Raw genomic sequence first — 56,647 nt, forward strand, 5'->3', positions numbered from 1 at the left:
GATGCGAGATGTGCCGTACCAGCCTGAGATCATGGGCGACGAAGACGACCGTCAGATGCAGCCGTTCCTGAAGCTGGAGCAGCAGGTTGACGACCTGCGCCTGCACCGAGACGTCGAGCGCCGAAACCAGTTCATCCGCCACGATCACATCGGGCTCGACCGCAAGCGCCCGGGCAATGCCGATGCGCTGCCGCTGGCCGCCGGAGAACTCGTGCGGATAGCGCGCCGCGGCGTCCTGCGGCAGCCGCACCAGTTCCAGGAGCTCGGCGATCCGGTTCGGGATTTCGGCTTTCGGCCGCATCCTGTGGACGGAGAGCGCTTCGCCAAGGATCTGCTGCACCGTCATGCGCGGATTGAGCGAGCCGTAGGGATCCTGAAAGATCATCTGGACGCGCCGGTTGAAGGCACGGCGCTCGCCGCCGCGCAGGCGCGCGATGTCTTCGCCCTCGAAGCGGATCGCCCCGCCATCCGGTTCGTGAAGCCGTACGAGACAGCGCGCCAGCGTGGACTTGCCGCAGCCGGACTCGCCGACGATGCCGAGCGTCTCTCCGCGATGAATTTCCAGCGTCACATCACGCAGCGCCTGGACGGCGAGCGGCGGCTTGCCCTGCAGGCGCCGCGTCAGGGAGTAGGGGCCGGCAAAACGCTTCGAGATGCCGTCGATGGAGAGGATGGGGAGGGTCGCGTTCAAAGGATCGCCTCCGCTGCGGCCACCTGGCTGTGATGGAAACATGCGGCCGCCCGCCCTGGAGCGCCCACCGTTTCCAGCGGCGGCCGTTCCTTCAGACAGCGCTCGGTCGCAAAGCTGCAACGCGGATGAAAGGCGCATCCTTCGGGCAGGTTGGTCAGGCTTGGCGGTGTTCCCTCGATGGATTGGAGGACAGTGCGGGCCGCACCCGAGCGCGGCACGGAACCGAGCAGCCCGCGCGTGTAGGGATGGTGCGGCTGGCGGAAGACATCGGCGACCGTCCCGGTCTCGACGATCCTTCCGGCATACATCACGGCCATCCGGTCGCAGGTGGCGGCAACGACGCCGAGATCGTGGGTGACGAGCACGACGCTCATCGACAGCCGGTCGCGCAGGTCGAGCAGCAGTTTCAGGATTTGGTCCTGGATGGTGACGTCGAGCGCCGTCGTCGGTTCGTCGGCGAGCAGCAGCTTGGGCGAACAGGCGAGCGCGATGGCGATCATGGCGCGCTGGCGCATGCCGCCGGAAAACTGGTGCGGATATTCCTGCAGACGCCGCTCGGCGGCGGGAATGCCGACGATGTTCATGAGTTCGAGGGCGCGCGCCTTGCGGTCGCGGGCGCTCAATGTGGTGTGGGCAACGAGGTTTTCCTCGATCTGCACGCCAACAGGAAGAACCGGATTGAGCGCCGTCATCGGCTCCTGGAAGATCATTGCGATCTCGCCGCCGCGCACCTTGCGCAGTTCCTCCGCCGGCATGGCGACCAGATCGCGCCCGCGCCATTCGACACGGCCGCTGACATGGCCGGGTTCGCGGATCAGGCGCATGATGGAGCGCAATGTCACGCTCTTGCCGGAACCGGATTCGCCGACGAGGCCGACGACTTCGCCGGGCGCCACATCGAAATCGACATCGGCGGCAGCGATTGCCTGGCCGCGCGGCGTATCGAAGGTGGTGGTCAGGCCGCGGACGATCAAGCCGCTGTTTTCGCTTGCTGCGCCCATCATCGTCTGACCCTCAACAGTTCGGCGACACCATCTCCGGCCAGGCTGAATCCTAGGCCGGTGAGAACGATCGCGACGCCCGGAAAGACCGAAATCCACCAGGCGGTGTTCATGAAGTTCTTGCCGTCGGCGATCTGCACGCCCCATTCGGCCGCAGGCGGCTGCGCGCCGAGGCCGAGATAGCCGAGGCTGGAACCGAGCAGGATGGCGAGCGCCATGTCAGTCATCCAGTAGACGATCGCCGGGGTGATGGCATTCGGCAGCAGGTGGCGGAAGACGATGCGCAGCGGCGCATAGCCCATCACCTTGCCGGCATCTGCATAATCGAGCCGCTTCTGCACTTTGATCTCGGCGGCGACCAGCCGGGCATAGAAAACCCAACCGACAACGCCGACGGCGACATACATGTTGCCGAGGCCGGGGCCGAGCACGGAGACGATGGCGATGACCAGCACGAGGAAGGGGAAGGTGATCGTCGCGTCGACGATACGCCCGAAGATCGCCTCCCAGATGCCACCGGCATAACCGATGAAGGCGCCGACGATGGTGCCGAAGATAAAGGGCCCGATCGTCGCGAAGACGGCGATTTGCATGTCGAGCGTATAGGCATGGATGACGCGCGACAGTACATCGCGGCCGAAACTGTCGGTGCCGAAGGGATGCGCCCAGCTTGGCGGCTTCAGCAGCGCGTTGTAGTCGAAGGTGGTTGGATCGTAGGGGGCAAACAGCGACGGCCAGATCGCCACGATCAGGCTGAGGCCGAGAATGATGCCGCCCCAGATCAGCGAGCGGGGTGGCTTGCGCCACTGGACGAGGCTGTGAGCGGCTTTGGCCGCCGGCGCGCTCATCGTGCAATCCTCGGGTCGAGCCAGGCCTGGACGATATCGGTGACCAGGAAGGTGAGCGAAACCAGGATGGCCAGCGCGATGGTCAGGCCCTGAAGGACTGGGTAGTCGCGGCCATAGATGCTGTCGATCAGCAGGCGTCCGGCGCCGGGAACGGCAAAGACCGTCTCGGTAATCACGGCGCCGCCGAACAGCGAGCCGATCTGCAGGCCGAACAGCGTCACCGTGGAGATCAGCGCGTTGCGCAGGATGTGTCGGATCAGAATGACGCGCGACCGGAGGCCTTTGGCGGTGGCGAAATCGACATATTCGGCATTCATGACACCGATGATCGAGGCGCGCAGATTGCGCATCAGCACGGCAGCGAAGCTCAGCGCCAACGTGAGGGCCGGCAGGAAGAGGTGATAGAGCCGGTCGCCGAAACTGTCGCCATAGCCGCCGACCGGGAAGAGCTTCAGCTGTGCGGCAAAGACCGTCAAAAGCACGATGCCGACATAGAAGACCGGCATGGAAAGCCCGACCTGGAAGGTGCCGCGGATGATGCTGTCGGGCAGCTGCTCGCGCTTGAGCGCTGCAACGAAGGCAAGCGGCACGGAAAGGGCGAGCGCGATCACCGCCGACATCAAGGTCAGCATCAGGGTGACCGGCAGGCGCTGCAGGATCAGCGACATGACGGAGACCTTGAGGCCGATCGAGTTGCCGAGGTCGCCGGTCACGATGCGTTCTACATAATAGAGAAACTGGACGGGAAGCGGCTGGTCGAGACCGAGCTGGCGATTGATGCGCTCGACATCGGCATCGAGGGCGCGATCACCGAGCATGGCGCTGGCGGGATCGCCGGGCAGCAGGCGCACGAGAACGAAAGTGACGATGAGAATGAAGATCACCGTCGGGATCATCTGCAGTATGCGGCGGATAATAAAACTGAAAAGGGGCAATAGCCGCTCCTGGTCTTCCTCTGGTCGAAAAAGGCCGCGGGCCTCGCTATGAGGCCCGCGCAGCAGGCTGGGGTCAGGCGTTACTTGTCCTTCCAGGTCTTGGCGAAGATGTTGTTGCCAAGCGGGATCTGCAGGAAGCCATGAACCTTCTTGCTAAGAGCGACCGGATAGGGCGTCTCGTAGAGCGAAACGATCGGGCCCTGATCGTTGTAGATCTCCTGCATCTTCGCATATTGGTCGGCGCGCTTCTTCGGATCCATCTCCTTCTGCGACGCCTCGAAGAGCTGGTCGGCTTCGTCGTTCTTCCAGCCGCTATGCAGCGCGTCGATCGTCTTGGAATAGACGAAGTAGGAGGTGATCTCGTTCGGGTCGGCGATATCGTCGGTCCAGGCCGCGTTGCGCATCACGAACGTGCCGTCGCGATATTGCTGGGTGCGGGTCGGGTTGTCGACCTGCTGCAGCTCGAGCTTGATGCCGATCTGCGCCCACATCTGCTGCAGCGCCGTGGAGATGCCGACTTCGTCCTGGTTGCCGGCAAGCACGAGAATGCTGGTCGAGAAGCCGTTTTCGAAGCCCGCTTCCTTCATCAGGCTCTTCGCCTTCTCGATGTCATAGGGATAGAGCGGCTTGTCGCCGACATGCAGCGGCGTTGCCGTCGACATGTAGGAGGTCTGCGGCGTGCCGACGCCGTGGGTGACAATCTGGATGATCGCGTCCTTGTTGACGGCATAGTTCATCGCCTGGCGCACCTTGACGTTGGACAGCGGATTGTCCTTGCCACCAAGCTGCGGGCGCACGTTCAGGGTTATGTATTCGACGCGGGTCGATGGGAAGAGCTCCATGTCGAGATTGCCGGCCGACTTCAGCTCTTCGACGCGCGAATAGGGAATGAATTCGGCGCCGTCGATTTCGCCAGAGGTCAGCTTGAGAATGCGGGTGGCATCATCCGGGATGAGCTCGAAGTCGATCCCGTCGAGATAAGGCAGCGGTTTGCCGTCCTCACCCTTGCCCCAGTAATATTCGTTGCGCACCAGCTTCATGCTGGAGCCGCGATCCCAGGATTTCAGCATGAACGGGCCGGAGCCGACGGGATGCTCGGCGAAGGCCTTGGCCTTTTCCTCCTCCGTGGCACCCGGCGATGCCTCGAATGTCTTCTCGGGCAGGATGCCGGTGTTGAAGACGGTGAGCGCTGCCAGAATGGCTGGATCGGGATGCTTGAGCTTGATGATGACGGTCTTGTCGCCTTCGGTCGTCACGTCCTCAATGGACTCGATCATGAAGCCCCAGATGCCGTTGTCCTTCTTGGAGGCGCGCTTCAGCGACCAGGCGACGTCGCCGGGGGTGATCGGGGAGCCATCGGAGAACTTGATGCCGTCGCGCAGTGTCAGCGTCACGCTCATGCCGTCGTCGGCAAGCTTGTAGGCGCTGGCGAGACCCGGCTGTACGCCCTTGCCGTCATCAGTCGGCAGAAGCAGTGTGTCGTAGAGGTTGGACAGGATCCAGATATCGACATTGGCGTCGTTCAGCACCGGATCGAGAAACAGGCTGTCGGCATAACGGCCGTAGACCAGCGTGCCGCCCCGCTCCAGGGCAAATGCAGACACACCGGTGCTCAATAGAACTGCAGCGGCAATGGCCGCCCGAGCGATCATTCTCATGGCATTCCCCTTTTATATTTGGTCTGACTGTTATTATTGGCTATAACGATTTCACGCCAAAAAATGACTGTCAACCAGTTTTTATCCAGCAACCCTAAGACGCTTCGCTTGCCTGCAAGCGGATTTCGAGCTAACCGTTATATATAAATAGAACAGCTAGCCGAACGGGTTTCATGGACTTCTTCATCGACCGGGATTTGCCAGTTCCGCTGCGCACGCAGCTTCAGGGCCTTATCGAATACGGTATCGCCTGCGGTGAACTGGCGCCCGGCGAAGCGCTGCCATCAGTCCGGGATCTGGCGGAAAAGGTTGGAGTGGCGCCGATGACGGTGAGCCAGGTCTATGCCGATCTCAAGGCTGCGGGACTGATCGATACGCGTCCCGGCTCCGGCACCTTCGTCAGCGACAGCCACCAGGCGCGGCTTGCGGCGCGCGCCGATACCACCGATCTGCATCTCCATATCGACCAGTTGATCGACGAGAGCCAGCGGCTCGGCATCCGTACCGCCGACCTCGTCTCGCTCGTCAATGCGCGGGCCTTCTACCGAGACAGCATCGGTCCGCGGCTGCGGATCGTCATGATCGGCATTTTCCAGGATGCGACGGCAAGTTACGCGCGTTTCATCGCTGCCCGTCTCGGCCGCGAGGTGACGGTCGAGCCGCTGACGGTCGCCTCGATCGAGCGCGATCCGGCCGCCAAGGCGCGTGCCAATTCCGCCGACCTTGCCGTGACCTTCGCCAACCGGCATCGCGAAGTGGCGACGCTGGTTGCTAATACCAAGGTGGTGACGATCAGCTTCACGCCATCGGAGGAGACGCGCCGGGCGCTGGCCTCGCTGGATTCGCTTGCCTCGATCGCCGTCGTCTCCCGCTTCCCGGATTTCCTGCCGATCATGAAGAGCGGCGTACAGCGCTTCGCCCCGCATGTCAGCGAGATCAGCGCCACGACGCTGGAGGCCAAGGACCTCGAAGAGCTGCTCTCGAAGGTCTCGGTCGTTATCTACGCATCCGGCGCCGAGAGCGTCACCGGCCTGCTGCCCGAGGGCGTGCAGGCGATCGAATACCGCCATGCTCCTGATACCGCCGATATCGAACGGGTGATCGTGCCGATCATCCGTGCTGCGGGCGTGCAGGCGCAGGGCGAGGAAAGCCCGAAACGGAACGAAGCCGACGCGAAGGTCTAGGAAAGGCAGATGCGATGAGAGTATCGGAGACCAACTGGCAGCAGATCGAAGCCTATCTGAAGACCGATGACCGGGCGATCCTGCCGCTCGGCAGTACCGAGCAGCACGCCGGCCTGTCGCTTTCGGTCGATTCCATCCTGTCCGAGAAGGTGGCGGCCGATGCGGCGGCGCCGCTCGGCATTCCTGTCTTCCCGGTCGTCGCATACGGCATCACGCCGTATTTTCTCGCCTATCCCGGCACGATCAGCATCCGGCAGGAGACCTATATCCGGCTGGTGCGTGACATTCTCGATGGGCTGAGGCTGCAGGGTTTTCGCCGCATCCTCATCGTCAACGGTCACGGCGGCAATCAGCCGGCGGGCAGCATGGCGATCGAGTGGATGGCAGACAATCCCGACACGGCCGTCAAGTTCCACAACTGGTGGAACTCGCCGAAGACCTTCGCCAAGGTACAGGAAATCGATACGGTCGCCTCGCATGCCTCCTGGATGGAGAACTTCCCCTGGACGCGTCTTGAAGGTGTCAAGCAGCCGACGCAGCAGAAGCCGATGATCGATCTTGCCCGCATGCGGGTGATGTCACCCGATGCCGTGAAGGCCTATCTCGGCGACGGCAATTTCGGCGGCTACTACGAGCGGCCTGATGAGGAAATGCAGGCAATCTGGGATGTGGCGGTCGAAGAGACGCGCGCGCTTCTCGAAGGAGGCTGGGCGTGAGCGATCCGATCCTGATCTGGGGCGCGGGCGCCATCGGAGGCACGCTCGGCGCCGCCTTCATCCGGGCCGGCCATGAGGTGATCTTCGTCGACAACGTCAAGGACCACGTCGATGCCATCAATACGAAGGGGCTGAAGATCGTCGGCCCGATCTTCGAGGATGTGGTCCAGGCGAAGGCCTGCCTGCCCGAAGATCTCAAGGGCACCTACAGCCGGACATTCCTCTGCGTGAAGGCGCATCACACCGAGGCGGCGGCACAGATGCTGGTCGAGCATCTCGCCTCCGACGGCTATGTCGTCTCGGCGCAGAACGGTCTCAACGAGCGGGTGATCGCGCGGATCACCGGCGAAAACCGGGTCATCGGCTGCTTCGTCAATTTCGGCGCCGATTATCTGGAGCCGGGTGTCGTCCAATACAGCGGCCACGGCGCCGTGGTGATCGGCGAGCTCGACGGGCGGTTTACGGACCGCGCCGAAGATATCTACGACCTGATGAAGCAGTTCGAGCCCAAGGCGCTGATCACCAACAACATCTGGGGTTTCCTCTGGGGCAAGCTGATCTACGGCGCGCTGCTCTTCGGCACGGCGCTCACCAATGACAGCATCGCCGATGTGCTCGACGATCCGGTCGCGAGACCGGTGCTACGCAAGCTGGCGCTCGAAGTGGCGACCGTCGCCGCCATCAACAATATCCGGCCGGAAGCCTTCGACGGTTTCGATCCGGCAGCCTTCGGGCCGTTGGCGACGCCGGAGCAGACCAGCAAATCCTTCGACGACATGTCGGTGCACAACCGCAAATCGGTGAAATCGCATTCCGGCATCTGGCGCGATCTCGCGGTGCGCAAGCGCAAGACCGAGGTCGATGCGCAGGTGCTGCCGGTGGTCGAGATCGGCAAGGAATCGCGCGTGCCGACACCGCTTGCTGCCCGGGTCATCGAGATGATCCACGAGATCGAGGACGGCAAGCGGCCGCTTTCGATGGAGAATATCGAAGAGCTTGCGAGGCTGGCATGAACATTTCCTTCGAGGGAAAGACGGTGGTCGTGACCGGGGCAGCGCATGGCTTCGGCCGCTCGATTGCCGAGGGGTTTGCGAGCCGCGGCGCACGGGTCCATGTCTGCGACGTCAATGCGGCGGGGCTGGCGGAGACGGTGAAGCTCTGCGGCGACAGGACGAGCGCCCATGTGCTCGACGTCGGCAATCGGACCGATGTGCAGGCGCTGGTGCCTGAGTTTGGCGATGTTGACATCCTCGTCAACAATGCCGGTGGCGTGCGCGGCCAGGTCGGCCGGCCGATCGAGGACATATCCGAGAGCGACTGGCAGGGGATATTCGACGTCAATCTGTCGGGCGCCTTCTTCATGTCGCAGGCGGTCGCGCCTGTCATGAAGAAGCGCAAGTCCGGCCGCATCATCAATATTTCGAGCGGCGCCGGCCTTGGTATTTCGCTGACCGGCATCCAGGCCTATGCCAGCGCCAAGGCCGGGCAGATCGGCCTGACGCGGCAGCTGGCCCACGAGCTTGGCCCCTGGGGCATCACGGTCAACAATGTCGCCCCCGGTTTCGTCCGCTCCAATCCAACCACCGAGCGGCAGTGGGACGCGATGGGCGAGGAAGGGCAGGCGCGGCTGTTGCAGAACATTGCGCTGAAGCGCCTCGGCGTGCCGGAAGATATTGCCGCCATGGTGATGTTCTTTGCCTCCGATTATGCCGGCTGGGTTTCCGGCCAGGTCATCAGCGTGGATGGCGGCAAATGAGCGTCGAGACCTATCTGGAAGAGAATTATCCGGCAGCCCTCGAAGACCTGAAGGCCTTCTGCCGGATCCCGAGCGTCAGCACCGATCCGGCCTTCATCGATGGGATCCATCAGGCGGCCGCCTTCGTTGTGTCGCGGCTGCAGAAGGCAGGCTTCGCTTCCGTCGAGATGTTGCAAACCGGCGGCCATCCGGCCGTCTACGGCGAGATCATCGCTGATCCCAAACTGCCGACCTTCCTTGTCTACGGCCACTACGATGTCCAGCCGCCGGACCCGCTGGAGAAATGGCAGACCCCGCCCTTCGAGCCGGACGAGCGCAATGGCAGGCTCTATGCCCGCGGCGTCTCGGACGACAAGGGGCCGTTGCTGATCCCGATCCTCGTCGCCGAAGCCTTCATGCGCGTCGAAGGCAGGTTGCCGGTCAATCTGAAGGTGCTGATCGAGGGCGAGGAGGAATCCGGCAGCCCGCATTTTGCGCCGACGCTGGAAAAGTATCGCGAGAAGCTCCGCTGCGATCTGGTGCTTTCGGCCGATGGCGCCATGTGGCGGCCGGACAAGCCGTCCATCACCGTCGCAAGCCGCGGTCTGGCTGCCCTCGATATCACCGTGACGGGCGCGGCCAAGGATTTGCATTCCGGCCGCCACGGCGGCAGCGCACCGAACCCGATTGCTGCGCTTTCGGCGCTGCTCGCTTCGATGCATGGCCCGGATGGCCGGGTCAGCGTCGAGGGCTTTCTCGATGGTGCGACGCCTCCCGATCCGCGCATCCTGACGGCGGTCGACGCCTCGAATTTCGACAGTGCCGCTTATTACCGCGAGATCGGCGTTGCTGGCGGCGATCCGATCGATACTGGCCGCGAACTGCTGATCCGCCAGTGGCTGGAGCCGACGCTGGAGTTCAACGGCATCTCGGGCGGCTATCAGGGTAAGGGTACCAAGACGGTCATCCCGAATGCCGCTGGCGCCAAGATCACTTGCCGTCTCGTCGCGGGGCAGAAGCCGGATACGGTTATCGCTGCGATCACCCGCCACCTGCAGCAGCGCCTGCCGAAGGGTTTCCAGCTCGAAATCCATCGCCATGGGCCGGGCAGCGAGGCCGATTTCGTCGATCCTGATCTGCCGGCGCTGAAAATCTCGGAAGAGGTGCTGGGCGAGTTGCTGGGCCAGAAGCCGCTGCGCGTTGCCATGGGCGCCACGATCCCGATCGGCAGCGCCTTCCGCCAGCATCTCGGCTGTGCGGCGATCTTCTTCTCATTCTCGACGGCGGATGAGGATTACCACGCACCGAACGAATTCTTCCGGCTTTCGAATTTCAAGCTGGGCATGCGCGCCTGGACCATGCTGCTGCGACGGCTCGCCGCCGCCTGAGACGATCTAGTGATGGAGGATAAGCGATGACCGCCCTGCCAGCCTTGAGGACCGGAAAGCCCCGATCCGAGTTGGGCCATATCAAGCCGACGGCGGAACTCGAAATCCCCTATGCAATCATCGAAGGAGCCGAGGCGGGGCCGTGCCTGCTGGTGACCGCCGGTGTCCACGGTTCGGAATATTGCTCGATCGAAGCGGCGGTCCGGCTGATGAAGACCAAGCCGGAGGAGATCAGGGGCACGCTGCTCATCCTGCCGATCCTCAATGTCGAGGCCTTTCACCGGCGCAACATCTACATCATGCCGCAGGACGGCAAGAACCTGAACCGGATGTTCCCCGGCAAGCCTGACGGCACGACCAGCGAGCAGCTTGCCCACTGGCTGGTCACCGAAGTCTTTCCGAAGGCCGATGCCTATATCGATTGCCATGGCGGCGATCTCGACGAGGGCCTCGAACCCTTCACGATCTTCCCGGCCGGTTGCGAGAAATCGCAGGCGCTTGCTGCCGCATTCGGCATCAAGATCGCGGTCGCAGCCGGCGGTTCGGGCTATACGGTCGATGCCTCTCACAAGCTCGGCATTCCCAGCATCCTGCCGGAGGTCAGCGGCAACGGTCTCTGGGGCGAGGCGACGGTGACGCAGATGACCGACGGTATCCGCCGGGTGATGCAGCATATCGGCATGCTCCCGGGCACGGCGCAGGTAACCAAGCTTGACGTCGTGACCATGTGGGTACCAACCGCATCCGCCAAAGGTCTCTGGTATCCGGCAAAGGATCTCGGCGACCGCGTGATCGCAGGTGAGGTGCTTGGCGAGATCAGGGACGTCTTCGGCGGAACGCTGGCCACCATCCGCTCGGAAAAAGCAGGCTTCATTCTCTACCGGCTGACCAGTCTGTCGGTGAACGAGAAGGAAGCGCTGCTTGGCGTCGGGACACCGGTCTGACACCCGCATATCACGGAACCGTCACGCGAGATTAAATTTTCGTCATATATCGCGATATATCTTGATTGCCGATATATCGGGACGATAGGTTCCGCCGCATGACCGGCCGAGACCTGCATTTTTCCGATGATGCCCGCCCTGAAGACGAGCGGGACGATCACCCCGGGCGCCATCCGCGTGGCGGGCGCGGGCGGCGGCTGTTCGATTATGGGGATCTGCGTCTTCTCATCCTGGCGATGATCGTCGAGCGTCCGGCGCACGGCTATGAACTGATCAAGGCGATCGAGGAGCGTCTCGGCGGCAGCTATTCGCCGAGCCCCGGCGTCATCTATCCAACGCTCTCCTGGCTCGACGATATGGGCTACGCCTCCATCACGCTCGAAGACGGCGGCCGCAAGCTCTACCGGCCGACGGCGGAAGGGCGGCTCTTCGTCGATGCGAATAGAAAGCAGATCGACGATATCCTGGCGCGCGCTGTCATCGCCGGTGAGCGTGGTCCGCCGCGCGATGCGCCCGATGAGGTGGTGCGCGGCATGCAAAACATCAAAATGGCCTTGCGGATGAAATTGCGGCAAGGCGCCGTCACTAAAGAGACGATCAGCGCTGTCGCCGAGGCTCTCGATGAGGCAGCCCGCAAGATCGAGCAGAGCTGAGAGCTTGCCGTGCCGCCTGCGCTTTGACGAGCTGCGGCGGGGTGCGGACGAAACCGATTTCGCGGTCCGCCGTTATAGCGGCGGCCGCCATTGCAAATCACGAACTGCCTGCATTGCCTCCCAAGCGATCGCCAGGCGACACAGGAGCCTTGAATGCCTATCGCCAAGACCAGATGGCTTGCGAACCTTGGTTATGCCACCGCGCTCACGCTTGCGCTCGCATCCTGCAACGAGCAGGCGCCGCAGCAGCAGAAAGCCGCGGCCGATGCCAAGCCGCAGGTGAGCGCCGTGACGCTGCGTCCGCAATCGGTGACGATCACCGCCGAAGTGCCGGGCCGCACCGCTGCATCGCTGATCGCCGAGGTCCGCCCCCAGGTCGGCGGCATCATCCGCGCCCGTAATTTCAAGGAGGGCAGCGAGGTCAATGCCGGTGACGTTCTCTACGAAATCGAGCCGAGCCCCTACCAGGCTGCCTTTGACAGCTCGGTTGCCACGCTTCAGAAGGCTGAAGGTGCGGTTCCGAGCGCCCAAGCGAAGGTCGATCGCTACCAGGGCCTGACCTCTCAGGCCGCGGTCAGCAAGCAGGATCTCGACGACGCCCGCTCGACGCTGGCGCAGGCTCTCGCCGATGTCGCCTCGGCGCGCGCTGCCCTCGAGACCGCGCGCATCAACCTCGGCTATACGAAGATCCGCGCGCCGATCGGTGGCCGCATCGACGCATCGGCTGTCACGGTCGGCGCGCTCGTCACCGCCGAGCAGACGACGGCGCTCGCGACCATCAACCAGCTCGACCCGATCAATGTCGACGTCACGCAATCGAGCACCAATCTTCTCGCCCTGCGCAAGTCGATCGCGGATGGACGGATCAAGACGACGGGCGACAATGTCTCTGTCAACGTCAAGCTCGAGGACGGCTCGAAATACGACAAGCCCGGCAAGTTCGAATTCCTCGAATCCTCCGTCTCGCAGACGCTGGGAACCGTGACGGCGCGCGCGACCTTCCCCAATCCCGACCGGCTGCTGCTGCCCGGCATGTATGTGCGCGCGACGATCGAAGAGGGCGTGGCGCCCAACAGCTTCCTCGTGCCGCAGCGTGCAGTCACCCGCGACACCAAGGGCGATCCGACGGCAATGTTCGTTTCCACGGACGGCAAGGTGCAGCGGCGGACGCTCAGCGTTCAGCGCAGCATCGGCAACAGCTGGCTGGTGGCCGGCGGCATCAATGATGGCGACCGCGTCATCGTCGAGGGCATCCAGCGCGTCAGGGACGGCCAGGATGTCAAGGTCGACGACGTGACGCTCGACGACGCGACCGGCGAGATCAAGCAGGCCGATGCGGCCGAGGCTGCCCCGGTCAAGGAAGCGGCGAACACGCCCGTAACGAAGTGAGGTAAGCCCGTGTCCCGGTTCTTTATTGCCAGGCCGGTCTTTGCCTGGGTCATCGCCATCGTCATCATGCTTGCCGGCATCCTGTCGATCACGACACTGTCGATCTCGCAATATCCGCAGATCGCGCCGACCACCGTGCGCATCTCCGGCACCTATCCGGGTGCCGACGCCGAGACGGTCGAAAACTCCGTCACCAAGGTCATCGAGCAGGGCATGACCGGGATCGACAATCTCGACTACATGACCTCGACTTCGCAATCGACCGGTCAGGCCTCGATCTCTCTGACCTTCACCAGCGCCGCCAACCCCGACGTTGCGCAGATGCAGGTGCAGAACAAGCTGCAGCTCGTCGAGGCGCAGCTGCCGCAGAGCGTTCAGAACACCGGCCTGACGGTAACGAAGTCGACCTCGAACTTCCTGATGGTCATCGGCTTCGTCTCGATGGACGGCAAGCTGACATCGACCGACCTGGCCGACTACGTCAACAGCTCGCTGAACGACACGCTGAAGCGCGTTCCCGGCGTCGGCGACACGCAGCTCTTCGGCTCCGGTTACGCGATGCGCATCTGGGTCGATCCGGACAAGCTCGCGAAATACTCGCTGATGGTCAGCGATGTGACGAACGCGATCGAGGCGCAGAATACCCAGGTCGCCGCCGGCCAGCTCGGCGCGCTGCCGCAGCGCAAGGGCCAGCAGCTCAATGCGACGGTGACGGCAAAGAGCCGCCTGCAGACGCCCGAGCAGTTTCAGAACATCATCCTGAAGAGCGCCAGCAGCGGTTCGCTGGTGCGGCTGAACGACGTCGCGACTGTCGAGCTGGGCGCCGAGAGCTATTCGAGCTTCTCGACCTATAACGGCAATCCGGCCGCCGGCCTCGCGATCAACCTCGCCTCCGGCGCCAATGCCATCGATACGGCAGAGGCGGTTCAGTCGACGGTCGAGACGCTGCGCGGCACGCTGCCGCCGAATGTCGAGGTCGTCTATCCCTATGACACGACGCCCTTCGTCAAGCTGTCGATCGAAGACGTGGTGAAGACGCTCGTTGAAGCGATCGTCCTCGTCTTCATCGTCATGTTCGTCTTCCTGCAGAGTTTTCGCGCGACGCTTATTCCGACGCTCGCGGTTCCGGTCGTGCTGCTCGGCACCTTCGGCGTGCTCGCCTTCTTTGGCTACTCGATCAATACGCTGACGATGTTCGGCATGGTGCTGGCGATCGGTCTTCTGGTCGATGACGCGATCGTCGTCGTCGAGAATGTCGAGCGCGTGATGGAGGAAGAGGGGCTTTCGCCGCGCGAGGCGACCATCAAGTCGATGGAGGAAATCACCGGTGCGCTGATCGGTATCGCGACCGTGCTGTCGGCGGTGTTCATCCCGATGGCCTTCTTCTCGGGCTCGGTCGGCGTCATCTACCGGCAGTTCTCGGTGACGATCGTGTCGGCGATGCTGCTGTCGGTCGTCGTCGCCCTGATCCTGACGCCAGCGCTTTGCGCCACGATCCTCAAGAAGCCGAAGCACGGTGCCAAGAGCCGCGGCGTCTTCGGCTTCTTCAACCGCAATTTCGACCGAGGCACCCGCGGCTACCAGCGCAGCGTCAGTGGCATCATTCGCCGGTCCGGCATCTTCATCGCCATGTTCCTGCTGATTGCTGTCGCGACCGGCTATCTCTTCACCCGCCTGCCGAGTTCGTTCTTGCCGGATGAAGACCAGGGCATCCTGATCACCAGCGTCCAGCTGCCTGTCGGCGCCACGGCCGACCGCACACAGAAGGTGCTGAAGCAGGTGACGGACCACTATCTCAACGACGAGAAGGACTACGTCACCGGCGTCATGGCCGTCGTCGGCTTTGGCTTCGGCGGGCAGGGGCAGAATGTCGGTCTCGCCTTCGTCAAGCTCAAGGATTTCGACCAGCGAACGACGCCGCAGGCGAAGGCTCAGGCCATTGCGCAGCGGGCGATGGGAGCATTCTCGAAGATCAAGGACGCCAATGTCTTCGCTCTGTCGCCGCCGGCCATCCCTGGCTTCGGCAACAATGCCGGCTTCGATTTCTATCTGAAGGACATGAACGGCGCCGGCCACCAGCAGCTCATCCAGGTGCGCAACCAGCTTCTCGCTGCCGCAGGCAAGAGCAACAAGCTCGTCGGCACGCGCCCGAACGGCCAGGAGGATTCGCCGCAATATTCCGTCGATATCGACCAGGAAAAGGCGAGTGCGCTCAACCTCAACCTCTCGGATATCGACACGACGCTGTCGACCGCCTGGGGCGGCAATTACGTCAACGACTTCATCGACCGCGGCCGCGTCAAGAAGGTCTATGTCCAGGCCGACAAGGCGTTCCGCATGCAGCCGGAGGATTTCGACCGGTGGTATGTGAAGAATTCCGATGGCGAGATGGTGCCGTTCTCGGCCTTCGCCGACGGCCACTGGAAGTTCGGCTCGCCGCGCCTGGAGCGCTATAACGGCTCGTCCGCCGTTGAAATCCAGGGTGCTGCGGCACCGGGCGTATCATCAGGTGATGCGATGAACGAGATCGACGCGATCGTCGGCCAGCTGCCGGGTGGCTTCACCCATGAGTGGACCGGCCTTTCGGCGCAGGAACGTCTCTCCGGCAACCAGGCAGCGCAGCTCTACGCGATCTCGATCCTCGTGGTCTTCCTGGCGCTTGCAGCCCTCTATGAAAGCTGGGCGATCCCGTTTGCGGTCATGCTCTCCGTTCCGATCGGCGTCTTCGGCGCGCTCGCCGCGGCGCTGCTCTTCGGCCAGAACAACGACGTCTACTTCAAGGTGGGCCTGCTGACGACGATCGGCCTTGCGGCGAAGAATGCGATCCTGATCGTCGAGTTCGCGATCGATCAGCAGAAGTCCGGCAAGGATTTGGTCACGGCGACGGTCGAGGCGGCGCGCCAGCGCCTGCGGCCGATCCTGATGACCTCGCTCGCCTTCATCCTCGGCGTCTTGCCGCTGGCGGTCGCAAGCGGCGCGGGGTCGGGCAGCCAGAACTCGATCGGTATCGGCGTCATGGGCGGCATGATTTCGGCCACCGTCATCGGCGTCTTCTTCATCCCGCTGCTCTTCGTCACCGTCCGTCGCGTGTTCAAGGCGCGGCCGGTGGAAGAGGAGCCCGGCGAGGCCGTCGCCGAGGCGAAGTGATATCAGGGCCTGAGGCGCGCATCGCTGCGCCTCAGGCCAGTCCTTCAGATGTAGCCGGAATGCTCGCCGAACGGCACGTCTTCTTCATCAAGATTGCCGGTGCCGATGCGCTCGCTCTCGCCCGACAGCTTCTCGGCGTCGTCGGTCTGCTCCGGGCTTTCGGAGTGATGCAGATCGAGATGGCGGCTGCCGGCGTCTTCGGCATTACTTTCTGGATGCGGGTGCTCGCCTGACTTCCTGCGGTCCTCAAGCCCCTCGTCGATTTCCGCCTGGCGGCGCGCTGCCCATGCGATTTCGGGTTCTGCCACCGAAATGCTGTGTTCGATGCGTGTTGCGATCGGCGCCGCGGATGCGGAAATCTTCGATATTTTCTCGACCAAACGCGCCTCCGCCAACCGCTGATATCGGGACTATGCCGGAATCGGTACCGATCCGCCAGAGAGTGGGCGGATAGCGATTGAGCTTCAGGCGCTCTGCGGCTATTGGCTCAGGCAACATCTCCCTGTCGAAGGTCTTCACGTGAACATTGAATTTCTGGTCACCCATTCCGGCGGCTTCCATGCCGACGAGCTGATGTCGAGCGTCGTGCTGACGAAGCTGTTTCCTGCAGCCAGGATCGTGCGGTCGCGCAGCCCGGAATGGATTGCACCGGCAGCCGATCGCATCGTCTATGACGTCGGCGGCGCCTTCGATCCCGAGCTTCGCATCTTCGACCATCATCAGCGCGGCGCGCCGGTGCGCGAAGACGGTCGGCCGTTCAGCTCGTTCGGCCTGATCTGGCGGCAGTACGGCATGGATTATCTTGCAGCACTCGGCGTTCCTGCCGAACGGGCGGCCGCGGTTCATGCGGCTTTCGACCGGAAATTCGTGCTGCCGATCGATCTCGTCGATAACGGCGCCATCGACCCGTCGATCGCCGGCGAACTCGCCGGTCTGACGCTGCCCGCACTTTTCGACACGCTGAAGCCGTCTTTCGATGCGCGCGGCGAAGATGCCGACGAGCGGGCTTTTCATGCGGCGCTCGCCGTTGCCGCGATCTTCGTTGAAGGCGGCATCCGCGTTCAGGATGCCAAGCTTCGCGCCGAGGCGCTGGTGCTGGAAGCGATCAAGACGACGGGCGACAACCGCGTTCTGGAACTGCCGATGGGTATGCCCTTCCGTCCGGCGATCATCAAGGCGGGCGCGGAGCATCTGCTCTTCGTCGTCCATCCCCGCGAAAACGACTGGTGCGTTACCGGGATCCGCCGTGCCGACGAGGGTTTCGAGCTGCGCGCCGATCTGCCGGCGGCATGGGCGGGACTTTCGAATGTGGAGCTGGAAAAGGCGTCCGGCGTTACCGGCGCCACCTTCTGCCACAAGGGCCGGTTCATCGCCGCGGCGAAGACCCGTGAGGCGGCTCTGGAACTGGCACATCTTGCCGTCGAAGACGTCACCTCGGCCTAAAGAGGGGCTGACGTCCTAGCGGGACGTCAGCGATTTCAGAATTAGCGTCCGATAACCGGGCAGCCGCGCACATTGGCGAAGCTGATTTCGTCCTGCCCGCGGCGCGTCCAGCCCTGGACGATGACGCGGCGCGGCGTGATGTCGACGACGCGTGCACGGCGGAAGCCGAAATCACGGGCCTTGTCTTCAGCCCAGCGCGGATCGCAGCCGCGCGGCGGACGGCCGTAACCTGGCGGGGGCGGCGGCGGGCGGCGCCAATCCGGCTGCGGCGCAAAACGCGGCGGCGGCGGACGGTCATAGGGATCGTAATATTGCGCGGAAGCGATGCTCGACGTCGAGACGACGCCAGCCACTGCCAGAAGCAGGCCGAGGCCGATTTTCGTAAGATTTGTCATTCAATGATTCTCGTTTTGGGGCAGACAGGCGAAGCTAAAGTAGCGCATCGTGGCGAACTGATGGCCACGCACGAAGCCGCATGCTTTTCAGTGCGGCAGCCTGAAAGTCAATCGATGACGCCCTTGCGCAGGGCGGCCGCAACGAGCGCGGTGTCCTTGTAAACAGCAAAAATGTCCTTCAGGGCGTCGATATGGGTGCGCACCGTGTGCACGGAGCAGCCGAGAATCATGGCGATCTCCTGCGCGGTCTTGCCGGCGCTCATCAGCTCGAGGATTTCCTTCTCGCGTTTTGTGACCTGGATCGACATACCCTTTAATATGGTACGCCAGCGCCCGGATTGCACGGCCTGATCGCGCAAATGCGATCAGATTTCATGTTGCGCGAAAATCCCGATCGCCTCGCTTGAAAATCGGACGGCGCGAGCAATCTCCTCCTGACGCGAGGAGATAGGAACATGAACGTCTTGATTGTCGAAGACGAGGGCTTCATCGCCCTCGAATTAGAACGAATAACCACCGAAAGCGGCCACCGCGCCCTTGGTCCGGCGGCGACCATCGAACAGGCGCTGGCCTTTGCGCCGCGAGCGGATGTGGCGCTTGTGGATGTGGGCTTGTCCGATGGAACGAGCGGAACGCAGCTGGCGCGCCGTCTGATCGACCGCTTCGGCATCAGCGTCATCTTCGTGACGGGCGCGCCGCAGGCTGTATCGCAAGGTTTTGATGGCGCCTTCGCCGTTGTCGGCAAACCGTTCAGCGACGAGCGGATCGCAACCGCGCTGCAGGCGGCAGAAGACTGGCGGCGCGGGCATCCGGCCCGGGCGTCTGCGCTCTAGTCTCAATCGCGTGAACGCCTGAACAAATTGAATTGCGCAAGGTTTGATCCGGGCGGGCAAGGCCCCGCTCGGGTGAGGACCATGACATATTCAACTTCAGGCATCCCAATTCAGCGTTACAAGGCGTCGCTGCGCGCCATTCGCCGGGCGCTGCTGGTTGCCAGTGATTTCGGCAACACCGTCTGGCGCGTTTCCGCGCAATAGGAGTCTGCAGCCGGGCTTTGCCGCCCGGCTGCATCAGCTTCAATTGTAGTTCATGGCATCGAGATCGGCGATCAGGCCGGGGCCGGATGGGTGCCAGTCAAGCTTTTCCCGTGTCCTGGCGCTGGAGGCCGGGAAGTCCATGCCGGCGAACATCGCCATCCATCCGAAATAGCCGGGTGCCTCTTCTGCCGTCAGCGATTTGACCGGGATGCCGAGACCGCGGCCGAGCGCTTCGGCGATGGTGCGGGCATCGATGCCTTCCTCGGCGACGGCATTATAGCGTGCGCCGCGCTCGGCCCGTTCGGCGGCGAGGCGATAGAGGCGCGCGACGTCCGAGACATGGCCGGCCGGCCAGCGGTTGCGGCCTTCGCCGAGATAGGCGGCAAAGCCTTTGTCGCGGGCGATCTCGATCAGTGGCGTGATCAGGCCCTGCTTTCGCGTGTCATGCACCTGCGGCAGCCGGACGACCGAGATGTTGACGCCCTTTTCGAGCAGCTTTTGACCGGCAAGCTCGGAGGCGATGCGCGGGTTGGGATGGCTGGTGTTAAAGACGTCTTCGCTTGCCAGTTCGCCAAATTCGGCATTGCCCATGCCGGTTCCCGATGTGATCAGCAACGGGCGGTCGGAGCCTTCGAGGGCATCGCCGAGCGCCGCGATCACACGACCGTCCTTCTCGCAATTTGCGACGAAGTGCGAAAAGTCGTGGTCGAAGGCCGTATGGATGACGCCGTCGGATTCGAGCGCGCCGCGGCGCAGGCTGTCGGGTTCTTCCAGCGTGCCGAAATAGGCGGTTGCCCCCGCGGCTTCGAGCGCCCGTGCTCCGTCATCGGACCGCGTCAGGCCGACGACCTCGTGGCCGGCACTGATGAGTTCCGGCACGATGGCCGAACCGATGAAGCCGGTTGCTCCTGTCAAGAAAATGCGCACAGCATGTCTCCTCATGTTTGATCTGCGCCCATTATCGGCTACTATCCATCCTGTTAAAGTAGTGACTTTATCCTAGTATAATCGCTAACAGGATCGCCATGCCGATCAACAATGCAGGCTCGCTTGCGGCCTTTCTGAAGGATCGCCGCACCCGGCTCGACCCGGCCTCTTTCGGTTTTTCCGGCCGCCGACGCACACCGGGATTGCGCCGCGAGGAGGTGGCGCAGCGCGCCAATATCAGCCCCACATGGTACACCTGGCTGGAGCAGGGGCGGGGCGGCGCGCCGTCTGCCGACGTGCTGAACCGGATTGCGGCCGGGCTGATGCTGACCGAGCCGGAGCGCGAGCATCTCTTCATGCTCGGCCTCGGCCGTCCGCCTGAAGTGCGCTACACGCCCGTCGAAGGTGTGACGCCGCGGCTGCAGCGGCTGCTGGACTCGCTCGATTCCAGCCCCGCCTTCATCAAGACGGCGATGTGGGATGTGGTCGCCTGGAACCGTGCTGCCGCCGTGGTCCTGACCGATTACAGCACAATCCCGCCGGAGCAGCGTAATATCCTCCGGCTGATCTTCTCCAATCCGGCGATCCGCGCCAAGCAGCACGATTGGCAGACACTCGCCGGCTTCGTCGTTGCGGCATTTCGGGCAGACGTGGCGCGCGCCGGGGCGGGCTCAGAAGTCAGCCGTCTCGTGGAAGAGCTCTCGGCCTCCAGCCCCGATTTCGCCCATCACTGGAAGGAGAATGACGTCCGCATCCATGGTGACGGGGTCAAGCGGCTGCAGCATCCGAAGCTCGGCCCGATCGAGCTCGAATATTCGGCCTTTTCCGTCGATGGCCGGCCGGATCTCGGGCTGGTCATCTACCACCCCGTCGATCCCGCCACCGCGGACCGGATCCGCAAGCTCGCGAACGGGCAGGAGTGAGCGGCGCAGAAAATCTGGCACCCGTGTCGGGTGACGCCGGCGCCAGTCGTCCTTGTCTGGAATAGAGGAGGACACAATGCTCACATTGCCACGCCAGACTGAACGCGGCCCGCAGCGCTATGTCGCGGTGCGCCGCAAGGTTACGATGCCTTTCGGAGACGCCGTCGGCCCGGCCTCCGGAGAATTGTTCGCCGCATTCGCGAATGCCGGCGTCGCCGCCGATGGAATGGAGTTCATCAAATATAACCTGATCGACATGCCTGACCTCGAGATCGAGATAGGGATGACGACGGATGCGGCCATCCCGCTGTCCGGCGCCTTGATGGAAGGCGAGTTGCCGGGTGGGCGCTATATCGAGACGACCTATACCGGCCCCTATGACGATCTCTACGACGTCACGGCGATGCTGATCGGCTGGGCAAAAGAGCGCGGCATTCGCTGGGACATGGAGGAAACGTCTGAGGGAGATCGCTTCGCAGCCCGGCTGGAACACTATCACAACAACCCCGTCGATGAGCCCGATCCGGCGAAGCTGCGCACCACCTTGCTGTTCAAGCTCGCCAGCGGCTAGGATCATATCCGGGATCGCCAAAGCTCTGAACTTTCGCCGCTATCGGGCGTTTCCCCGAACGCTTTTCGAACCGAGGAAACCTGATGAAGCCGCATGTGACCTGCCTGATGATGTCTTCCATAGACGGTGGCCTGCACCCGAGCACCTGGACCGACAACCCCGATGCCGGGCGCAAGGAGTGGTCGTCGATCTATGAAGAGGCGCATGAGGCGCTGCAGGGCGATGCCTGGCTCGTCGGTCGCGTCACCATGGCGGAAATGGCGAAGGGTACGCCTCATCCGCCGGCTGTTGCCGGCGACGTTAAGCGTCCGTTCCATTTCGCCCGGAAGGATGCGCCGGTCTATGCGATCGGTGTCGATCCCGGCGCGAAGCTGCATTTCAAGGCGCCTGACATCGGCGGCGACCATGTCGTCGTGCTGCTCGGCAGTGGCGTCAGCGACAGCCATCTGGCCGAACTGGCGGGCGACGGCGTTTCCTACATGGTCTCCGATAGTCCGACGATCGATCTCAGGGCGGCGCTTCAGACGCTGCATAGCGAGCTCGGCATCGAGCGCCTGCTGCTCGAGGGAGGGGCCGGCATCAATGGCAGCTTCCTTGCGGAGGGTCTGGTCGACGAGATCTATCTGCTGGTGGCGCCTGCTATCGACGCCACCGGCGGACAGGCGATCATCGCCTTCGAGGGCGGGCTGAAAGGGAAGGCGCAGCTGTCGCTGCAATCGGCCGAGGCACGCGAGCACGGCGTAGTCGCACTGCGCTACAAGGTGCAGTCACCCGGCTGAGCGTCAGCTCTCCGTGATCCGCCGCTCTTCGTCGGTGCCGACGGAGAGCTGTTTCCAGTCGAGATCCTCCTGCAGCTCGAGATATTGCGTCGGGCCGATCTGGTCGGCATCGCGCAATTCTTCGAGACGTTGGCGCTGGGCGATCACGACCGCCATCGCCAGGTTTCGGCGCCGGTCGGAGGGCGGGCGGTCAGGCATTCTGGATGCTCGGGCGCGATGATCCTTGTATACGATGCGCAAAGCGTCGGCTTCGGCGCCGGTTTCCGGTTCCAGCCGGGAAAGTGCTGCCTCGGCCAGCGATTTGCGGGCGGCCTCCAGCTCTTCCTGGACCTCGCCCTGACGGCCGAGCTTCAGGAAGTGGATCATCGGCGCCAGCGTTGCACCTTGGATGACGAGCGTCGCCAGCACTACCGAGAAGGCGGTGAGGACGACGAGATCGCGATCCGGAAAATCGGCGGGCAGGGCAAAGGCGGTCGCGAGCGTGACCAGACCGCGCATGCCGGCCCAGCCGACCAGCAGCGTCTCGCCGCGGTTGAAGGGCGCCAGCACATGGCCGCGCCGGTGGCGGTGGACGACGAGCGCATGGAACAGGAAGGCCATCGCCAGCCGTGTCGCGATAATCGCGACGACGACGATCGCGGCGAAGCTGACCGCACGCTCCAGATCCGCCGCCGACATCGCCGCAACGATGCGCCGCGCCTGCAGGCCCATCAGCAGGAAGGCGACGACGTTCAGAAGAAAGACGACCGTCGTCCAGACGGCGAAGGAATGGACGCGCATCCGCGGCGAATCCTCGACCGTCGCCAGTGTCGCGATCGTCATGGCGCTGGCGACTGTGGCAAGCACGGCGGAGAGATGCAGGTGCTCGGCAATCAGCCATGTCGCGAAGGCATAGACGAATTGCAGAAGCGTGCCGCCGACTGTGTTTTCGGTGACCGGCCTGAGGCGCGAGACGAGAAAGCCGAAGGCAATGCCGAAGAGGATGCCGCCCGGCGCCGCAAAGCCGATCCGCAAGGCAGTTTCCGTATCGAGCCCGCCGCGCGCCTGAACCGTCAGCGCCGCGCCGAACAGCAAGAGCGCTGTCGCATCGTTGAACAGGCTCTCGCCCTTGAGCAGCGCATCGACGCGCCGCGCCACCGGCAGGTTGGAGAGCACGGCGGTCGCGGCAGCCGCATCCGGCGGTGCCACGATGGCGCCGAGCGTCACGGCGACTGCAAGCGGCAGGCCGATCGTGAAGGCATTGATGGTGACGACGACGCCTGTCGTGACCAGGATCGCGACGACGGCATAGAGAAACAGCGGCAGCAGCATGCGCCTGGCCGCGCCGAGCGGGAAATCATAGGCGGAATCGATCAGCACGGGGGCGATGAACAATGCCAGCGCCGTCGGCGGATCGATGGGGATCGTCGGGGCACCCGGCAGCATCGCGACGCCGACGCCGGCAGCGGCCAGGATGCCCGGATAGGGCAGGCGCATGCGCCGCGTGACCTGCAAGAGCAGGATGGCAACCGCAAGCAGGGCGACGAGCGTTTCGAAGAAGGTCATGGCGCATAGTAGCAGCGTTTTGGCTGCGTTGAAGCCGGTCGCCTTCCTATGTAAAGTTTGCACCATATCAAGGCGATGGCATCTCGCAGAAGCGGAGCGGCGATGGATTACGATGTGGCGATTGTCGGTGCAGGGGCTGCGGGGATCGCTGCGGCGCGAACGCTCGTGGCCGCCGGCCATTCCGTCGTGCTGCTGGAGGCGAGCGACCGCGCAGGGGGGCGTGCCTGGACGATCGAGCTTGCCGGCATTCCGCTCGACATGGGCTGTGGCTGGCTGCACTCCGCCGAGCGCAATCCGCTGGTGACGATCGGCAAGCAAGCCAATTTCACCATCGAGCAGGGGCCGACGGCCTGGAAGACGCAATGGCGCGATCTCGGTTTTCCGCCCGCCGACCAGGCGGCGGCAGACGCCGCCTGGAATGCGCTGGACGAGCGCTTGAAGTCGGATCCTCCTGCGAGTGACCGGGCTTCCGACGCCCTGGAGCCGGGCGGGCGATGGAATGCCTACTGCAACTCGCTCAGCGGCTATATGAACGGCGCGGCGCTCGACCGGCTGTCGATCACCGATTTCCTCGCCTATGACAACGCCGCCTCTGATGCCAACTGGCGGGTGCATGAAGGCTATGGAGGCCTGATTGCGGCGGCCATGCCGAAGGCCGAGCTCCGGCTCTCGACGCCCGTCCGCCGCATTCTGCTGGATGGGCAGGGTGTCAGGCTGGAAACGGATCGAGGTGCGATCAGGGCCCGCGCTGCAATCGTCACGGTTTCGACCAATGTGCTGGCGGGCGGGGCGATCGGCTTTGACGCCGGAGCTGACGACCACCTCCATGCCGCAAGCCAGCTGCCGCTTGGTCTCGCCGACAAGCTGTTTTTCGAACTCAAGGGCAATCACGGTTTTGAGGCGGAAACCCATCTGCTTGGCGATCCCCAGAACCCGGAGACCGGCAGTTACTATATCCGTCCGCTGGGGCGGCCGGTGCTCGAAGGCTTCTTCGGCGGAGCGGGTGCGGTGGTGATCGAGCGCGCCGGTCTCCTCGATGCCTTCGCCTTCGCGCTGGAGCAGCTTTCTTCGCTGCTCGGAAGCGGCATCCGCAAACATCTGCTGCCGCTTGCGGCATCGTCCTGGTGCCGGACGGATTGGATCGGCGGCTCCTATAGCCACGCCCTGCCCGGGCAGGCGAGCCAGAGGCAGGTGCTGGCGCGGCCGGTCGGCGACCGGCTGTTCTTTGCCGGCGAGGCAACGCACCGCACGGATTTTTCGACGGCGCATGGTGCATGGGAAAGCGGCATACGGGCCGCCGGCGAGGCCGTCGAAGTGCTCGGCAATCCTGCCCTGAAATGAGAAGCGGCGGGCTGTTTACCCGCCGTCCCATCTTTTATTTGCCGGCCTCTTTCGCAGCCTCTTCAATCACTTCCGCGACTTTCTGCGCTCGCGATGCGAAGACGGCGTGGCTTGCCTTGATCTCCGTCACCTTGCTGCCGGCGCGCTTGGCCATGTCCCGCTCCAGGTCGGGATTGATGGAGCGATCCTCTGTCGCAACGACGGTCCAGCTCTTCTTCGCGCGCCAGGCAGGATCGCCGACCTTGGCGGTAAAGGCTTCCTTGGCGGCGAAGACCTGCGACTTTGCCATGAAGGCTGCCTCGTCCTTGGGCAGGTCTGCGGCAAAGTCGGCGGCGAAGGCCGCGGGATCGAGGTAGAGATACTTGCCGTCCTTGGTCTCCCTGATGTTCATGCCGCCCGCCGGTTTCGAGCTTGCGAGGCCGATCAGGCTTTCGCCCTTGTCCGGCTGGAAAGCGGCGACATAGACGAGGCCCGCGACATCGGGCCGGTTTCCGGCTTCGGTGATGACCATGCCGCCATAGCTGTGGCCGACGAGGAGGGATGGACCGCTCTGCAGGTCGAGGACGCGGTTGGTGGCGGCGACGTCGTCGGCGAGCGAGGTGATCGGCTCCTGGACGATGGTGACGTTGAAGCCGCGCCTTTCGAGGATCTCGGTGGCCTTCTGCCAGCCCGATCCGTCAGCGAGAGCGCCGTGGACGATGACGATATTCTTGATCTCGGCCCCCTGGGCGGTGAAGGCGGCGGCGCTGATTGCTAAGGCGAGAGCGACGGTGGAGAGCGTGCGGTTGGTCATGGAAGAAACTCCTTTTCTGGGTTGGGAAATGCGCATTGACGGTTAGCCGAAGGTGAAGGCGTAGGCGGCGACGCCGGGATCGAGGAAGCGGATCTCGAAGTTGCGGGCTTCGACCTCGCCGCTCTGCCGGACCAGCTGGTAGAGCTTTGTCGACGTGACGATGCCGTTGCCGTTTTCGTCGGTATCGGTGCCATGATTGGCGCCCGGCGCCTTGCCGTCGACCGTCACCTGGAAGCGAACCGGCTTGCCGTCAGCGCCGGGTCCGAGAACGAGATGCAGGTCGCGGGCACTGAAGCGGTAACTGATGCCGCCATCGGCGGCATCGAGGCTGGCGGCTTCCGGACCCACGGTCCAGCGCCCTGAAAAGCTCCATTCGTTCAGGCCGAGGGAGCCTGCGCTGTAGTCGCGCGGGGTGTCCGCTGCGATACCGCCGGGGGAAGCGAAGTTCGAGGCCTGCTGGTAGCCGATATAGGTCTCGCCGGAGCGGACATGAGGCAGGTCCGGGCTTGCCTCGGCGCCCTTGGCATCGGGTGTGACGGCGGCGCTCGATGCCATCTGGCTTCCGGCCTCGTGCAGCAGGTCCTGGATCGCCTTTTCGGTGTGGCGGTAGTTGCCCTCGCCGAAATGGGTGTAGCGGATCTGGCCGTTGGCATCGATCAGGTAGTGGGCCGGCCAGTAGTTGTTCTGGAAGGCGCGCCAGATCTTGTAGTCGTTATCGATGGCAACGGGATACTTGATGCCGAAATCGCCAACCGCCTTGCGAACATTGTCGATGTTTTTCTCGAAGGCGAATTCCGGAGCGTGGACGCCGATGACGACGAGGCCCTTGTCTGCGTACTTTTCGGCCCAGGCGCGGACATAAGGCGTGGTGCGGATGCAGTTGATGCAGGAATAGGTCCAGAAATCCACGAGCACGACCTTGCCGCGAAGTGCTTCCTTAGTGAGCGGCCCGGAATTCAGCCACTGCACGGCGCCATCGAGCGACGGGGCAGGGCCTTCGACCGGCAGATCGCTCTTGAACGGTTGCCCTGTGTCGGCGACGGTATCGATCATCGCGCCGTCGCTGGCAACTTCGGGACCAGACTGCGGCTTGACGTGCAGACGGTCGAGGACGGCCTGTTCCAGAGTGGTGGTGCTGGCATAGGAGAAGCGCGACAGCAGGCTGGTATCGAGACCGAGCGCAATGATGGTGACACCGGCGAGAACGGCAGCACCCAGCGCCTGACGGATCCGTTCGCTGACGCCGAGCGACCGCTTCATGGCAGCAAAGACACGGCCACCGACGAGAAGCGCTGTCGCAAGCGAGCTGGCTGCACCAGCGGCATAGGCAAGCAACAGAAAGGTCGTCTGCAGATTGGCGCCCTGGAGGGCGGCACCCGTCAGCACCAGGCCGAGGATCGGCCCGGCGCAGGGCGCCCAGAGCAGGCCCGTCGCAACACCCAGAAGCAGCGAGCTTGCCGGAGAGGCGGTGGCGCCATTGCCCGAGGCATTGAGCAGCGTGTTGCCGAAATCGACGACGGGCTGGGTAATGCCGCCGGCAACGCGCGGCGAGAGCAGGCTGACACCGAAGATAGCGAGCAGCAATAGAGCGGCAAGCCGGCCATATTCATTGGCGTTGATCGCCCAGCTGCCGCCGACGGCCGCGAGTGTGGCGACCAGCGCAAAAGTGCCGGCCATGCCTGCCAGCATCGGCAGCGTGCTTCTGAAGAAGGGCTGGCCGGCGCGGGCGAAGACGAAGGGCAGGATGGGGAGGATGCAGGGGCTGAGGATCGTCAGCGCGCCTCCGAGATAGGCAATGATAAGAAGCGTCATGGTCGGGTCCTTCCGCTTGGTTGCTCGTGGCCTTTGCCAGCGATGCAGCGAAACTGAAGGGGCGACGTATCCCGGATGTGTCTGCAATCCGGCAGAAATGTACCGCAATGTAGCGGGCTGCAGCGAATTGTATCGGAATGTATCTGCAGGCCTCCACGCTACAAAGGCATGCATAAAACCGTGGTCCGCGACACATCGGGGATACATCCGGACTGTCTTTTGCTCATCATCAACAGTTCAGGAAACGGAGAGAAAACAATGTCCGAGGAAATCAACCACCAGCGCCGCCGCTTCTTTGGTGTAGCCGCAATGACCGTCGCAGCCGTCGAGTTCGGTATCGGCAGCGTCGCAAGTGCTGCGCAGGCCGCAGCGCCGGCTTCGCCCGCCGTCAAGGCAGGCCGCAACGGCTTTTCAGCCTTGAAGCAGATCCGCGCCGGCGTGCTTGATATCGGCTATGCCGAGGAAGGTCCCGCCGATGGTCCGGCCGTCCTCCTGCTGCATGGCTGGCCCTATGACATCTACAGTTTCGCCGATGTGGCGCCTCGTCTTGCCGCCAAGGGCTACCGGGTGATCATTCCCTATCTACGCGGCTACGGCACCACCCGCTTCGTTTCGGAAAAGACCAAGCGTAACGGCCAGCAGGCCGCACTCGCCGCCGACATGATCGCACTGATGGATGCGCTTCATATCGAGAAGGCTGTCGTCGGCGGTTATGATTGGGGTGGCCGCACCGTCAATATCATGGCGGCTCTCTGGCCGGAGCGCTGCAAGGCGATGGTCTCGGTCAGCGGCTATCTGATCGGCAGCCAGGAAGCCAACAAGAAGCCGCTTCCGCCGAAGGCCGAGCTTGCCTGGTGGTATCAGTTCTATTTCGCGACCGAGCGCGGCCGTCAGGGCTACGACGCCAACCGCCGCGAGTTCTCGAAGCTGATCTGGCATACCGCATCGCCGACCTGGAATTTCGACGACGAAACCTTCAACCGCTCGGCCGACGCTTTCGACAATCCCGATCATGTGGCGATCGTTATCCACAATTACCGCTGGCGCCTCGGACTGGTGAAGGGCGAGGCAAAGTACGATGCCTATGAAGCCGTGCTGGCCAAGGGTCCGGTCATCTCGATCCCGACCATCACCATGGAAGGCGACGCCAATGGTGCGCCGCATCCGGAACCCTCGGCCTATGCCGCGAAGTTCTCGGGACGCTACGAACACCGCACGATCTCGGGCGGTATCGGTCACAATCTGCCGCAGGAGGCCCCGGAAGCCTTCGCGCAGGCGATCCTGGATGTTGATCGTTTCTAGATCGAATATAGGGTGTCACGAATCCCGCACCATCCTGCTACCCGAGACGTTAGCGGGACGGTGCGGATTGCCCGCATTGGAGGTTGCCGAAAGCGCCATGGAGCATGTCGACCATATCCTGATCGTCGATGACGACAGGGAAATCCGCGAGCTCGTTTCGAGCTATCTGAAGAAGAACGGGCTGCGCGCCACCGCCGTTGCCGACGGGCGCCAGATGCGGAGCTTTCTCGAAGCCAATGCGGTCGACCTGATCATCCTCGATGTGATGATGCCGGGAGACGACGGTCTGGTGCTGTGCCGGGAACTGCGCGCCGGCAAGCACAAGGCGACGCCGATCCTGATGCTGACGGCGCGCAGCGACGAGATGGACCGCATTCTCGGGCTCGAAATGGGCGCCGACGATTATCTGCCGAAGCCTTTCGCGGCGCGAGAACTGCTGGCGCGCATCAAGGCCGTTCTGCGCCGCACGCGCATGCTGCCGCCGAATTTCCAGGTGAGCGAGGCCGGCCAGATGCTGAGCTTCGGCGAATGGCGTCTGGATACGGTCGCGCGCCACCTGCTCGACAAGGAGGGCACGACGATTGCGCTGAGCGGCGCCGAATACCGGCTCCTGCGCGTTTTCATCGATCACCCGCAGCGGGTTCTCAATCGCGATCAGCTGCTGAACCTCACCCAGGGGCGCGATGCGGAGCTCTTCGACCGTTCGATAGACCTGCTCGTCAGCCGCCTGAGGCAGCGGCTCGGCGACGATGCGCGTGAGCCGATCTATATCAAGACGGTGCGCAGCGAGGGCTACGTTTTCTCCGTGCCGATCGAGATTTCGGAGTTGCGGCAATGAGCGCGGCCGCCTTTGCAATGTTCGGGCGCGTCTGGCCGAGTACGCTGCGCTCGCGCATTGCCATCATCCTGCTTCTCGGCCTCGCGATCGCCTATGGCCTGTCGTTCAGCGTGCTCTATGCCGAGCGCATGATGTCGGCAAAGGCGGTCATGCTCGGGACACTCGAGAGCGACGTTGCGACCTCGATCGCCGTGCTTGACCGGCTGCCGGCGGATCAGCGGGCGGATTTGACCGATCCCCTGAGCCGCGGCAATTACCGCTTCGTGCTCGGTCCGGGCCTGCCGGGTGTTCCCGATCATTCAACACGCGGCGGCGAGATTGCGGCGACCATCAGCGATGCGATCGGCCATCGCTTTCCGATCCGCATGGAAGCGATCCCCGGCGACGTCACGCGCCTGCAGGCGCATCTGACGCTGACCGACGGCACGCCGCTGACGATCGACATCACGCCGAGGGGCGTCATGCCGCTGGCGGGCTGGCTGCCTTATGTCTTCGTCGTGCAGATGCTGCTCATCGTTCTCCTCACATGGCTTGCCGTTCGCCAGGCGACCCGGCCGCTCGCCGATCTGGCAGCGGCGGCCGATGCGCTCGATCCAAACAAGAAGGGCGAGGTGATGAGTGACAGCGGCCCCAGCGAGGTGGCGCATGCCGCGCGGGCCTTCAACGCGATGCGCGACCGCATTGCCCACTATCTCGAAGAGCGCGTGCAGATCCTCGCAGCGATTTCCCATGATCTGCAGACGCCGATCACCCGCATGCGGCTGCGCGCCGACATGGCGGACGAATCTCCGGAACGGACCAAGCTGCTGCACGATATCGGCGAGATCGAGCGGCTGGTTCAGGACGGGATCGCCTATGCCCGGAGCTCGCATGGAAATGGCGAGAAGTTCTCCCGCATCGACCTCGCGTCCTTTATCGAGAGCCTTTGCTACGACTATCAGGATACGGGAAAGCCCGTGTCCGTCCTTGGACTGGTCAGTGGCACCGCCTCTACCAAGCCGCATGCACTGCGCCGCATCCTGTCGAATTTCATCGACAATGCTCTGAAATTCGGCGGCACGGCCGAGGTGAGCGTCGAGCGTCGAGAAGAGGGGGCGATCGCCATCACCGTCATGGACCGCGGCCCGGGTATTCCCGGCGATCAGATCGAGGCGGCCATGCAGCCGTTCTTCCGTCTTGAACAATCGCGAAACCGCGAGACCGGCGGTTCCGGTCTCGGGCTTGCGATCGCGCAGCAGCTGACGGCAGCAATCGGCGGGACGATGCGCCTCTATAACCGCGACGGCGGTGGTCTCGCGGCCGAGCTGGTGATCCACTGAAGAGCGAGCCGCTTGTTGTAGCGGCTCGTATCACTTCTGCCGCCTGCTAAGCTTCGTTACAAATCCCGTACATCCGGGAAACATGCCGGATACGTCGCCGGGTCAAAACACTCCCCGTCAACTGAAGCCGCGTCGCGCGGCAGAAACCAAGGAGTGTTACATGACCACGATCGAAAAGGTTCTCTATACCGGCAAGACCCACACCACCGGTGGCCGCGAGGGTGCTGCCCAGAGCAGTGACCGCGCCCTGGATGTCAAGCTCTCGCCTCCCGGCAGCGGCCGTCCGGGCACCAATCCGGAGCAGCTCTTCGCCGCCGGCTGGTCGGCCTGCTTCATCGGCGCGATCGGCCTTGCCGCCGGAAAACGCAAGATCCGTCTTCCGGCGGAGACTGCCGTCGACGCCGAAGTCGATCTCGGCCAGACCGACGGCGCCTATTTCCTGCAGGCCCGCCTGAATGTCAGTCTTCCCGGTATCGACGCCGAGCTGGCGCGCGAGCTTGTCGAGGAAGCACACCAGACCTGCCCTTATTCGAAGGCGACGCGCGGCAACATCAATGTCGAGCTGAAAATCGTCTGATCGCCAGTAAGAACAAACGGGACGAGGCCTTTGCCTCGTCCCTGGAGCATCCCATGAAATTCATCATCATCGGCATCCTGACAGCCAATGTTCTCGCCGCATCCTGCATCTACGACGCGGCCTCCAACGAGCCTTCGCCGGTTGCGGGACTTGTCGCCGTCGCACAGACGATTGCGGCTCAGCCGGCGGGCAGCAGGTTCTTGAAATAGATCGACAGAAGCTGCGTCTGCGAGGAAATCCCGAGCTTGCGGTAGACGTTGCGGCGGTGGACCTTCACCGTGCCTGTCGAGATATTGAGCTTCAGTCCGATCGACTCGGATGAATGGCCCTGCAGCACAAGATCGACGATCGCGGTTTCGCGGCTCGTCAGATTGAGGTCCCGCCAGACGGTATCGGCCGGGGCAAGGTTCGGGTTGCCGCCGGTCTTGCGGTGTTTCTTTCCGCCGGCTGCAAGTTGCGCGTCGAAGCGCGGGGCGAGGCCCGCCCAATAGTGCCGCACCATGTTGGCTATCAGCGGTTCGGCTTTCTTCAGCGTTGCGAAATCGGCCGGCGGAAAGGCGCCGGTCTTCTCGCGCCGCATTAGCGACAGGACGATGGTTATGTCCTTGTCGGCATTGATGAAAAATCCGATCTCTTCGGCGAGTCCCGTCTGGACGTAGTAGGTGCGGTAATATTCGCTGGAGAAGAAGCGGTCGGGCGCCAGTTCTCGCATCCTGAGCACGCCTTCGCGCCGCTCCCGGGCCGTATGGTAGAAGGGGTCGAGCAGGTAGGGACCGGCCTGGTAGAGCGTGACGAAGACCACATGCTCTTCGGTATCGAAGGTGGAGTAGAGGTCGATCGGCCGTTCCTTGCCGCGATAGGCGAAGACCACGACGTAGTCGAAGCGCACCAGCGCCGCCATCATCTGCCGGAAGGTCTCGCCGAACTCGGCATCACCCATGGCAGGCCTGCCGACGGTCGCGTTGAAGGCGCCGAACAAGGCTTCCAGATCGGTGCTCATGTGACGGTCTCCCTCTGCCGCCGGCGCGAAATTCTGCGCATCCCCATATACACCTTCCACGAAGCTTAATCCGCTTAAATACCTCTCTCGGGGTATATACCGCGCCGGAAGCTCAGGCTTACTCTTTCCTTAACGACGGTGGCAATAAGGCAGCAAAAACTGCCAATTCCAAACCAACCGCAGGGAACAGACGTGGCATCCGCTTCGACGAACGATATCGAATTCCGTTCGGTCACCAAGAACTATGGCGCCGTGACCGCCGTGACGGACATCAATCTCAATGTGCCCAAGGGCGCCTTCCTGGCGCTGCTTGGCCCTTCCGGCTGCGGCAAGACGACCTGCCTGCGCATGATCGGCGGCTTCGAACAGCCGAGCGAGGGCACGGTGCTGATCGACGGGCGGGAGATGAACGGCGTCCCAGCCTACCGCCGCCCCGTGAATATGGTGTTCCAGCACTACGCGCTGTTTCCGCATTTCAATGTCGAGCAGAATGTCGCCTACGGGCTGAAGCAGATGCGCCCGAAGATCGAGGCGCGCGAGATCGACCGCCGGGTGGCGGAAGCGCTGGAAATGGTGCGCCTCGGCGGCTTTGCGAAGCGCCGCATCCACGAAATGTCGGGCGGCCAGCAGCAGCGCGTGGCGCTGGCGCGCGCCATCGTCAACCGCCCGTCCGTTCTGCTGCTCGACGAGCCGCTTGCCGCCCTCGACAAGAAGCTGCGCTCGGCGATGCAGATCGAGCTGCAGACGTTGCAGCGAGAGCTCGGCATCACCTTCGTGCTCGTCACCCACGATCAGGAAGAAGCGTTGTCGATGGCCGATATCGTCTGCGTCATGAGCGCCGGGCAAATCCGCCAGCTCGGCTCGCCGCAGGAAGTCTACGATCGCCCGGCCGACCTCTTCGTTGCCGATTTCGTCGGCAAGACGAACCGCATCGCCGCGACGATGGAGGCCGATGGCACGACGCTGCGGCTCGCCGACGGCTCGGCGATCGCATCCGGCAAGCAGCTGGCGCCCGGCCAGGCGATTGCCGCCCTTCGTCCTGAAGCGATCCGCCTGACGCGCGGGCAGGCTATCGGCGGCGCCGCGTTCAAGGGCACGGTCACGCACCGGATCTTCCTTGGCTCGTCGGCGGAATATGCCGTCAGTGTCCCCGGCCTCGGCGATTTCCTGATCACCGCCGACCGCCGCAGCATGAACGAGAGCGATCTCGTGGAACCGGGCGAGGAGGTATTCCTCGGCTTCGACCCATCCACCATCCATGTCTTTCCAGCATCGAATGCATAAACCAAAACAAGGGTACAGCATCATGAGCAAGGATTATAAGGACAATCTCCCGATCTCCGCCGAAGGCTTCATGGACGAGTTCATGCGCCTCAAGCGTGGCTCCGTCAGCCGCCGTCATTTCCTCGGCATCACCGGCCTCGGTCTCGCGACCGCCGTCATGTCGCGCTTCCCCGGCGTGCTTTCGACGCCTGCCTATGCCGCCGGCGAACTCGGCACGCAGATGTCGATCGCCACATGGCCGAACTACCACGACCCCGCGACCTTCGAGAACTTCAAGGCCGCCACCGGCGTTGCCGTCGAAGTCAACGTCTTCGGTTCCAATGAGGAAATGCTGGCGAAGCTGCAGGCGGGCGCTTCCGGCTGGTCGCTGTTCGTGCCAACCAACTACACGATCTCCACCCATCACAAGCTCGGCCTGATCGACGAGCTGGATCTCTCCAAGATCCCGAATTTCAGCCAGGCGACCGAAAGCCCGCGCTTCACCAAGGAAGGCCAGATCGACGGCAAGACCTATGCCGTGCCAAAGAACTGGGGCACGACGGGCTTCTCGGTCAATACCTCGAAGATCAAGACCAAGCTTTCGAGCTGGAAGGACTTCTTCGAGATCGCCCAGACCGAAGGCGACGGCCGCACCATGGTCCATGACTACCAGCTGACGACGATCGGTAGTGCGCTGGTTTCGCTCGGCTACGACTTCAATTCGATCAAGGCTGACGAGCTTGCCAAGGCCGAAGAGCTGCTGATCAAGGTCAAGCCGCACCTCTTCGCCATCAATTCCGACTACCAGCCGTCGATGCGCTCCACCGATGCGTGGCTGACCATGTGCTGGACCAATGACGGCGCGCAGCTGAACCGCGACATGCCGGAGCTCGCCTATGTGCTCGGCACCGATGGCGGCGAGATCTGGACCGACTATTACGCGATCCCCAAGGATGCGCCGAACAAGGCGGCCGGCTATGCGCTCCTCAACTACCTCATGGATCCGCAGAACGCCGTGAAGGAGCACATCGCCAATGGTGCGCCGACCACGGACAGCCGCGTCATCGCGCTGCTGCCGAAGGACATCACGTCGAACAAGATCGTCTATCCGGACGAAGCGGCCCTGACACCGCTGGAATTCGGCGCTGCCGTGACGCTCACCGATCCGGGCCGCGCCGAGCTGATGGCGCGCTTCAAGTCGGCCTAATCTCCGTTGAGAGCTCCGGTCCCTTCGCGGGGACCGGAGCCGGACGCTGCGGAAACAGACGTATGCCCCTGACCCTTGCCACGAAACGGCGCCTTGTCACTGCTGCCCTTGTTGGACCGGCCAGCATCTGGCTGTTCGTCTTCCTCGTCCTGCCCTTCATCGCCATCATCGTCTTCGCCTTTGGCGAGCGGGCGCCGGAGGGCGGGTATCAGGCGGCGTTCACCTTCGCGCAGTTCGCCAATCTCGGCTCGCGCTCTGCGGCCTTCGTCAACACGCTGATCCTGGCGCCGATCGGGGCTGCCGCCTGCCTGCTGGTTGCCTATCCCGTCGCCTATTATCTTGCCGTCAAGGCAAGCCCGAAACGGCGCCTGCTGCTGGTGTCGCTGGTCGTCGTGCCGTTCTGGACCAGCCTTCTCGTCCGCACCTATGCAAGGATGTATCTGCTCGGCGCCCGCGGCATTCCGCATCTCCTTGAATTCGTCGGCATCGAGAACGTCCGGCTGATCAATACGCCGGGCGCGGTGCTGCTCGGCATTGTCTACGGCTATCTGCCGCTGATGATCATGCCGATCTATGTTTCCCTTGAAAAGCTCGACCGGCGCCTGCTGGAGGCCTCGGCCGATCTCGGCGCCAAGCCGGTCTCGACCTTCTTCGGGATAACCTTGCCCCTGTCACTGCCCGGCGTGATGACCGGGGTGGCGCTGGTGACGATCCTGCTGCTTGGCGAATATCTGATCCCGCAGCTTCTCGGCGGCGGCAAGGTGTTCTTCATCGGCAATGCGCTCGTCGATCTCTTCCTGCAGTCGCGCAACTGGCCGTTCGGGTCGGCGATTGCAGTGACCCTCGTGGCCGTCGTCGTCGTCATTCTGCTGGTTGCGATGCGTATTGCCTGGCGTGTCGCCGGTACCCGTCAGGTGGATCTCGTCTGATGCGCGCGCTGGTAACCTTCGTCTATCTCTTCCTCTACACGCCGATCGCGCTCGTCGTGCTGTTCTCGTTCAACTCCGGCCGCAATGCCAGCGAGTTCGTCGGCTTCTCGACGGAGTGGTATGGGCGGGCGCTCTCGAACACCTTCCTGATGGAAGCGCTGCAGAACAGCCTGATCATCGCCTTCACCAGCGCCGGGCTTGCGGCGATCTTCGGAACCATGGCGGCGATCGGCATGGAGCGGCTGGGCACCCGGATGCGGGCCCTGTTCGATGGTCTGTTTGCCGCTGCTATCGTCGTACCCGGCGTCGTCATCGGCATCGCGACGCTGGTGGCCCTTGTCGAGGTCTTCGGTTTCATCAATCCCGTCATCGCTGCAATCTGGCCGGGCGATCAGCCGCCGAAGCTGGCGCTCGGTTACGGCTCGATCATCGCCGCGCATGGCCTCTTCACGATGGCGCTGGTGACGATGATCGTCAAAGCCCGGATCGCCAGCCTTGGCCGGGATATCGTCGAGGCGTCGAGCGATCTTTATGCGACGCCGCTCACAACGTTCCGGCAGATCGTGCTGCCGCAGATCATGCCGTCGATCCTTGCCGGCTTCCTGCTCGCCTTCACCTTCTCCTTCGACGATTTCATCATCGCCTTCTTCGTCGCCGGGTCGAACACGACATTGCCGATCTATGTCTTCGCCTCGATCCGCCGCGGCGTCACGCCGGAAATCAATGCGATCGCGACGATGGTGCTGATCGCCTCGCTAATCCTCATCCTGATTGCGCGCTTCCTGATGCGCGAAAAGGCAACAACAAACTGACCGGGGAAATGCCATGATACTTAGGGATCGCGTTGCAATCGTCACCGGGGCGGGCTCCGGCATCGGCCGGGCAGGGGCGCTGATCATGGCCCGCGAGGGCGCCCATGTGATCGCCGCGGACATTGATTTCATGAATGCCGAGGAAACGGTGAGCCAGATCACCGAGGCGGGCGGCAGCGCGGAAAGCCTGGTGGTCGACGTAACGGATGACAAGGCGCTGGAAAGCGGCATCGCCGCCGTCGTGCTGCGTCACGGCCGCATCGACATCCTCCACAACCATGCCGGCGCCCAAGTGGCGGGCGATCTGGAACAGGTGACCATCGACGGGTTCGACAGGTCTTGGGGACTGAATGTGCGGGCGCATTTCATGGCGTCGCGGTTGGTGATGCCGATCATGAAGAAGGCAGGCAAGGGCGTCATTCTCAACACCTCTTCGTCGTCGGGCGTGCTCTACGACCGCGAGATGATCGCCTATACGACGACGAAACACGCCGTCATCGCCATGACCCGGCAGATGGCCGGCGACTACGCGAAATTTGGCATCCGCGTGAACGCGCTCTGCCCGGGCTGGGTGGATACGCCGTTCAACGAACCCTTCATCGCGCAGATGGGCGGGCGCGGCGCCATCGAGAGCTACATCGCTGACAAGGTGCCGCTCGGCCGCTGGGCCGATGTCTCGGAGATCGCCGAGCCGATCCTCTTCCTCGTCTCCGACCGGTCATCCTACATGACCGGCCAGATCCTTGTCGTCGATGGCGGCGAGACGGTGGTGTAGCGGGACGCTAGGCCCGCTCGGGGATCAGCGGCGGAACCTGGATGATTCCCGGCTTGTTCGAGCCTGATTCGATGAGCTCGAAGACCTTGGTCAGCATACCCGGCACATCCTGGCGTACCATCTCGATGCCGTTGCCGAGCAGGGTGACGAAGGGATCCCAGTCGAAGCAGCCGAGCACGAGATTGCGGTCGTCGAGATGGCCGGAGCGGCGGATCCAGCGGATGACGCCTTCAAGCGAGATGGTCGAATTGACGAACATGCCGCGGGCCAGCGCATTGCCCTTCATGGCGAGATCATCCAACGCTTTCTCAGCTTTCTCAGGGGCATAGCCGCAGGCGAGGATGTGATCCTCCTCGACCGCGACGCCAAGATCGGCATGCGCCTGGCGGAAGCCGCGGATACGCTCAGCGGTATTGTGATCGCTGCCGCGGCCACCGATGAAGAGCAGCGGCTCCTTCTTGCCGAGCCGCTCCTCGCAATTCATCAGGATGCGGCGGGTGAGCTCGCGCGCGCCGGCGAAATTGTCGGAGATGACGGATGGTGCAAGGGCGCCCGGAAGGTCGAGATTGAGGCTGCGCACACCGGCGGCGGCGCACATTTCCGTGATTTTATCGGGGTCCGTCGCACCCGTCGCGATCAGGCATTCGACCTGATAGGAGAGCATTGTACGCGCCGCCTCGATCTCCAGTTCGGGATCGCGCCGCGTGCAGGTGATGATCGGAAAAAGGCCGCGGGCGCGCGCCATGTCTTCGAACAGTTCGACGATCGAGCCGAAGTAGCGGTTATCGTATTTCGGCACGAGCATGCCGATGATGTGAGACTTTTCGCGCCTTAGAAGGCTTGCCTGCATGTTCAGCGCATAGCCCTGTTCCTCGGCGATTTTCATGATCTTTTCGGCAAGCTGCGTGCTGATCCGGCGCTTCTTCCAATTGCCATTGAGAACGGCGCTGACGGCGCTGGCGGAGGTGCCCGCGAGCTCCGCCAGATCGTAGATCGTCGTCCTCTTGGCCTGCTTTACGTGATTCAAAATTTGCTTCTCCATTTCGACGTAACTTGACACCAATCGAGAGAAGTGGCAATTCTTGCTTCATCGATTGAGCAAGCTTGCGCAATCGATGTTACAAGCTGGCCTCATTGCCGGCGCAGGGAGGTATTTCTAAGAAGCTGCGGACTCCGGGTCCTTTCGCAGGGGTGTTTCGCTTTGCCTTTCGTGGGGCGGCGGGGACGGTGGCGAATGCGCGGTAACCGTGGCGACTGGCAGCAATGCCTGGGCCTGTTTTCGAACACACCAAGGAGGAGAAAATGAACTATCGCAATTTGCTTTTGGCCTCGGCGACCGTCGTCATGGGCTTTGCCGGTGCGGCGTCCGCACAGGAAGCGTCCACCGTTGCCTTCCTGATGCCCGACCAGGCATCGACGCGCTACGAGCAGCATGACTTCCCGGGCTTCAAGGCCGAGATGGAAAAGCTCTGCGCCAAGTGCACCGTCGTCTATCAGAACGCCAATGCCGATGCCTCGCTTCAGCAGCAGCAGTTCAATTCCGTGATCGCCCAGGGCGCCAAGGTGATCGTCCTTGACCCGGTCGATTCCGCGGCCGCAGCCGGTCTCGTCGAGATCGCCCAGTCGCAGGGTGTCAAGGTTATCGCCTATGACCGCCCGATCCCGGACAAGCCGGCCGACTTCTACGTTTCCTTCGATAACGAAGGTATCGGCTACGCGATCGCCAAGTCGCTGGTCGAGCACCTGAAGAAGGAAGGCGTTGCCGATGGCGCAGGTGTTCTGCAGATCAACGGTTCGCCGACCGATGCCGCTGCCGGCCTCATCCGCGACGGCATTCATCGCGGTCTGAAGGAATCCGCCTACAAGACGCTCGCTGAATATGACACGCCGGAATGGGCGCCGCCGAAGGCTCAGGAATGGGCTGCCGGCCAGATCACCCGCTTCGGCGCCGATATCAAGGGCGTCGTGGCCGCCAATGACGGCACCGGCGGTGGCGCAATTGCCGCATTCAAGGCTGCTGGCGTCAAGCCGGTTCCGCCGATCACCGGCAATGACGCAACGATCGCTGCGCTGCAGCTGATCATTTCAGGCGATCAGTACAACACGATCTCGAAGCCTTCCGAAATCGTTGCGGCGGCGGCTGCCAAGGTGGCCGTGCAGATGCTGAAGGGTGAAACGCCGGAAGCCAAGACGACGCTCTACAAGACGCCGTCCGAGCTGTTCATTCCTGCCGTCGTGACGCAGGAAAACATCAAGGCTGAAATCTTCGACAAGAAGATCCAGACGGCTGATCAGATCTGCACCGGCGAATATGCCGACGGCTGCAAGAAGCTCGGCATCACCAACTAAATCTGCCTATAGTGTCCGGCCGCGATCGCCGCGGCCGGACGTTTCCCGGGCAAGAAGGGCTTCAGCCAATGGTTACCGTTAAGGGTATGCCGGAGAAGGGACAGACGATCCTCCGGCTCAGCAATGTTTCCAAGAATTTCGGCGCGGTTTCGGCGCTGACCGATATCGACCTCGAGGTCAAGGCGGGCGAGGTCGTGGCGCTGGTCGGCGACAACGGCGCCGGCAAGTCGACGCTCGTCAAGGTTCTCGCCGGTGTGCACCAGCCGTCGTCGGGCAGCATCGAATTCTGCGGCCAGAACGTGACGCTCGACAGTCCGGGCAGGGCGCTCGAGCTCGGCATTGCCACGGTCTTCCAGGATCTGGCGCTCTGCGAAAATCTCGATGTCGTCGCCAATCTTTTCCTCGGCCACGAACTGTCGCCCTGGAGCCTCGACGAGGTGGCCATGGAAGTGCGCGCCTGGACGCTGCTTCGCGAACTCGCCGCCCGCATCCCCTCGGTACGTGAGCCGATCGCCTCGCTCTCCGGCGGCCAGCGCCAGACGGTGGCGATTGCCCGCTCGCTGCTGCTCGACCCGAAGATCATCATGCTCGACGAGCCGACCGCCGCACTCGGCGTGGCGCAGACAGCCGAAGTGCTGAACCTGATCGAGCGGGTGCGCGAGCGCGGCCTCGGCGTCATCATCATCAGCCACAACATGGAGGACGTGCGCGCTGTCGCGGACCGCATCGTCGTTCTCCGCCTCGGCCGCAACAACGGCGTCTTCACGCCCGATGCGTCCAACCAGGAACTCGTCGCCTCCATCACCGGCGCGACGGAAAACTCCGTATCCCGGCGCCTCGAGCGCAAGAGCAGCACGGCCCAGGAAAACAGCGGGAGCCCGGCATGAGCCAGAAACCATCCACGGCAGCACCGGCTGCCGCACTCGACCGCAGCGATGAGCGCGTCCGTCACGACGACAGCATCGGCGCCATGATCAAGGCCTTCTTCGATCGTGTCCGTTCGGGCGATCTCGGCATGCTGCCGGTCGTTGTCGGCCTGATCGTCATCTCGACGGTCTTCTCGATCCTCAACCCGGTCTTCCTCGCCCCGAACAATCTCGTCAACCTGCTGTTCGACTGTGCTACCGTCGGCGTCATCTCGCTTGGCATCGTCTGCGTGCTGATGCTCGGCGAAATCGACCTCTCGGTGGGATCGATGAGCGGCCTTTCCTCGGCAATTCTCGGCGTCCTCTGGGTCAATACCGGCTGGCCGCTGCCGCTCGCAATCGCCGTCGCCATCGTCGCCGGCATCGTCGTCGGTTCGCTCTACGCCGTGCTCTATAACAGGCTGGGAATGCCGAGCTTCGTCGCGACGCTGGCCGGTCTGCTGGCACTGCTCGGCATGCAGCTCTACATCCTCGGTCCGACGGGCAGTATCAACCTGCCTTTCGCCTCGTCGCTCGTCCGCTTCGGCCAGATCCTCGTGATGCCGGCATGGCTTTCGCATCTGCTCGCGCTGCTGCCCGGTTTGATCCTTGTTGTCAACGGCCTGCGCAAGCGCCAGCAGCGCCAGTCCGTGAACCTTTCGCAGGCGCCGCTCGGTGCGCTGGTCGTCAAGGCGGTGGTTCTGACCGCGGCGCTCGAATTCGCCGCCTATTATCTCAATCTCGGCCGCGGCGTGCCGTGGATGTTCGGCCTGTTCGTCGCGATCGCCGTCATCCTCAACTACGCGCTGACGCGCACTCAGTGGGGCCGCTCGATGTTTGCAGTCGGCGGCAATCGTGAAGCTGCGCGCCGCGCGGGTATCAACGTACGCCGGATCTATCTCAGCGCCTTCGTGCTCTGCTCGACGCTGGCGACGATCGGCGGTATCCTGTCTGCCTCGCGTCTTGCCTCGTCCAGCCAGCAGGCCGGCACCGGCGACGTCAACCTGAACGCCATCGCCGCGGCCGTCATCGGCGGCACCAGCCTCTTCGGCGGCCGTGGCAGCGCCTATTCCGCGCTGCTCGGCATCATCGTCATCCAGGCCATTTCCAACGGCCTGACGCTTCTCAATCTTAGCTCGTCGCTGCGCTACATGATCACCGGCGCCGTTCTTGCGATCGCCGTCATCGTCGACTCGCTTGCCCGCCGCTCACGTGTCAGCCACGGCCGCGCCTGATCCGCATTTTATGAAGGAGTATTTGCCATGACTGGATTGATGAAGGGCAAGGTTGCCGCCATCACGGGTGCCGCATCGGGTATCGGGCTGGAATGCGCCCGCACGCTGCATGCCGAAGGCGCAACCGTCGTGCTCGTCGACCGCGCCAAGGACAAGCTCGAGGCGCTCTGCAAGGAGATCGGCGAAGGCGCCCTGCCGCTCGTCGTCGATCTGCTCGACGGTAAGCAGGTTTCCGGCATGCTGCCGCGTATCCTGGAGATCGCCGGAAGGCTCGACGTCTTCCATGCCAATGCCGGCGCCTATATCGGCGGACAGGTGGCAGAAGGCGACCCTGATGCCTGGGACCGGATGCTGAACCTCAACATCAACGCTGCCTTCCGTTCGGTTCATGCGGTCCTGCCGCACATGATCGAGCAGAAGTCGGGCGACATCCTGTTTACGAGCTCGATCGCCGGCATGGTGCCCGTCGTCTGGGAGCCGATCTACACGGCCTCGAAATTCGCGGTACAGGCCTTCGTTCATTCCACCCGCCGCCAGGTGGCGCCGCATGGCGTGCGCGTCGGCGCGGTTCTGCCGGGTCCGGTGGTGACGGCTCTGCTCGACGACTGGCCGAAGGCCAAGCTCGACGAGGCGCTTGCCAATGGCAGCCTGATGCAGCCGAAGGAAGTGGCCGACGCCGTGCTCTTCATGCTGTCGCGTCCGCGCAACGTGACGATCCGCGATCTGGTGATTTTGCCGAACAGCGTCGATCTCTGAACATCGCAAGGCCCGCTCAAGGGCCGCGATCGACCCTGTTCCGCCTGACCGAAACGAGAGACCATGAGCGACACATCTCACACGCCACAAGCGGGTGCCAAACACGTCATCGGCGTCGATGTCGGCACCGGCAGTGCCCGCGCCGGACTGTTCGACCTCACCGGCCGGATGCTGGCTTCCGCCAAGCGGGACATCACGCTGTTCCATGAGCCGGGCTCGATGGTCGAGCAGTCGAGCACGGAGATCTGGGCGGCGGTCTGTGCCTCCGTGCGCGAAGCCGTGTCGCTGGCCGCTGTCGATCCGGCTTCCGTCGTCGGTCTCGGCTTCGATGCCACTTGTTCGCTCGTCGTTCTAGGCGAGGGCGGGAAGCCGCTCGCCGTCGGGCCCTCCGAAAATCCTGATAGGGACATCATCGTCTGGATGGACCACCGCGCAGTTCCGCAGGCGGAGCGGATCAACGCGCTGGGTCACGACGTGCTCCGCTATGTCGGCGGCAAAATCTCTCCTGAAATGGAGACGCCGAAGCTTCTCTGGCTGAAGGAAAACCGCCCCGAGATTTTCGACAGGGCCTGGCAGTTCTTCGATCTCGCCGATTTCCTGACATGGCGGGCGACCGGCGACCTCTCGCGCTCGACCTGCACCGTCACCTGCAAATGGACCTATCTGGCGCATGAGAAGCGCTGGGATGCTGGCTATTTCGAAGAGATCGGCCTCGGCGCTCTGGCTGACGAGAACTTCCTCCGCATCGGCCAGTCGATCGTCGAACCCGGTTCGCCGCTTGGCCATGGATTGACGGCCGCAGCGGCAGAAGAGCTTGGATTGCCTGTCGGTACGGCGGTCGCCGCCGGTCTGATCGACGCCCATGCCGGCGGCATCGGCACGGTCGGGATCGGCGGAGGCCCGCAGGCCAATCTCGCCTATGTCTTCGGCACCTCTTCCTGCACCATGACATCGACCTCGGAGCCGGCTTTCGTGCCAGGCGTTTGGGGGCCGTATTATTCCGCCATGGTGCCGGGGCTCTGGCTCAACGAAGGCGGCCAGAGTGCTGCGGGTGCTGCGATCGACCAGCTTCTCTCCTTCCACCCGGCCGCAGCCGAAGCGAAGGAACGCGCCAGGAGCGCCGGTGTGCCGCTCCCCGTCTTCCTGGCGGATCAGGCGGCCGGAAAGGTTTCTTCCGCATCGGACGCCGTAGCGCTGGCCAAGGGGCTCCACGTCGTCCCGGAATTCCTCGGCAATCGCGCGCCCTTCGCCGATCCGCATGCGCGGGCGGTCATCACCGGTCTCGGCATGGAACGGGATCTGGACAATCTCGTCTCGCTCTATATCGCTGGCCTCTGCGGCATCGGCTACGGCCTCAGGCAGATTGTCGATACGCAGGCCGCCGCAGGCGTCAGCGTCGAAAACATCGTCATCAGCGGCGGAGCGGGCCAGCATGACTTCGTGCGCCAGCTGCTCGCCGATGCCAGCGGCAAGCCCGTCATCGCCACCAAGGCGGACGAGCCGGTGCTGCTGGGGGCGGCAATCCTGGGTTCGGTCGCGGCAGGGCTGTTTAGCGATGTCCGCGAGGCAATGACCGGTCTGACGGCCGTCGATACGACTTTTGCCCCCGCCGGTGGCGCCCATGCAGCCACGCACACGGCTCGCTATGAAGGGTTCAAGACGCTGCAGAGCGTCGCCAGCAAGCTTCGGCAGTATTGATGGCAAGTATTTCGCCGAATACTGCGGATAAAGGCAGTCCTAAATTAGCAAATAAATAACGGAAGAAACCGAAGATGCTCCGCGATCAGGTGGAGCATCTTGCGATGACGCGGCGGTTTGGCAGACGATCGATGCTGACGGGGCTGGCGGCGGTAGCCGCAGCCGCTGCCTTTCCGCGTGCGGCAGCCACGGCATGGAGCCCTGCTATGTCCGGTTTGAACGCCCATCTCGCGCCGCAGGGCCGGTACTTCGGCACGGCAGTCAGGATCGACCAGCTGCGCGAGCGTTCGGCTTTACGCAACGCGGTGCTGCAGAATTGCGGCGCGGTGACGCCGGAGATCGATCTGAAATGGGCAGCGCTCGAATGGAACCGCGGCGCCTATAATTTCCAGCCGGTCGACGAGCTGATCGGCATGGCAAACGAAAGCGGCATCGCGGTGCACGGCCACACGCTGCTCTGGGGCCAAAGCGTACCGCCCTGGGCGATGGAACATATGGCCGCCAATCCGGGCGACTGGTCCGTCATCTCGACTTACATGCAGGCAGTGCTCTCGCATTTCGGCGGCAGGATCGGCCGTTGGGATCTGCTGAACGAGGTCGTCGACACTGCCGAAAGCGACAGTCTTCGCCGAAACATCTTCTACAAAACTTTCGGCCCCGACTATGTCGAGCGCGCGCTGGCGGAAGCCCGCCAGCATGCGCCGCAGGCGAAGTTCCTGATCAACGAGTACAGTCTCGAGTATGACAATCCTGTCGATGCGGCGCGCCGCGTTGCGGTGCTGCGGCTTCTCGAGCGGTTGAAGCGGGCAGAGCTACCTTTTGACGGCCTCGGCGTTCAGGCGCATCTCGATCTCACCAAGGGCAGGGTGAAGCGCAGTACGATCAAGCCGTTCCTGGAGGCGGCGGCCGATCTGGGGCTGGAGATATTCGTCTCGGAGCTGGATATTCAGGAAGCCGATCTCAGTGTGCCCAAGGCGGTGCGTGACCGGAAGGTGTCGGACGAGGTTCGCCGCTATTTGGACATCGTGCTCGAAGTCCCCGCGGTCAAAGGCATCACCTCCTGGGGGCTGTCGGACGGTCTCTCCTGGCTCAATTCGGACGAATACAGGCGCCGTGACGTCAAGGGTGCCGCGACGTCGAGCAATCGCGGTCTGCCCTTCGATGCCGAGATGCGGCCGAAGGAGCTCTATTACGCGATGAACTCCGCTTTCTCCGAGGCGAGCATCGGCTGAAAGGGGAGCCGGCGGACCGGCTCCCGCAGGCGTCAGACCATCAGCTTGCTGCTGCTGAGTTCGGCCATGCTGACCGCCGTCTTGTCTACCGGCTTCTTGGCTGTCTTGACCCATTCGATCAATTCGGCCATCCCTTCCTCGAAGTCGCGCTGCGGCGTTACACCGAAGACATCGCGGATTTTGCTGATGTCTGCGAAGCAGTGGCGGATGTCGCCGACGCGGTACTTCTGGAGGATATCGGGAGCGATATTCTTCTGCAGCAGGCGGGCGAGCGTCCGGGCAATGTCATTGACGGTGATCGACTTGCCGCTGCCGACGTTGAACACGTCCCAGACCCGCTTGTCGCTTTCCAGGATCGTCGCGAATGCATTGGCAACGTCCATGACATGGACGAAGTCGCGCTTCTGCTCGCCGTCTTCGAAAACCAGCGGAGGCTGGTCGTTGAGAAGGCGGGAGATGAAGATGGCGGCGACGCCGGTATAGGGGTTGCTGAGTGCCTGGCGCGATCCATAGGCGTTGAACAGGCGGAGCGCCGATGTCGGGATATTCAGCGCGCGGCCGACGGAGAGGAACATCTCCTCATGGTCGCGCTTGTTGACGGCATAGATCGAGGCCGGCTGAAGCAGCTTCTTCTCAGTCGTGGGGATCGGGATGAGCTTGGCGCCATCGCCGGTAAAGAGCTCCCAGCTGCGTTCGGCCAGCTGCTCATGGCTGCGCAGCTCGGGCGCTGTGCTGTCACCGGTGCCTTCGATCTCGTATTCGCCTTCGCCATAGATCGACATCGAGGAGGCGACGACCATGCGCTTGATCGGATGGTTGCCGGAGGCATCAAGCGGCATTCTCGAGAGAACTTCGAGGATGACGGCTGCTGCCATCGTGTTGTTGCGGGTATATTCGACGATGTTGGTCATGCTCTGACCGACGCCGACCGAGGCCGCCAGATGGGCGAGGTGGGTGATGCCCGTCAGGCTCGCTTCGAAGACGCCGTCATCGAGGATGTTGCCCTTGATGCGGCGGGCCTTCTTGTTGAGATAGACCGGCCAGCCCTGCGCGTCCTTTTCGGCATCGCCGTGGACCTGATCCAGCAAGCAATCGAGAACGGTGACTTCGAAGCCGCGCCCGAGGAGATAATCGACAAGGTGCGATCCGATGAAGCCGGCGCCACCTGTTACCAGTACATGTCCTTTCGTCATTTTCCCTACTCCTTACATTGAGGTTGATTGCGGGTCATTCAGCCGCGATTTGCGTCATGATCAGGTCTTCGTTTGCATTGGTCTTGACCGTGCGCTCCCAGACGAGGCCCTGATCCTTGATGTACATGCGCAGCCCGATGTAGAGCGGGATGAGCCAGATCAGCCACCAGACCATCAGCGATACCGGATTGATGCGCACGAGGTACCAGACCCTCGTCCAGACGCTCTCGGCGACCAGTTTGCTGCGCGTCCAGACGCTGATGTAGAGACGCAACAGAAGCAGCGAGAACATGCTGAGATTGAGGATCGGGAAGATCGCGGCCGCGGCCGGCAGATTGCCCTGTCCGCTGAAATACTGCCACATCGCCCATATCCCGATCGGGATGCCGATCGTGTTGATCGACATCGACAGGCACGGCAGGAAATTGAGCCAGGCGCGGAACTTCTGCCAGCGGGTCATGCCCATCGACGTCAGCGGCGAGGTCAGGCTCTGGAAGAAGCCGCAGACCCAGCGCTTGCGCTGCGTAATGCCGTGCATCAGCGTCGAGGGCACTTCCTCGATCAACGGGTTTTCGATGACGCCGAGCTTGCGGCCGTTGGTCCAGAACCGCATGCCGACCTCGGGATCCTCGATGGTGATCCACGGGTGGAAGCCGCCGAGTTCGATCAGGTCCGAGGCGCGGAAGAACAGACCCTTGCCCAGCACCCAATAGGGCTGACGGCCATTGGCTGTCAGGTGCGGGTAGGTGAGCCCGTCCCAGGACATGTGATCGGCCGCATGCCAGGTCGCCGCCATGCTCTCGTTGAGATTGCCGGCGATGTTCTGTGCCTGCAGCACATCGTATTTCTTCATGCCAGCGGCACCGGCCAGGAAGTGATCGGCGGGCGGGCAGCTGTCGGCATCGATATAGTTGACCAGGAAGTCCTCGCGGCCCTCGAACTTCTTGGCGACGTTGTAGAAGGCATAGACCAGCTGGCGCGTCTTCTTCGGCGGCAGGTCGCGATTGTAGGCGCGGTGCCCCTCATGCCACCAATAGGCCTTCCGCGTGGAATCCCAGCCGTCCCAGACCGCCTGCCAGCTCGGATGCGTGGTCGGCGGCACCTCGACGATTTCGAGGAAGGAGAATTCCTGCTTGAGACGGCGGAGCGAAGCCACCGTCTCGTAGTCGTTCTCGTTGGGGATCGCCACGACCTTGTAGCGATGCTTCGGGTAGCGAAGCTGCGAGAGCGAGGTGAAGGTCGTGCGCATCGTTCCTTCCAGCTCGCGCAGAACCGGATAGAAGAGAACGATGAAGGGGCATTCCTCCTCAGTCACCGCATCGATATCTGCCTGCGTCACCATGTTCGTCGGCAGGCTGGCGAAGAAGAAGTTCAGCCCGAGGCTGAGGCTGTAGGCGATCTGCACCACGAAGAAGAGCGTGAGCAGGGCATACTGGCCGGTTATCGAGATCATATCCATCGTACGCTAAACCTTTGATTGGATATAAATATTACACTGCAGCAGGCTGTGGTGCCGGGCGCACCGAACCATTGGCCGCCGGATGCTCCCGCTCGACGCGGCCTGCATTCTTGGGCTTCAGGAGGCGCGGGGTGACCTGGATCGATGCGGTCTCGGTGCGGCGCGGCGAGCCGATCCGGTGAAGCTCGAAACCGGCAGCCTCGACCTTGCGGCTGTCGAGGATGTTGCGCAGGTCGACGATGACAGGATGACTGACCAGCGAGCCGAGGCGGGCAAAGTCGAGCCCCTGGAATTCCTTCCACTCGGTCGCGACGACGATGCCATCGGCGTCGGCGACGCAGTCATAGGCGTTCTCGGCATAATCGACATTCTGCAGATAGTGACGCGCCTGCTCCATGCCCTCCGGATCATAGGCGCGGACACGGGCACCCATCTTCTGCAGGGCGGCGATGATGTTGAGCGATGGCGCCTCGCGCATGTCGTCGGTATTGGCCTTGAAGGTCAGGCCAAGGATGGCGATCGTCTTGCCGCGTACCTGATTGCCGAGCGCCGTGATGACGCGCCGGCCGATGCCACGCTTTCTGGCATCGTTGGCGGCAATCGAGCTCTCGACGACGCGCAGGCTGACCGAATGGCTCTGCGCGGTTGCCAGCAATGCCAGCGAGTCCTTCGGGAAACAGGAGCCGCCATAGCCTGGACCCGGGTTCAGGAAGGCGCGGCCGATACGGGTGTCCTGGCCGATCCCGTTTGCGACTTCCGAGACATCGGCGGAGACCGCCTCGCAGAAATCGGCGATCTCGTTGATGAAGGAGATCTTGATGGCAAGGAAGGCGTTTGCCGCATACTTGATGACTTCAGCGGCATTGCGGCCGGTATAGAGGATCGGAGCGCCCTGGGCGCGCAGCGGCTCGTAGAGCATCTTCATCTTCTCGGTCGCCCAGGGAACATCGCAGCCGACGACGACGCGATCCGGGCTCATGAAGTCATCGATGGCGCTGCCTTCCTTCAGGAATTCCGGATTGGAGACGGCGGCGAAGACGAGATCGGGCCGCGAGGTGCGGATGATCGCCTCGACGGCATCGCCGGTGCCGACTGGCACGGTCGACTTGGTGACGACGACGAGGCCGTCTTCGGCGCTGAGCGCGATTTCGGAGGCGACGGCATAGACGCTCGTCAGATCCGCTTCGCTGCCACCCTGGCGGGTCGGCGTGCCGACGGCGATGAAGGCGAAATCGGCGCCTTTGAGCGATGACTTGAGATCGGTCGAGAAGGTCAGCCTGCTCTCATCGATATTGGTCTTGATCAGCGCGTCGAGACCGGGCTCGAAGATCGGCACGCCGCCGGAGTTCAGGAGGTTGATCTTCTGCGCGTTGCTATCGACGCAGACGACGGAGTGACCGAGGGCGGAAAAGCACGCACCGGAAACCAGGCCCACATAGCCGGAGCCAACAATTACGACTTTCATGTTTCACCTATAATCTGATGGTTATTCAGCAGCGCTGATGACAGCGGCGGGCTGCCGTCTGAGTTCGCCGTCGAAATATTCGATGGTCTTGAGCAGCCCCTCGCGGAGGCTCACTTCAGGGCGCCAGCCGAGAAGCTCGCTCGCCTTGCTGATATCGGGCTTGCGGCGCTTCGGATCGTCGACCGGAAGCGGCAGGCGGACGATCGGCGAGCGGGAGCCGGTGATCTCAAGCACGAGATGCGCCAGTTCCTCCATGGTGAATTCGCCGGGATTGCCGAGATTGACCGGGCTGTCGGCGACTTCGCTGCGCATCAGGAGATCGAAGCCGCGGATCAGGTCGTCGACATAGCAGAAGGAGCGCGTCTGGCTGCCGTCGCCATAGACGGTCAGCGGCTGGCCGAGCAGCGCCTGGATGACGAAGTTCGAGACAACGCGGCCATCGTCCGGCTGCATGCGCGGCCCGTAGGTGTTAAAGATGCGGACCATGCGGACCGTGACGCCGCGGGTCTTGCCGAAATCGGTAAACAGCGTCTCGGCAAAGCGCTTGCCCTCATCGTAGCAGGAGCGTGGGCCGACGGTGTTGACGTTGCCCCAGTAGTGTTCCGGCTGCGGGTGGATTTCGGGATCGCCGTAGATTTCCGAGGTGGAGGCGTGGAAGACGCGGGCGCCGTCGCGTTCAGCACGGCGCAGCACGTTCCAGGCGCCCTTGCAATTGATCATTGCGGTCGAAACCGGATCGGCCTGATAGTGGACGGGCGAGGCCGGGCAGGCGAGATTGTAGATCTCGGCGAATTTCGGCAGCGTATCGGGCAGTTCGTCGGTGACGTCATGCTGCACGACGCTCAGGCGGTTGCTGAACTGGAGTCTGGAGAGATTGGACGCACGGCCGGTGTGGAAATTGTCGAGGCAGTAAACGTGATTGCCACGGGAAACGAGCAGATCTGCAAGATGAGATCCGAGGAAACCGGCGCCGCCGGTTATCAGGATATTCGCGCCCTCAAGAGCGGGACGCAGCGACCCGGTCGCATGATTAAACTCTATCACCTTAGGACTCCATACAATAGCGCTCCGAAGAACAACGCTCTTCAGCAAGCAGTTGATAGAATGTCCTTGAGGCTTCCCCCTATTTCTTGTTGTTAACGGTCCATTAATATAGCTTTTCCGAAAATACAATTACATATGATAACCGGAAATTGCGGTTTTAATCTTCTGAAGGCCTTATTTCTGTGAAAAGCAGAAGCCGTTACCTGGGGAAATACAATGCCAGAGTTGTCGAGGCGGGGCTTCTTAAGGAATATTGCAACCGGAGCTATGGGCGCAATTGCAGCCGCTTCATCCTTAAAGCCAGCGTACTCATCCCAAAGGAGTAGGCCTATCCCTTTCGGGTCAGCCGCCCGTACCCAATTCATCGAAGCGGACGGGCAATACCGGGATTCTCTGCTGCAATATTGCAGCCGCCTGACGCCCGAGATTGAGTTCAAATGGGACCAGATCGAGCCGCGGCAAGGGCAGTTCTCGTTCGAAGCCGCAGATACGGTGGCGAATTTCGCCAGGGATCACGGCAAAGAAATCTACGGCCATACGCTGCTCTGGCACCGCAGCATGCCGCCCTGGCTGCCTGACCATCTCCGCGAGACCCGCGACTGGAGCACCGTCACGGGTCATATCGGCCGGATGGTCGGCCGCTACGCGGGTGTCCGCTATTGGGACGTCGTCAACGAGCCGATCGATACGGGATTCCGGGACGACGGCCTCAGGCCATCCGTCTTCCTGGACTGTTTTGGCGCCGATTACATCGCGACGGCACTTCAGGCGGCGTGGGCGGCATCACCGGGTGCCGAGCTGCTGATCAACGAATATGGGCTCGAATATGATCTGACCGTGGAGCATGACCGGCGCTACCACTTCCTGCGGCTGCTCGAGCGGCTGAAGAAGGGTGGTGCCCCGATCGGTGGTATCGGGCTGCAGGCCCATCTCGACCTGCGCAAGGGGCCGGTGTCGCAGGCTGCCATTTCGAGCTTCTTGAAGGAGATCCGTAATCTCGGTCTCTTCGTCTTCGTCACCGAGCTCGACGTCACCGAAGCCGACTATGTCATGTCAGCGGTAGAGCGCGATGCGAAAGTCGGCGCAGAAGTGGCGCGCTATCTCGATGTGGTCTGCGATTTCGAGGATCTGCGCGGCGTTGCCACCTGGGGGCTGACGGATCGCTATTCCTGGCTTGGGCTACCGCCCGAAGAGGTCGAGGCCTACAAGCAGCATGGCTACTGGCGCGACGGAACCTCGCCCGGCTTCAACCGCGGCCTGCCGCTCGATACCGACCTGCGGCCAAAACCGTTTCTCGATGCGCTGAAGGCGCACGGCGTAGGACAGTTCTGAACCATCTCAGCCGGCATTCTCCATCTTGCGGGCAGCGGCCGTCTCCAGAACCGCCTGTGTCACCTGCGCCGGTTGCGGCCGGCCGAAGGCGTATCCCTGCAGCGTATCGGCGCCAAGCCCGGCCAGCAGGCGGGCGTGATCCAGCGTCTCGACACCCTCGGCGACGACCTCGATCTCGAGCGTGCGGGCAATGTCGATCAGCGAGCCGATCAGCCGCCGCTGAGTCTCGCTCTTCAGGATCGGCAGCACGAGGTGGCGGTCGATCTTGACGCGATTGGGCCTGAGCTCGAGCAGGCCGAGCAGCGAGGCATGGCCGGAACCAAGATCGTCGATCTCGATATCGATGCCGAGCTGGCGGATGCGCTCGATATTGCGCTTCACCTGCTCGCTAAGCGTATCCAGGAAGATGGTCTCGATGAATTCGAAGCTGATTTGCCCGGGTGCAATACCGAGCGCGCTAACCTTGCCGGGCAGCGACGGATCGCCGAGCCGGGCGGCCGAGAGGTTGACGGACACCGTCGGAACCTTGATCCCCGCCATCGACCAGCGATTGATATCGAAGATCACGCGGCGGAAGACAGCGTCATCGACGGCGTCCATCAGGCCGTTAGCGGCAGCAAGCTCAAGGAAATCGCCCGGCATTCGCAAGCCCTTCGGGCTCTCCCAGCGGGCAAGTGCTTCGAGACCGCAGATCGCATAATCGCTGGCTCGGACCTTTACCTGATAAAAGGGCACGATCTCGCCGATGTGCAGGCCGCTGCGCAACTCCTGCAGCATCTGCTTTTCAGCGTTGCGCTTCTCGGCAAGTGCCGGCGTAAACAGCTGGTCGCGATTGCGGCCGTTCTTCTTCGCCTCGTAGAGCGCGATGTCGGAAGACGTCAGCAGCGCGGCAACATCGGCGCCGCTCGCATGGGCATAGCCGATCGAGCATTCGACGGTGAAAGGCTCGCCATCGATAAAGACCGGCTTGTGCAGGTCTTGGCGGATCCTCGCGACGATCTCGCGCATACGATCTGGCTCAGGCGAAAGCGACAGAACCGCAAATTCGTCACCGCCAAGGCGCGCTGCAATCTCTCCACCGGCGATCCCCGAAGCAAGCACGGAACCGACGTGCCGCAACACCGTATCGCCGCCGCCATGGCCGAAGCGGTCGTTGATCTCCTTGAACCGGTCGATATCGATATGACAGAGCGAGGCAACGGGTTCGGACGCCTGCAGCAGGCGCGCAAAGGCATCGTCGAAGGCGCGGCGGTTCAGCAGGCTTGTGAGAGAATCGTGATCGGCCGCATAGCGCGCTTCCGCCCGGCTCTGCTCGGCGGCTTCGCGCTGCTTGGCGAGTTGCTGGTTGCGCAATGCGTCTTCGGTCACATCCCATTCGGCGCCGATGAAGCAGGCCTCGCCCTGGCCGTCCACGAAATACTGTGCCCGTGATCGGATATGGCGGATCTCGCCATCCGGGCGGATGATGCGAAACTCCGAGGCATAGTCGCTCTTGTTGGCAATGGCCGCCTTGAAGATCGTGCTGGCACCCGGACAGTCGTCGGGATGCACGCTCTCCAGCCAGATGACGTCGTGTTCGCCCTTGGCAACGCCGTAAATGCGCTGCAGCTGATCGTCCCACCGGGTCTGGTTCTTGGCGATATTGTGCTGCCAGATCCCGATGCCGGATGCCTCAAGCGCAATGCCGAGCTGCCTGACCAGGTCTTCAAGCTCGTTATTCGTCCACGTTAATTTATTGCCCACTGACGCGTGCCCGCCCCTCTTTGGCGAGCATTATGCCGGGGACTCCTTAGTAAAGGCTGAAGCCTGCACTTGGGCGTTGCTTGGTGCGACGTTCTGACACTTGCCGCGCGAGCGCATTTCTACGGTCGATTGCATCGGATCGACTCGAATATTCAAAGAGTTGATCTTTGCCGCCGATACGCAGCGAAATCCTCATCACAAATCGTTTGAAACTTCGGCGCCGCTTTCTAGGTCCCTTGGGGTGAAGTTTCAAAAAACCGTCAGCGCATAAGGAGAACGCTTATGCAATTCACCATCAATGGCGAGCCGATCGATGTCACTGCGGATATCCGCACGTCGGTGCTCGATCTCTTGCGAAACTATGCCGGCCTCATGGGCACCAAGAAGGGCTGCGACCAGGGGGCGTGCGGCGCCTGCACCGTGCTTGTCGACGGGGAGCGCATCAACTCCTGTCTGGCGCTCGCGGTCCAATATCAGGGGCGCAGCATCACTACGGTCGAGGGCCTGGCCAAAAATGGCGATCTTCACCCGCTGCAGAAGGCGTTCATCGAGCATGACGGCTTTCAATGCGGCTATTGCACGCCGGGACAGCTCTGTTCCGCCATCGGCATGGCCGCGGAAATCGCCCGCGGCGTGCCGAGCGCCATCACCCGGGATCTGGCTGCTGAGCAGATCGCTCAGACGGAAACTGAATTGCGCGAGCGCATGAGCGGCAATCTCTGTCGATGCGGAGCCTATAACGGCATCATCGAGGCAATCGCCGAGACCTATTCCGGCCAGGCCGCCGCCGAGACGAAGGAGAGGGCACGCGCATGAACCTCTTCACCTATGAGAAGGCATCCACCCCATCCGCCGCGATCGAGCTCTCCGGAAAGAGCAGCGCCGCCAGATATCTCGGCGGCGGCACCAATCTCGTCGACCTGATGCGGGAGACAGTCGAATGTCCGCAGACACTGATCGATGTCACCGCACTCGCCGATGGCATCGATCAGACCGGCGATGGCACGCTGATGATCGGTGGAGCGGTCAAGAACACGGCGCTTGCGGCCGATATGCGGGTGCGATCTGCCTATCCGGTGCTGTCTCGTGCGCTTCTCTCCGGCGCCAGCGCGCAGATCCGCAACATGGCGACCGTCGCTGGCAATATCCTCCAGAGAACGCGCTGCCGTTATTTCTACGACAACGCCTCTCACTGCAACAAACGCGAACCGGGTGGCGGTTGCGACGCGATCGGCGGCTTCAATCGCTATCATGCCGTTCTCGGGGCCTCCTCATCCTGCGTGGCGACACATCCGTCCGATATGTGCGTGGCGCTTGTGGCGCTCGATGCCGTGGTTCATGTCGAGGGTCCGTCGGGCCGGCGCGCGATCCCGCTTGCGGAACTTCACCGGCTACCCGGCGATCGTGCCGATCTCGAAACCGAATTGCGGCCCCGGGAGCTGATCACGGCAGTGGAAATCCCGCAGCTGTCCTTCGGCCGGCGTTCGACCTATCGCAAGGTGCGCGATCGGGCGAGCTATGCCTTCGCGCTCGTCTCGGTGGCGGCCGCGCTCGACATCGATGATGCCGGCAACATCCGCGATGTCAGGCTGGCGCTTGGCGGCGTCGCGCCCAAGCCGTGGCGTGCTTCGAAAGCGGAGGCAGCGCTGAGAGGGCAACCGGCCACGGAACAGACCTTCCGGGCCGCGGCAGAGGCTGAGCTCTCATCCGCAAAGGCACTTCGCGATAATGGCTTCAAGATCGAGCTCGCCAAGCGAACGATCGTTGCCGTCCTCAACGAACTGAAGGGAGAGGGCGCATGAGCACCCAGCCGGAAACCACCACCGCAAAATCCGGCCGCTGGCAGCCCGCCGTGACATCGGATCCGATGCTGCGCCGGCATGGAGCGCTCGGGCGCCCGGTTTCGCGCATAGACGGACCGCTGAAGGTTCAGGGTGGCGCCCGCTATGCGGCCGAATATCCCTATGACAACATCTGCTACGCGGCCTTGAGTTTCAGCACGATTGCGCGCGGGCGCATTCTGTCGATCGAGACGGTGGCAGCAGAAAAGGCGCCGGGCGTCATTCTCGTCATGACTTATCACAACGCCCCGCGGATGAAGGCGCCATCGCTGATGATGTCGTCGCCGACGGCCGCAGGCGCCAGCGACCTGCCGGTGATGCAGAACGACGAGATACACTGGAACGGCCAGCCGGTTGCCTGTGTGCTTGCCGAGACGCAGGAGCAGGCGGATTATGCGACAAGCCTGATCAAGACCGAATACGCGACCTTGCCGGCTGTCACCTCGTTCGACGAGGCGAAGAAGACGCCGAGGCAGCTTGAAACACTGCTCGGCCAGCCACCGATCCTGGAGATCGGT

55 protein-coding genes (2 of these 55 running past the window's edge) are annotated in these 56,647 nt (G+C 62.9%); 36 read left to right on the forward strand and 19 right to left on the reverse strand.

Annotated elements, in window-relative coordinates; translation table 11 throughout:
• The 5 genes from F2982_RS20960 to F2982_RS20980 form a co-directional block, all read right to left on the reverse strand.
• On the reverse strand, positions 1–733 hold the 5' portion of the coding sequence (locus tag F2982_RS20960; RefSeq protein ID WP_203430748.1) for an oligopeptide/dipeptide ABC transporter ATP-binding protein. 317 nt of this gene lie to the left of the window's left edge; 733 of the gene's 1,050 nt are visible here — the first part of the coding sequence; its start codon is at positions 731–733; its stop codon lies beyond the left edge, outside the window.
• Positions 688–1,695: an ABC transporter ATP-binding protein gene (locus F2982_RS20965; protein WP_130281408.1), complete on the reverse strand. Its 1,008-nt coding sequence runs from the start codon at positions 1,693–1,695 to the stop codon at positions 688–690. Before F2982_RS20965 ends, F2982_RS20960 begins: the two co-directional genes overlap by 46 nt.
• Positions 1,692–2,540 carry an ABC transporter permease gene (locus F2982_RS20970; protein ID WP_203430749.1) on the reverse strand — a complete coding sequence of 283 codons (849 nt, stop codon included), beginning with the start codon at positions 2,538–2,540 and terminating at the stop codon, positions 1,692–1,694. The genes F2982_RS20965 and F2982_RS20970 overlap by 4 nt, the downstream gene beginning before the upstream one ends.
• Positions 2,537–3,475 (reverse strand): ABC transporter permease, encoded by a 939-nt coding sequence (locus F2982_RS20975; RefSeq protein WP_112711084.1) that lies wholly within the window; start codon positions 3,473–3,475, stop codon positions 2,537–2,539. The genes F2982_RS20970 and F2982_RS20975 overlap by 4 nt, the downstream gene beginning before the upstream one ends.
• An 80-nt stretch (positions 3,476–3,555) precedes the next feature.
• On the reverse strand, positions 3,556–5,133 hold the full coding sequence (locus tag F2982_RS20980; protein WP_203430750.1) for an ABC transporter substrate-binding protein: 1,578 nt from the start codon (positions 5,131–5,133) through the stop codon (positions 3,556–3,558).
• A gap of 173 nt (positions 5,134–5,306) precedes the next feature.
• On the opposite strand from F2982_RS20980, the gene F2982_RS20985 reads away from it, so the two are divergent.
• From F2982_RS20985 to F2982_RS21025, 9 genes are all read left to right on the forward strand, one after another.
• A complete protein-coding gene (locus F2982_RS20985; RefSeq protein WP_203430751.1) occupies positions 5,307–6,317 on the forward strand; it encodes a GntR family transcriptional regulator in 1,011 nt (336 codons plus the stop codon).
• Between the two features lie 14 nt (positions 6,318–6,331).
• On the forward strand, positions 6,332–7,033 hold the full coding sequence (locus tag F2982_RS20990; protein ID WP_203430752.1) for a creatininase family protein: 702 nt from the start codon (positions 6,332–6,334) through the stop codon (positions 7,031–7,033).
• Positions 7,030–8,046: a 2-dehydropantoate 2-reductase gene (locus F2982_RS20995; RefSeq protein ID WP_112711080.1), complete on the forward strand. Its 1,017-nt coding sequence runs from the start codon at positions 7,030–7,032 to the stop codon at positions 8,044–8,046. Before F2982_RS20990 ends, F2982_RS20995 begins: the two co-directional genes overlap by 4 nt.
• Positions 8,043–8,789, forward strand: a complete 747-nt coding sequence (locus tag F2982_RS21000) for an SDR family NAD(P)-dependent oxidoreductase (RefSeq protein ID WP_203430753.1) — start codon at positions 8,043–8,045, stop codon at positions 8,787–8,789. The genes F2982_RS20995 and F2982_RS21000 overlap by 4 nt, the downstream gene beginning before the upstream one ends.
• Positions 8,786–10,156, forward strand: a complete 1,371-nt coding sequence (locus F2982_RS21005) for a dipeptidase (protein WP_203430754.1) — start codon at positions 8,786–8,788, stop codon at positions 10,154–10,156. The genes F2982_RS21000 and F2982_RS21005 overlap by 4 nt, the downstream gene beginning before the upstream one ends.
• A 26-nt stretch (positions 10,157–10,182) precedes the next feature.
• A complete protein-coding gene (locus F2982_RS21010) occupies positions 10,183–11,100 on the forward strand; it encodes a M14 family metallopeptidase (RefSeq protein ID WP_203430755.1) in 918 nt (305 codons plus the stop codon).
• 98 nt (positions 11,101–11,198) lie between these two features.
• Entirely contained in the window at positions 11,199–11,753 is a 555-nt protein-coding gene (locus F2982_RS21015; protein ID WP_246777630.1) for a PadR family transcriptional regulator, read from the forward strand.
• Between the two features lie 153 nt (positions 11,754–11,906).
• Positions 11,907–13,142 carry an efflux RND transporter periplasmic adaptor subunit gene (locus F2982_RS21020; RefSeq protein WP_203430756.1) on the forward strand — a complete coding sequence of 412 codons (1,236 nt, stop codon included), beginning with the start codon at positions 11,907–11,909 and terminating at the stop codon, positions 13,140–13,142.
• A gap of 9 nt (positions 13,143–13,151) precedes the next feature.
• Positions 13,152–16,289: an efflux RND transporter permease subunit gene (locus F2982_RS21025; RefSeq protein ID WP_112711075.1), complete on the forward strand. Its 3,138-nt coding sequence runs from the start codon at positions 13,152–13,154 to the stop codon at positions 16,287–16,289.
• Positions 16,290–16,333: 44 nt separating this feature from the next.
• Here F2982_RS21025 and F2982_RS21030 read toward each other — a convergent pair whose 3' ends face one another.
• Positions 16,334–16,669, reverse strand: coding sequence for a hypothetical protein (locus F2982_RS21030; RefSeq protein ID WP_203430757.1), 336 nt, complete (start codon positions 16,667–16,669; stop codon positions 16,334–16,336).
• Between the two features lie 139 nt (positions 16,670–16,808).
• Here F2982_RS21030 and F2982_RS21035 point away from each other — a divergent pair, with 139 nt between their 5' ends.
• Positions 16,809–17,732 (forward strand): MYG1 family protein, encoded by a 924-nt coding sequence (locus tag F2982_RS21035; RefSeq protein WP_203430758.1) that lies wholly within the window; start codon positions 16,809–16,811, stop codon positions 17,730–17,732.
• Positions 17,733–17,773: 41 nt separating this feature from the next.
• On the opposite strand, the gene F2982_RS21040 is transcribed toward F2982_RS21035, so the two are convergent.
• Positions 17,774–18,127: a hypothetical protein gene (locus tag F2982_RS21040; protein ID WP_112711072.1), complete on the reverse strand. Its 354-nt coding sequence runs from the start codon at positions 18,125–18,127 to the stop codon at positions 17,774–17,776.
• 107 nt (positions 18,128–18,234) lie between these two features.
• On the reverse strand, positions 18,235–18,435 hold the full coding sequence (locus F2982_RS21045; RefSeq protein WP_112711071.1) for a helix-turn-helix domain-containing protein: 201 nt from the start codon (positions 18,433–18,435) through the stop codon (positions 18,235–18,237).
• A 147-nt stretch (positions 18,436–18,582) separates the two neighbouring features.
• Between F2982_RS21045 and F2982_RS21050 the strand changes: the two genes are divergently transcribed.
• Entirely contained in the window at positions 18,583–18,960 is a 378-nt protein-coding gene (locus F2982_RS21050; protein WP_112711070.1) for a response regulator, read from the forward strand.
• Between the two features lie 81 nt (positions 18,961–19,041).
• The gene (locus tag F2982_RS32080) at positions 19,042–19,164 is read left to right on the forward strand and encodes a hypothetical protein (protein WP_281438222.1); all 123 of its coding nucleotides are present in this window, start codon (positions 19,042–19,044) and stop codon (positions 19,162–19,164) included.
• Between the two features lie 39 nt (positions 19,165–19,203).
• Here F2982_RS32080 and F2982_RS21055 read toward each other — a convergent pair whose 3' ends face one another.
• A complete protein-coding gene (locus F2982_RS21055) occupies positions 19,204–20,091 on the reverse strand; it encodes an SDR family oxidoreductase (protein WP_203430759.1) in 888 nt (295 codons plus the stop codon).
• A gap of 98 nt (positions 20,092–20,189) precedes the next feature.
• Here F2982_RS21055 and F2982_RS21060 point away from each other — a divergent pair, with 98 nt between their 5' ends.
• The 3 genes from F2982_RS21060 (at position 20,190) to F2982_RS21070 (ending at position 22,364) form a co-directional block, all read left to right on the forward strand.
• Positions 20,190–21,014, forward strand: a complete 825-nt coding sequence (locus F2982_RS21060) for a helix-turn-helix transcriptional regulator (RefSeq protein WP_162708569.1) — start codon at positions 20,190–20,192, stop codon at positions 21,012–21,014.
• 76 nt (positions 21,015–21,090) lie between these two features.
• On the forward strand, positions 21,091–21,585 hold the full coding sequence (locus F2982_RS21065) for a GyrI-like domain-containing protein (protein ID WP_203430760.1): 495 nt from the start codon (positions 21,091–21,093) through the stop codon (positions 21,583–21,585).
• An 83-nt stretch (positions 21,586–21,668) separates the two neighbouring features.
• Positions 21,669–22,364 carry a dihydrofolate reductase family protein gene (locus F2982_RS21070; RefSeq protein ID WP_203430761.1) on the forward strand — a complete coding sequence of 232 codons (696 nt, stop codon included), beginning with the start codon at positions 21,669–21,671 and terminating at the stop codon, positions 22,362–22,364.
• Positions 22,365–22,367: 3 nt separating this feature from the next.
• Here the strand turns inward: F2982_RS21070 and F2982_RS21075 are convergent, their stop codons facing one another.
• Positions 22,368–23,909 (reverse strand): cation:proton antiporter, encoded by a 1,542-nt coding sequence (locus F2982_RS21075; RefSeq protein WP_203430762.1) that lies wholly within the window; start codon positions 23,907–23,909, stop codon positions 22,368–22,370.
• 102 nt (positions 23,910–24,011) lie between these two features.
• On the opposite strand from F2982_RS21075, the gene F2982_RS21080 reads away from it, so the two are divergent.
• Entirely contained in the window at positions 24,012–25,250 is a 1,239-nt protein-coding gene (locus F2982_RS21080) for an NAD(P)/FAD-dependent oxidoreductase (protein WP_203430763.1), read from the forward strand.
• A gap of 34 nt (positions 25,251–25,284) precedes the next feature.
• On the opposite strand, the gene F2982_RS21085 is transcribed toward F2982_RS21080, so the two are convergent.
• Positions 25,285–26,043, reverse strand: a complete 759-nt coding sequence (locus F2982_RS21085; protein WP_203430764.1) for an alpha/beta hydrolase — start codon at positions 26,041–26,043, stop codon at positions 25,285–25,287.
• 42 nt (positions 26,044–26,085) lie between these two features.
• Entirely contained in the window at positions 26,086–27,855 is a 1,770-nt protein-coding gene (locus tag F2982_RS21090; RefSeq protein ID WP_203430765.1) for a cytochrome c biogenesis protein DipZ, read from the reverse strand.
• A 258-nt stretch (positions 27,856–28,113) separates the two neighbouring features.
• On the opposite strand from F2982_RS21090, the gene F2982_RS21095 reads away from it, so the two are divergent.
• The 5 genes from F2982_RS21095 (at position 28,114) to F2982_RS21115 (ending at position 32,100) form a co-directional block, all read left to right on the forward strand.
• The gene (locus F2982_RS21095; RefSeq protein ID WP_203430766.1) at positions 28,114–29,157 is read left to right on the forward strand and encodes an alpha/beta hydrolase; all 1,044 of its coding nucleotides are present in this window, start codon (positions 28,114–28,116) and stop codon (positions 29,155–29,157) included.
• Positions 29,158–29,254: 97 nt separating this feature from the next.
• On the forward strand, positions 29,255–29,995 hold the full coding sequence (locus F2982_RS21100; RefSeq protein ID WP_199628374.1) for a response regulator: 741 nt from the start codon (positions 29,255–29,257) through the stop codon (positions 29,993–29,995).
• Positions 29,992–31,314: a HAMP domain-containing sensor histidine kinase gene (locus F2982_RS21105; RefSeq protein ID WP_203430767.1), complete on the forward strand. Its 1,323-nt coding sequence runs from the start codon at positions 29,992–29,994 to the stop codon at positions 31,312–31,314. Before F2982_RS21100 ends, F2982_RS21105 begins: the two co-directional genes overlap by 4 nt.
• Before the next feature lie 160 nt (positions 31,315–31,474).
• Positions 31,475–31,891 (forward strand): organic hydroperoxide resistance protein, encoded by a 417-nt coding sequence (locus tag F2982_RS21110; protein ID WP_203430768.1) that lies wholly within the window; start codon positions 31,475–31,477, stop codon positions 31,889–31,891.
• A 53-nt stretch (positions 31,892–31,944) separates the two neighbouring features.
• Entirely contained in the window at positions 31,945–32,100 is a 156-nt protein-coding gene (locus F2982_RS21115; RefSeq protein ID WP_203430769.1) for a hypothetical protein, read from the forward strand.
• On the opposite strand, the gene F2982_RS21120 is transcribed toward F2982_RS21115, so the two are convergent.
• The gene (locus F2982_RS21120) at positions 32,070–32,891 is read right to left on the reverse strand and encodes a helix-turn-helix transcriptional regulator (protein ID WP_203430770.1); all 822 of its coding nucleotides are present in this window, start codon (positions 32,889–32,891) and stop codon (positions 32,070–32,072) included. The genes F2982_RS21115 and F2982_RS21120 overlap by 31 nt on opposite strands.
• Positions 32,892–33,083: 192 nt before the next feature.
• Here F2982_RS21120 and F2982_RS21125 point away from each other — a divergent pair, with 192 nt between their 5' ends.
• From F2982_RS21125 to F2982_RS21145, 5 genes are all read left to right on the forward strand, one after another.
• A complete protein-coding gene (locus F2982_RS21125) occupies positions 33,084–34,175 on the forward strand; it encodes an ABC transporter ATP-binding protein (protein WP_203430771.1) in 1,092 nt (363 codons plus the stop codon).
• Positions 34,176–34,197: 22 nt separating this feature from the next.
• A complete protein-coding gene (locus tag F2982_RS21130) occupies positions 34,198–35,361 on the forward strand; it encodes a spermidine/putrescine ABC transporter substrate-binding protein (RefSeq protein ID WP_203430772.1) in 1,164 nt (387 codons plus the stop codon).
• Between the two features lie 62 nt (positions 35,362–35,423).
• Entirely contained in the window at positions 35,424–36,290 is an 867-nt protein-coding gene (locus tag F2982_RS21135) for an ABC transporter permease (protein ID WP_203430773.1), read from the forward strand.
• Positions 36,290–37,102: an ABC transporter permease gene (locus F2982_RS21140; protein WP_203430774.1), complete on the forward strand. Its 813-nt coding sequence runs from the start codon at positions 36,290–36,292 to the stop codon at positions 37,100–37,102. The genes F2982_RS21135 and F2982_RS21140 overlap by 1 nt, the downstream gene beginning before the upstream one ends.
• A gap of 13 nt (positions 37,103–37,115) precedes the next feature.
• The gene (locus F2982_RS21145; RefSeq protein WP_203430775.1) at positions 37,116–37,877 is read left to right on the forward strand and encodes an SDR family oxidoreductase; all 762 of its coding nucleotides are present in this window, start codon (positions 37,116–37,118) and stop codon (positions 37,875–37,877) included.
• Between the two features lie 7 nt (positions 37,878–37,884).
• Here the strand turns inward: F2982_RS21145 and F2982_RS21150 are convergent, their stop codons facing one another.
• Positions 37,885–38,904, reverse strand: a complete 1,020-nt coding sequence (locus tag F2982_RS21150) for a LacI family DNA-binding transcriptional regulator (protein WP_203430776.1) — start codon at positions 38,902–38,904, stop codon at positions 37,885–37,887.
• Positions 38,905–39,179: 275 nt separating this feature from the next.
• On the opposite strand from F2982_RS21150, the gene F2982_RS21155 reads away from it, so the two are divergent.
• From F2982_RS21155 to F2982_RS21180, 6 genes are all read left to right on the forward strand, one after another.
• A complete protein-coding gene (locus F2982_RS21155; protein ID WP_112711050.1) occupies positions 39,180–40,226 on the forward strand; it encodes a sugar ABC transporter substrate-binding protein in 1,047 nt (348 codons plus the stop codon).
• Positions 40,227–40,312: 86 nt separating this feature from the next.
• Complete coding sequence (locus F2982_RS21160) at positions 40,313–41,113, forward strand: ATP-binding cassette domain-containing protein (RefSeq protein WP_130281840.1); 801 nt, start codon at positions 40,313–40,315, stop codon at positions 41,111–41,113.
• Positions 41,110–42,366 carry a sugar ABC transporter permease gene (locus tag F2982_RS21165; protein WP_203430777.1) on the forward strand — a complete coding sequence of 419 codons (1,257 nt, stop codon included), beginning with the start codon at positions 41,110–41,112 and terminating at the stop codon, positions 42,364–42,366. Before F2982_RS21160 ends, F2982_RS21165 begins: the two co-directional genes overlap by 4 nt.
• A gap of 27 nt (positions 42,367–42,393) precedes the next feature.
• Positions 42,394–43,122, forward strand: coding sequence for an SDR family oxidoreductase (locus tag F2982_RS21170; RefSeq protein ID WP_203430778.1), 729 nt, complete (start codon positions 42,394–42,396; stop codon positions 43,120–43,122).
• Positions 43,123–43,185: 63 nt separating this feature from the next.
• Positions 43,186–44,820: an FGGY-family carbohydrate kinase gene (locus F2982_RS21175; protein WP_203430779.1), complete on the forward strand. Its 1,635-nt coding sequence runs from the start codon at positions 43,186–43,188 to the stop codon at positions 44,818–44,820.
• Positions 44,821–44,894: 74 nt separating this feature from the next.
• The gene (locus F2982_RS21180; RefSeq protein WP_203430780.1) at positions 44,895–46,052 is read left to right on the forward strand and encodes an endo-1,4-beta-xylanase; all 1,158 of its coding nucleotides are present in this window, start codon (positions 44,895–44,897) and stop codon (positions 46,050–46,052) included.
• A 32-nt stretch (positions 46,053–46,084) separates the two neighbouring features.
• On the opposite strand, the gene F2982_RS21185 is transcribed toward F2982_RS21180, so the two are convergent.
• Genes F2982_RS21185 through F2982_RS21200 form a run of 4 tightly spaced genes read right to left on the reverse strand, consistent with a single transcriptional unit; the run spans position 46,085 to position 51,213 of the window.
• Entirely contained in the window at positions 46,085–47,245 is a 1,161-nt protein-coding gene (locus tag F2982_RS21185) for an NAD-dependent epimerase/dehydratase family protein (RefSeq protein WP_199628153.1), read from the reverse strand.
• Positions 47,246–47,279: 34 nt separating this feature from the next.
• Positions 47,280–48,704, reverse strand: coding sequence for a glycosyltransferase family 2 protein (locus tag F2982_RS21190; RefSeq protein WP_246777631.1), 1,425 nt, complete (start codon positions 48,702–48,704; stop codon positions 47,280–47,282).
• A 31-nt stretch (positions 48,705–48,735) separates the two neighbouring features.
• Complete coding sequence (locus F2982_RS21195) at positions 48,736–50,169, reverse strand: UDP-glucose/GDP-mannose dehydrogenase family protein (RefSeq protein WP_203430781.1); 1,434 nt, start codon at positions 50,167–50,169, stop codon at positions 48,736–48,738.
• Between the two features lie 21 nt (positions 50,170–50,190).
• Positions 50,191–51,213, reverse strand: a complete 1,023-nt coding sequence (locus F2982_RS21200; protein WP_246777632.1) for a UDP-glucuronic acid decarboxylase family protein — start codon at positions 51,211–51,213, stop codon at positions 50,191–50,193.
• A gap of 267 nt (positions 51,214–51,480) precedes the next feature.
• Here F2982_RS21200 and F2982_RS21205 point away from each other — a divergent pair, with 267 nt between their 5' ends.
• On the forward strand, positions 51,481–52,545 hold the full coding sequence (locus F2982_RS21205) for an endo-1,4-beta-xylanase (RefSeq protein ID WP_203430782.1): 1,065 nt from the start codon (positions 51,481–51,483) through the stop codon (positions 52,543–52,545).
• A gap of 6 nt (positions 52,546–52,551) precedes the next feature.
• Here the strand turns inward: F2982_RS21205 and F2982_RS21210 are convergent, their stop codons facing one another.
• A complete protein-coding gene (locus F2982_RS21210) occupies positions 52,552–54,288 on the reverse strand; it encodes a GGDEF domain-containing phosphodiesterase (RefSeq protein ID WP_203430783.1) in 1,737 nt (578 codons plus the stop codon).
• 282 nt (positions 54,289–54,570) lie between these two features.
• Between F2982_RS21210 and F2982_RS21215 the strand changes: the two genes are divergently transcribed.
• The 3 genes from F2982_RS21215 to F2982_RS21225 all read left to right on the forward strand — a co-directional run.
• Positions 54,571–55,104: a 2Fe-2S iron-sulfur cluster-binding protein gene (locus tag F2982_RS21215; RefSeq protein ID WP_203430784.1), complete on the forward strand. Its 534-nt coding sequence runs from the start codon at positions 54,571–54,573 to the stop codon at positions 55,102–55,104.
• A complete protein-coding gene (locus F2982_RS21220; RefSeq protein WP_203430785.1) occupies positions 55,101–56,090 on the forward strand; it encodes a xanthine dehydrogenase family protein subunit M in 990 nt (329 codons plus the stop codon). Before F2982_RS21215 ends, F2982_RS21220 begins: the two co-directional genes overlap by 4 nt.
• 65 nt (positions 56,091–56,155) lie before the next feature.
• Positions 56,156–56,647: the 5' portion of a xanthine dehydrogenase family protein molybdopterin-binding subunit gene (locus F2982_RS21225; protein ID WP_246777676.1), read on the forward strand. 1,725 nt of this gene lie beyond the right edge of the window; 492 of the gene's 2,217 nt are visible here — the first part of the coding sequence; the start codon lies at positions 56,156–56,158; the stop codon falls past the right edge of the window.

It is taken from the genome of Rhizobium sp. BG4 (assembly GCF_016864575.1).
Lineage (GTDB): Bacteria > Pseudomonadota > Alphaproteobacteria > Rhizobiales > Rhizobiaceae > Rhizobium.

Excerpts from the sequence above, each read along its gene's own strand:
- F2982_RS20965 (WP_130281408.1), bottom strand. The coding sequence starts at position 1,695 with ATGATGGGCGCAGCAAGCGAAAACAGCGGCTTGATCGTCCGCGGCCTG.
- F2982_RS20970 (WP_203430749.1), bottom strand. The coding sequence starts at position 2,540 with ATGAGCGCGCCGGCGGCCAAAGCCGCTCACAGCCTCGTCCAGTGGCGC.
- F2982_RS20980 (WP_203430750.1), bottom strand. The coding sequence starts at position 5,133 with ATGAGAATGATCGCTCGGGCGGCCATTGCCGCTGCAGTTCTATTGAGC.
- F2982_RS20985 (WP_203430751.1), top strand. The coding sequence starts at position 5,307 with ATGGACTTCTTCATCGACCGGGATTTGCCAGTTCCGCTGCGCACGCAG.
- F2982_RS20990 (WP_203430752.1), top strand. The coding sequence starts at position 6,332 with ATGAGAGTATCGGAGACCAACTGGCAGCAGATCGAAGCCTATCTGAAG.
- F2982_RS21000 (WP_203430753.1), top strand. The coding sequence starts at position 8,043 with ATGAACATTTCCTTCGAGGGAAAGACGGTGGTCGTGACCGGGGCAGCG.
- F2982_RS21005 (WP_203430754.1), top strand. The coding sequence starts at position 8,786 with ATGAGCGTCGAGACCTATCTGGAAGAGAATTATCCGGCAGCCCTCGAA.
- F2982_RS21010 (WP_203430755.1), top strand. The coding sequence starts at position 10,183 with ATGACCGCCCTGCCAGCCTTGAGGACCGGAAAGCCCCGATCCGAGTTG.
- F2982_RS21015 (WP_246777630.1), top strand. The coding sequence starts at position 11,199 with ATGACCGGCCGAGACCTGCATTTTTCCGATGATGCCCGCCCTGAAGAC.
- F2982_RS21020 (WP_203430756.1), top strand. The coding sequence starts at position 11,907 with ATGCCTATCGCCAAGACCAGATGGCTTGCGAACCTTGGTTATGCCACC.
- F2982_RS21040 (WP_112711072.1), bottom strand. The coding sequence starts at position 18,127 with ATGACAAATCTTACGAAAATCGGCCTCGGCCTGCTTCTGGCAGTGGCT.
- F2982_RS21045 (WP_112711071.1), bottom strand. The coding sequence starts at position 18,435 with ATGTCGATCCAGGTCACAAAACGCGAGAAGGAAATCCTCGAGCTGATG.
- F2982_RS21050 (WP_112711070.1), top strand. The coding sequence starts at position 18,583 with ATGAACGTCTTGATTGTCGAAGACGAGGGCTTCATCGCCCTCGAATTA.
- F2982_RS32080 (WP_281438222.1), top strand. The coding sequence starts at position 19,042 with ATGACATATTCAACTTCAGGCATCCCAATTCAGCGTTACAAGGCGTCG.
- F2982_RS21060 (WP_162708569.1), top strand. The coding sequence starts at position 20,190 with ATGCCGATCAACAATGCAGGCTCGCTTGCGGCCTTTCTGAAGGATCGC.
- F2982_RS21065 (WP_203430760.1), top strand. The coding sequence starts at position 21,091 with ATGCTCACATTGCCACGCCAGACTGAACGCGGCCCGCAGCGCTATGTC.
- F2982_RS21070 (WP_203430761.1), top strand. The coding sequence starts at position 21,669 with ATGAAGCCGCATGTGACCTGCCTGATGATGTCTTCCATAGACGGTGGC.
- F2982_RS21075 (WP_203430762.1), bottom strand. The coding sequence starts at position 23,909 with ATGACCTTCTTCGAAACGCTCGTCGCCCTGCTTGCGGTTGCCATCCTG.
- F2982_RS21080 (WP_203430763.1), top strand. The coding sequence starts at position 24,012 with ATGGATTACGATGTGGCGATTGTCGGTGCAGGGGCTGCGGGGATCGCT.
- F2982_RS21085 (WP_203430764.1), bottom strand. The coding sequence starts at position 26,043 with ATGACCAACCGCACGCTCTCCACCGTCGCTCTCGCCTTAGCAATCAGC.
- F2982_RS21090 (WP_203430765.1), bottom strand. The coding sequence starts at position 27,855 with ATGACGCTTCTTATCATTGCCTATCTCGGAGGCGCGCTGACGATCCTC.
- F2982_RS21095 (WP_203430766.1), top strand. The coding sequence starts at position 28,114 with ATGTCCGAGGAAATCAACCACCAGCGCCGCCGCTTCTTTGGTGTAGCC.
- F2982_RS21100 (WP_199628374.1), top strand. The coding sequence starts at position 29,255 with ATGGAGCATGTCGACCATATCCTGATCGTCGATGACGACAGGGAAATC.
- F2982_RS21105 (WP_203430767.1), top strand. The coding sequence starts at position 29,992 with ATGAGCGCGGCCGCCTTTGCAATGTTCGGGCGCGTCTGGCCGAGTACG.
- F2982_RS21110 (WP_203430768.1), top strand. The coding sequence starts at position 31,475 with ATGACCACGATCGAAAAGGTTCTCTATACCGGCAAGACCCACACCACC.
- F2982_RS21115 (WP_203430769.1), top strand. The coding sequence starts at position 31,945 with ATGAAATTCATCATCATCGGCATCCTGACAGCCAATGTTCTCGCCGCA.
- F2982_RS21120 (WP_203430770.1), bottom strand. The coding sequence starts at position 32,891 with ATGAGCACCGATCTGGAAGCCTTGTTCGGCGCCTTCAACGCGACCGTC.
- F2982_RS21130 (WP_203430772.1), top strand. The coding sequence starts at position 34,198 with ATGAGCAAGGATTATAAGGACAATCTCCCGATCTCCGCCGAAGGCTTC.
- F2982_RS21135 (WP_203430773.1), top strand. The coding sequence starts at position 35,424 with ATGCCCCTGACCCTTGCCACGAAACGGCGCCTTGTCACTGCTGCCCTT.
- F2982_RS21140 (WP_203430774.1), top strand. The coding sequence starts at position 36,290 with ATGCGCGCGCTGGTAACCTTCGTCTATCTCTTCCTCTACACGCCGATC.
- F2982_RS21145 (WP_203430775.1), top strand. The coding sequence starts at position 37,116 with ATGATACTTAGGGATCGCGTTGCAATCGTCACCGGGGCGGGCTCCGGC.
- F2982_RS21155 (WP_112711050.1), top strand. The coding sequence starts at position 39,180 with ATGAACTATCGCAATTTGCTTTTGGCCTCGGCGACCGTCGTCATGGGC.
- F2982_RS21160 (WP_130281840.1), top strand. The coding sequence starts at position 40,313 with ATGCCGGAGAAGGGACAGACGATCCTCCGGCTCAGCAATGTTTCCAAG.
- F2982_RS21165 (WP_203430777.1), top strand. The coding sequence starts at position 41,110 with ATGAGCCAGAAACCATCCACGGCAGCACCGGCTGCCGCACTCGACCGC.
- F2982_RS21170 (WP_203430778.1), top strand. The coding sequence starts at position 42,394 with ATGACTGGATTGATGAAGGGCAAGGTTGCCGCCATCACGGGTGCCGCA.
- F2982_RS21175 (WP_203430779.1), top strand. The coding sequence starts at position 43,186 with ATGAGCGACACATCTCACACGCCACAAGCGGGTGCCAAACACGTCATC.
- F2982_RS21180 (WP_203430780.1), top strand. The coding sequence starts at position 44,895 with ATGCTCCGCGATCAGGTGGAGCATCTTGCGATGACGCGGCGGTTTGGC.
- F2982_RS21185 (WP_199628153.1), bottom strand. The coding sequence starts at position 47,245 with ATGACGAAAGGACATGTACTGGTAACAGGTGGCGCCGGCTTCATCGGA.
- F2982_RS21190 (WP_246777631.1), bottom strand. The coding sequence starts at position 48,704 with ATGGATATGATCTCGATAACCGGCCAGTATGCCCTGCTCACGCTCTTC.
- F2982_RS21195 (WP_203430781.1), bottom strand. The coding sequence starts at position 50,169 with ATGAAAGTCGTAATTGTTGGCTCCGGCTATGTGGGCCTGGTTTCCGGT.
- F2982_RS21205 (WP_203430782.1), top strand. The coding sequence starts at position 51,481 with ATGGGCGCAATTGCAGCCGCTTCATCCTTAAAGCCAGCGTACTCATCC.
- F2982_RS21215 (WP_203430784.1), top strand. The coding sequence starts at position 54,571 with ATGCAATTCACCATCAATGGCGAGCCGATCGATGTCACTGCGGATATC.
- F2982_RS21220 (WP_203430785.1), top strand. The coding sequence starts at position 55,101 with ATGAACCTCTTCACCTATGAGAAGGCATCCACCCCATCCGCCGCGATC.